The following is a 57,671-nucleotide window of genomic DNA, read 5'->3' on the forward strand; positions in this document are numbered from 1 at the left end:
GATAATGATCAGCTATCAGCATATGTTGCTCATTATTTTAATGCATCATTGCTTGTGATACTTAGCGATATTGATGGTTATTATAATAAGAATCCTAAGCTAAATAAAGATGCAAAAAAATACAAAATAGTAAATAAAATAGAAAAGCATGAGCTAGAAAGTGAGGCTACACCTAATAATGAGTTTGCCACAGGTGGGATAGTAACGAAATTAAAAGCTGCAAATTTTCTATTAGAAAACAATAGAGCAATGTTTCTTGCAAATGGCGATAAGCTAGAAGTGCTAAGTGAATTTTTGCTTAACAATAATCACATAGATGGAACTTTATTTAAAAGGGATTAATATTTATGAATATCGTTTTTATGGGAACTCCTAGCTATGCTAGAGTGATTTTAGAATCTCTTATAAAAAGTCATAATATAAAAGCACTCATCTGCCAAACAGATAAAAAAGCAGGTAGAAATATGAAGCTAGTAATGCCAGATACAAAGCAGTTTATACTTGAGTATAATGAGAAGAATAATACACAAGTTGAAATATTGCAACCAGAATCTTTTGATGCATCTGTGATTGAGCAAATAAGAAGTTTTAGGGCTGATGTTATAGTTGTAGCTGCATTTGGAAAGATTCTGCCAAAAGAAGTATTAGAAATTGCACCATGTATAAATTTACATGCTTCTATATTGCCACAATATCGCGGTGCAAGTCCAATACAGAGTGCTATTTTAAATGGAGATTCTAATTTTGGCGTTACTGCTATGCTTATGGAAGAAGGGCTTGATTGTGGTGATATGCTTGGTTTTAGTGTAATTAATAATAATGGTCAAAATAGTGATGAGTTGTTTTGTGAGTTATCAAGCTTGGCTGCTAAGTTGTTATTACAAGTTCTAAAACGATTAGATTCTATAAAGCCTTTAAAACAAGAATCATGTATGGCTAGTTATTGTTCTAAGATCAAAAAAGAATTTGGTGAAGTTTCATTTTTGAATTTAAATAGCCTTATTCTAGAAAGGAAATTCTTAGCTTATAGTAGTTGGCCTAAAGTGTTTTTAGAAAGTGGGCTTAGATTGGTTAGGCTTAAGGCATGTGAAGTTTCTAGTAATAACAAAATGGGTGAGATACTGCAAATCTCTAAAGAAGGAGTTGTGGTTGCTTGTAAAGAGGGGAGTGTATTAATTACTTGTGTTCAAGCACCTTCAAAAAAGGAAATTAGTGCATATGAATATGTGCAAGGCAAAAGAATGAAAGTTGGCGATATTTTTCTATGAAGATTCTATATTTTGATAGTTTGCCATCAACGCATTTATATTTGAGTAATAAGCTAAAAAATAAAGAGCTATCTGCTCCAGTTATGATTGTTACTAAGAATCAGCCTAGCGGTATAGGCAGTAGGGGTAATTCTTGGATTGAAGTAAAAGAGGGACTTTATTTTTCTTTTGCTATTACTTTAGAGTGTATGCCTAGTGATTTAAGACTTGAATCTTCTGCTATTTTTTATGGTTTTATTTTTAAAGAATTGTTAAAAAGCTATGGTTCTAAGGTGTGGCTAAAATATCCAAATGACTTGTATCTAAATGATAAGAAAATGGGTGGAATCTTGTGTAGTGCTTTTGATGATATGTTATTAGTTGGTATTGGCTTAAATATAGAGCTTGATAGCAAGTGTGATAAGTTTGCAAAGCTGGATATACGGATAGATAATAAGTCATTGTTAGATGAATATATTTTGCAAATAAATTCTTTTACATGGAAGCAAATTTTTAGTAAATATAAGTTAGAATTTTCGAATAATTTGTCATATAGCTTTCATTGCGGGGATTTGCTTGTATCTATGAGAAATGCGACTTTGTGTGATGATGGTGCTTTGCTTATTGATGGCAAGAAAGTTTATAATTTAAGAAGTTTGGAGTAGTCTATGTGTGAGGTAATTTGTATTGCAAATCAAAAGGGCGGTGTTGGTAAAACTACCACAGCTGTTAATTTGGCTGCTTCTTTGGCGGTTGCAGAAAAAAAGGTGTTATTAGTTGATGCAGATCCTCAAGCAAATGCCACAACTAGCCTTGGATTCCACAGAAATGAAATAGAATTTAATATATATCATGTCTTAATAGGGACAAAAACTCTATCTCAAATAATCCAAAAAACAATGATACCAAGTTTGCATTTAGCACCATCGAATATTGGTTTAGTTGGTATTGAAAAGGAATTTCATAATCAAGAAAAAAACTCTAGAGAATTAGTTATGAGAAAGAAAATAAAAGAGGTTTTAAACTCCTATGATTATGTCATTATAGATTCTCCACCTGCTTTAGGACCGCTTACTATTAATGCATTAAGTGCTGCAAACTCTGTTATTATCCCTATACAATGTGAATTTTTTGCACTTGAGGGCTTAGCACAGCTTATAAATACTATAAAGCTACTAAAAAAGGAGATAAATCCTGATTTAAAAATCAAAGGATTATTGCCTACCATGTATAGTGCTCAGAATAATTTGTCAAAGCAGGTTTTAGATGATTTAGTAAGACACTTTAGTAGAGATATAATCAAAAAAGATTCAATGGAGATTGTAACTATTCCTAGAAATGTAAAACTAGCTGAATCTCCAAGCTTTGGTAAGCCTATTATCCTATATGATATAAGATCTCAAGGGAATATAGCATATCAAAATTTGGCTAACTCGATATTAGAGGGAGCATAATGGCTAAGAAAAATTTGGGTAGGGGTCTTGGAGACCTTTTAGGAGAGATAGAAGAAGCGTACCAAAAGGATTTAAACGATAGTTCTGGGCTTGTAATTGAAATAGACATTGACAAAATAAAGCCAAATCCATTTCAGCCAAGAAAAGTGTTTGATGATAATAGTTTGCTTGAGCTTTCTAATTCTATAATTGAGCATGGATTGTTGCAACCTGTGTTAGTATATGAAGATTCAAAGAATCCTAATTTTTATTATTTAATAGCAGGTGAGCGAAGGCTTAAGGCTAGTAAAATTGCAAATAAAGACAGCATAAAGGCTATCATTGTAGATATACAAGAAAATAAAATAAGAGAATTAGCACTAATTGAAAATATCCAAAGAGAGAATCTAAACCCGATTGACTTGGCACACTCTTATCAAGAACTAATTTCAGATTACAATATTACCCATGATGAGTTGGCAACTAGATTAGCAAAATCAAGGACACAAATAACTAACACTATGAGGCTTTTAAATCTTAACAAAAAGATACAAGATTACATAGTTGAAGGTAAAATAACTCAAGGACACGCAAAGATTCTTGTAACACTAGATGAAAAAGAGCAATTAAAGGTGGCAGATTCTGTAGTCGGTCAGAAGCTTAGTGTGCATGAGTGTGAAAAACTTGTTAGGGATATTAAAAATGGGCACAATAAAAAAGGTAATACAACTAATAAAATAAAAAACGATAATAGTAAGATTGTTAAAATATGTGAAAAATTATGTGACGCTAATATTAAGGCTAGTCATAAAAACAATAAAATAATTGTAGAATTCCGTAACGATGATGAAATAGAAAAGTTTAATAAAATGTTTATCTTTTGATTTTTAAGTAAAACTTATTAAACCTATTGTATAATAATTTAACATTAATGAAAAGGAGTGACATATGACTATTATCCCAACTCCTTGGGTAATGGCTTTAGTATTTGTAGTTTTTTTAATCCTTGTTTATGGATTAAATAGGATATTGTATAAGCCTCTTTTGTCTTTTATGGAAGCAAGAGAAGCATCTATAAAGAAAGATGGCGAAGGTATAGATTGTAACAACTCTGAAATTATCAAGTTACACAAAGAAGCAGAGGATATAATCCAAGCGGCTAAAATTGAAGCAAATGCGATAAAAAGCAAAGCAAAAGAGAATGCAAAGATTTCTTCTGAAGCTAGGATAGCACAAAAGAGAGATGAGTTGAATCTTAAATATCGTGAGTTTGTTGAAAATCTTGAAGGCGAGAAAGAACAATTAAAAACATCTTTACTAACTCAGATTCCACTCTTTAAAGAAGAGCTTAAAATCAAGCTTGGTAAATTGTTATAGGAGTGTAGAATGAATAGTATTATTAGAATATTGTCCCTATTTTTTATTCCAACATTTTTACTTGCAGCTGGTTCTGGTGAAGTTGATATTGTAGAGAGAAGTATAAATTTTGTTATATTTTTTGCACTTATTTATTATTTCGCAGCTGACAAGGTTAAAACAATGTTTGTTGAAAGAAGAAATAGCATTGCAGAATCTCTATCTAAAATACAAGATAAACTTCAAGAATCTAAAAAAGAAAAGCAAAAGGCTCTAAAGCAGTTAGAGGAAGCTAAAAAGACTGCAAATGACATCATAGAAACAGCGAAAAAAGAAGCTTTAATTATCGCACAGAAAGTAGATGAGCAAACCAATGAGGAAATTGAAAGTTTGGTTAGACAATTCAATGATGATATCGCGTTTGAGAGAAAAAAGATTGAACGAAGTGTAGTTGCAGATACACTAGAAGAGTTTTTAAATAGTGATTTGTTGACTCTAAACAAGGAAACTTTGGTTAGAACATTACTAAAAAAGGTTGCGTAAATGAAAGATTTAATAGCAAAGAGATATATAAAGGCTTTATCTAGTGTTGCTAATGAAGATGAATTGAGGGAATATTTATCTTGTTTAGATATTCTATCTAACGCATATAATATTTCTAAATTCAGAGAGATTATGGAGGCTAGCTATATTTGTGTCTCAACAAAAAAAGAATTAATAAATAAAGTTTTAGACAAGGAGCTTGATGCTAAATTTTCTAATTTTATTAATGTTTTAGCTGAACATAAGAGATTGGATTTATTTTGTGAATTAAAAACAGAGTTGTCTAGTTGTATTTCGGCTTTAAATAAGGAATATAAAGCAGTATTAATATCCAAAGAAACTTATGAGGAAGATATCTTAAAAGACATTGAGGATAAGTTTGGTAAACAGCTAAATGTAAAATTAAAGCTAGAACAAATTACAACCAGCAATGATGGTATAAAACTTGTAGTAGATGATTTAAATATAGAGATTTCTTTTTCTAAAGAGAAATTTATTAATGATTTAAAACATCATATCTTAAAAGCATTTTAAATTTTATATAAGGAGTAAAAGTGGTAGTAAAATTGCAAGCTGATGAAATTAGCTCTATAATAAAGGAAAGAATAGATAATTTTGAGCTTGATTTGGATGTAGCTCAAACTGGTAAAGTTATTGCTTATGCTGATGGTGTTGCTAAGGTTTATGGCTTAAAAGATGCAATGAGCTATGAAATGGTTGAGTTTGATACTGGCGATAAGGGACTTGCTTCTAGTTTGGAAGAAGGAAGTGTTGGTGTTGTTGTTTTAGGTACTGGTAAAGATATTAAAGAAGGCACATCGGTAAAAAGACTTGGTAAATTACTTCGTGTTCCAGTTGGCGATGGACTTATGGGGCGTATAGTTAATGCACTTGGTGAGCCAGTTGATGGTAAAGGAGTTATTGATACTAAAGAATATAGATTTATGGAGGAAAAAGCCCCCGGAATCATGTCTAGGAAGTCAGTTCATGAGCCTTTACAAACTGGGTTAAAAGCTATTGATGCTCTTGTTCCAATTGGTAGAGGTCAGAGAGAGTTGATAATTGGGGATAGACAAACTGGTAAGACTACTGTTGCTATTGATACTATTATTAATCAAAAAGGACAAGGTGTAGTTTGTATATATGTTGCCATAGGACAAAAAGAATCCACAGTTGCACAGGTTGTTAGAAAGTTAGAAGAGCATGGTGCAATGGAATATACCATTATTGTTAATGCTCCTGCTTCTTCATCGGCTGCTATGCAATACCTAGCTCCTTATGCTGGTGTTACTATGGGTGAATATTTTAGAGATAACGGAAGACATGCATTGATAGTATATGATGATTTAAGTAAGCATGCAGTGGCCTATAGAGAGATGTCTTTGATATTAAGGAGACCTCCGGGCAGAGAGGCTTTCCCGGGAGATGTATTCTATCTTCACTCAAGACTACTAGAGCGTGCTGCTAAGCTTAGTGATGAGCTTGGTGCTGGTTCTCTAACTGCACTACCTATTATTGAGACACAAGCTGGAGATGTTGCGGCTTATATACCTACAAATGTTATATCTATTACAGATGGTCAGATATTTCTTGAGACTGACTTGTTTAATTCTGGTATTAGACCAGCCATTAATGTTGGTTTATCTGTTTCACGTGTTGGTGGTGCTGCACAAATTAAAGCTACAAAGCAAGTATCTGGAACATTGAGACTTGATCTAGCTCAATATAGAGAGTTGCAAGCGTTTGCACAATTTGCTTCTGACTTAGATGAAACAAGTAGAAAGCAACTTGATAGGGGACAAAGAATGGTTGAAGTATTAAAGCAACCACCTTATTCACCGTTGCCTATTGAAAGACAAGTTGTTGCTATTTTTGCTGGTGCTAGAGGTTTTATGGATGATGTAGCTGTGTCAGATATTACTAGGTTTGAAGAAGGATTGTATCCATTCTTAGAGGCTAAGTATCCGCATATTTTTGAAGATATTCGCTCAAAGAAAATGCTAGATAAGGATGTTGAAGAAACATTGTGCAGAGCATTAGAAGAGTATAAAAGCAGCTTTGCTGTTTAATGATTTAGGAGATCTTTTATGGGAAATAACCTAAAGGATATTAGAAAACAAATATCGAGTGTTCTAAATACACAAAAGACAACTCGTGCTATGAAGTTGGTATCAACTTCTAAGCTAAAAAAAGCAGATGAAATGGCTAGGCGTTCGAAAGTTTATGCTAACAAGATCGTAAGCGTATTGGGTGAGATTAAGGCCATGGCTTCTAAGACAGATAGCATTCAGGATAATCCTTATTTTGCTAATAGCGGTAGCGAAACGAGTGCATTTGTTGATATATTGATGGTAACTGCTGACAAGGGATTGTGTGGTGGATTTAATATTAACACTATCAAAGAAGTTAATAGACTAATTGCAGAGCATAAAACTAAGAATCTGAAAGTTCGTTTGCGTGTAATAGGAAAAAAGGCGATTGAATATTTTAAGTTTAATGAAATAGAAATTTTAGATAGCGTTGTTGGATTAAGTGCTTCACCTGATTATCAAAAGGCTTCAGAATTTATCAACAAAGCTGTTGAGGATTATTTAAATGGTGTAACTTCAAAGATAATTCTTGTGCATAATGGATTTAAGAATATGATATCACAAGAAATGAAAGTAACACAGATATTGCCAATACAAGATATCAGCGAGTTGGAAATGGATAGCACCTTAGAGGTTGAGCCAAATGAGCAGGAAAATGAGATTCTAAATCAACTTGCTAATAAATATGTGGAATTTAGTATGTATTATGCTTTAGTTGATTCTTTAGCAGCAGAACATAGTGCTAGAATGCAGGCTATGGACGCAGCTACAAATAATGCAGGAGAGTTAGCAAAAAGTTTAACAGTTGCATACAATAAGGCTAGACAAGAAGCTATTACAACGGAGTTAGTTGAAATTAATACTGGCGTAGAGTCAATGAAATAAGGAGTGGAATAAATGTCAGAAAATATGATAGGTAAAATAGTTCAAGTTATGGGACCGGTTGTTGATATTGATTTTGAATCGTATCTTCCTAGCATTAATGAAGCTTTGGATATCAACTTCACAGTTGATGGTAGAAGTTCGAAGTTAGTTTTAGAGGTGGCTGCCCATATTGGAGATAATAGAGTTAGAGCTATTGCTATGGACATGACTGAAGGTCTAACTAGAGGCGAAAAAGTAGTAGCTAGAGGGAATCCTATAACAGTTCCAGTTGGTGAGCAAGTTTTGGGAAGAATCTTCAATGTTACTGGTGATATTATTGATGGTGGTACAGAGTTAAATAACCCAGAAAAATGGTCTATACATAGAGCTGCGCCTACATTTGAGAATCAAAGCACAAAAACAGAGATGTTTGAAACAGGGATTAAGGTAGTAGATCTTCTAGCGCCCTATTCAAAAGGTGGTAAAGTTGGTTTGTTTGGTGGTGCTGGTGTAGGTAAGACGGTTGTTATTATGGAGCTTATACATAATGTTGCTTTCAAACATAGTGGATATTCTGTATTTGCTGGAGTTGGTGAGAGAACAAGAGAGGGTAATGACCTTTATCACGAAATGAAAGAATCTGGAGTATTGGATAAAGTTGCCTTATGCTATGGTCAAATGAATGAGCCACCGGGTGCGAGAAATAGAATTGCTTTTACGGGTTTAACAATGGCAGAGTATTTTAGAGATGAAAAAGGGCTAGATGTATTGATGTTTATTGATAATATCTTTAGATATGCTCAATCAGGTGCTGAAATGTCAGCATTACTTGGCAGGATTCCTTCTGCTGTTGGTTACCAGCCGACATTAGCTAGCGAAATGGGTAAGTTGCAAGAAAGAATCACATCTACTAAGAAAGGTTCTATTACTTCTGTTCAGGCTGTATATGTTCCAGCAGATGACTTGACAGACCCAGCTCCTGCTTCTGTTTTTGCTCACCTTGATGCAACAACAGTTCTTAATAGAAAGATAGCAGAAAAAGGTATTTATCCTGCTGTGGATCCACTAGATTCAACTTCAAGAATCTTAGATCCTCAAGTTGTTGGAGAAGAGCACTATAAAGTAGCAACAAGTGTTCAGCAAGTGTTGCAAAAATACAAAGATTTGCAAGATATAATTGCTATTTTGGGTATGGATGAGCTTAGCGAAGAAGATAAAAAAGTAGTTGAAAGAGCTAGAAAGATTGAAAAATTCTTATCTCAGCCATTTTTCGTAGCAGAGGTATTTACAGGTAGTCCTGGAAAATATGTAACTTTACAAGAAACTTTGGAAGGCTTTAAAGGTATATTAGAAGGCAAATATGATCATATACCAGAGAATGCTTTTTATATGGTTGGAAACATTAATGAGGTTCTTGAAAAAGCTGAAAAAATGAAATCTAATTAATAGGGGATTTTATGGAAACCTTGAAGTTGGATATCGTAACACCGGAAGGTAGCATATTCTCAAATGATGTTAAGAGTATAACGCTACCTGGTAGTGAAGGTGAATTTGGTGTGTTACCTGGCCATGTTGGTGTTGTTACTACATTGAATGCTGGTGTGATAGAGATTGAAACAAAAGATGGCAAAAAAGAAATGGTTGCTGTTAATTGGGGATATGCAAAGGTAGATGAAAAAAGTGTTGATGTTCTTGCTGATGGAGCAGTTGATATTGCTGGTGATAGCGAGGGAGAAATTGCGCAATCTATTACAAAAGCTAGGAAGCTATTAGAAGAGGCTACAGACAATAATGTTGTTATCTCTTCTGTTGTATCTCGCATAGAGACTTTAGTTAAGAGTTCGCTGTGAATCTTATACAATCATTGACAGACAATTATGGTGTTGTATCCATAGTTGTCTTAGTTTGGTTATCTATTTATTTTATACTCGTTTTTTGGATATTTATTTATAGATATATTTCACTATCAAATTTAATTAGCAATGAAAAAGCTTGTTTGGATTCGCTAGTTAGTGGAAAATATACACTTCCTAGAAATTCTGTCTTCCACTACAACATAAGTAAAATTGAGAAAAAAGTTACAGAGCCTATTTTGCAATATTGTCTAAATAAAACAGTAAAAGAAGCTACAAGCGGACTTACATTTTTGGCAGTTGTTGCTTCTACTGCACCATTTATTGGTCTCTTTGGAACCGTTGTTGAAATACTTGAAGCATTTTCAACGCTTGGAAATGAAGCTAGGGTGACACTAGATGTGATAGCTCCTGTTATATCAAAAGCACTTGTGGCGACTGCAACTGGGATTTTGACTGCTGTGCCTGCTTATACTTTTAATTTATTTTTAAAAAGAAAGGTATTTGAGTTAAATACATATTTGAAGTTGCAAATTGATATTTTGTTATCACCTAAGGAATCTTTAAAGAATGTAGATGAAATTGTTTAGAGGGATTTTTATTGGAAGTAGATAATAATTGGGAAGACACACCAGAGTTAAACATTACACCTTTAGTTGATATAATGCTTGTTTTGTTGGCTATTTTAATGGTTACAGCACCAGTTATTGTCTATAAAGAAGAAATACAGTTGCCCCAAGGTTCAAAAACCGCAAAAACACAAGAGGACTCAAAAATAGAAATCAGAGTTGATGTAAATAGGAATATTTATATAAAAAGTGATGTGTTGCAATTTGATGGCTTTGCGGATTTTTTCGTTGTTTTTTCTAATGGTTATGATAAAAATACGCAAGTTTATATAAGAGCAGATAAGAATCTAAAATATGATGATGTGATTTATATTTTGAAAACCGCTAAACAAAGTGGGTTTAGCAGGGTGTCTTTGGTAACAGATGGTTAATTTTTTTGCATTTTCTATAAGTGGTAGCATAGCGATTCTATTTTATGTATTGCTTTTATTGTTGTTTTTGTGGAATTTTAATCAAAAAACTATAGAGACTAAAGAATATTCCTTTATAAAAGAAACAGAATTTAGTATTGATTTTTTAGAAGAAAAAGTAGAGAAAGTAGAGAAAAAACTAACAATTAAAGAAATACAAGAAAAACCAATAAATGATATACCTAAAAAAGAAGAGAGTGCTTCAAAAACCGCTAATGTTGGAGTTGGAGTTAATGACTTGTTTAAGCAAGTTGAATTCAAACAACCGGTTAAAAAGGAAGCTCTAAAGCCTCAAAGCACAAATGATAAAATAGCTAAAAAAAAGAAAGCAAATGAGGTATCTCAAAGAGATGATCTAACAGATAAACTAGATAAAATAATGTCTAATTTGGAAGTGCAAAAGACTATGAGTTTTGCTACTCCAAAGGGCGAGTATGATGAGTTTTATTCTAAGATTCAAGAAATATTATATAAAAATTGGAAGCCAATAAGAAGCGGTGTGGATTCTGAGGCAGAGGTTATAATTACAATAGACTTTAATGGTAGGTTTTCTTATAGAGTAGTGAAAAAATCTGGCTTTTTGGAGTTTGATAATGCTTTAGAAGAGTTTTTGGATATAATGCAAAGACAAGAATTTCCAAAGTATGAAGGTGGAAGAAAAACTAATATTAGTGTAATTTTTAAAACAGAGGTGTAAAGTATGAGTAGAGTGATTTTTTGTATTTTTTGTTGTGTTGGTTTTTTATTTGCAAGAGATAATATCGATGCAACAATGGAGGTAGTAAAGAAGTTTGGTAATTTACCTACTATTTTGGTTCAAAATATAGGTAAAGATTCTAATAAAATGGGATATAGCTTAAGAACATACAAGATGCTGGTTGCTGATTTGAAGGTTACTGGTCATTTTGTCGTGCAGGAGAATCCAGAAGTTGTAACTAGTGAGGCTGTATTAAATTTTGATGATTATAGAAGCAGTAGGATTGACTTGATAGCTAGGGTTAGTGCAGAGGTTACAAGGGGTGGCTTGGAATCTGTTTTGCAATTATATGATGCAAATACTGGAAATATCGTATTAAGCAAAGAATACACTACAAATACAACAGATTCTTATCCTCTAATGGCACATCGTATGGCAATTGATATTAATAATTATATAAAAGCGCCAGATGTTAGTTGGCTTGAGAGAATGGTTGTCTTGTCTTATTATACTAAACCAGGAGAAAGTGAAATTATTGTAAGCGATTATACTCTGACTTACAAAAGACATGTGATATCTGGTGGGCTAAATATATTTCCAAAGTGGGCAAATGAATCTCAAAGTGCATTCTATTATACAAAATACCTAGATAAGCCAACTTTGTTTAGATATGACTTGAGTACTGGTCAGAATACTAGATTGATAGATAGTGAAGGTATGTTGGTTGCTTCTGATGTTAGTAGAGATTCATATAAATTATTATTAACTATGGCTCCAAAAGAACAAGCAGATATTTTTATGTATGATGTTCCAAGTGGCAGATTGAATAAATTGACAACTTATAGTGGAATAGATGTTAGTGCAAATTTTATAGAAAATGAAAATAGAATCATGTTTATTTCAGATAGACTTGGATATCCAAATGTCTTTGCAATCCCAAGTAGTGGTGAGGTGCCGGGCAAAGTAGAACAAATGGTGTTTCATGGTAAAAATAATAACGCAGCAAATGCTTTTGGAAATTACATAGTGTATTCAAGTAGAGAAACTAGTGAGGAGTTTGAGAGAAATACATTTAATTTGTATTTAATATCTACAAAAAGTGATTTTATAAGAAGGCTAACTGCAAATGGAGTGAATCAATTCCCTAGATTTGCTAAAGATGGTGAGACAATCATGTATATTAAGCATGAATCAAATCAGAGTGCATTAGGAATTATTAGGTTAAATTACAATAAGACATTATTGTTTCCATTAACTGGAGCTACAATACAATCTATGGATTGGTAAGATGTTTGTATTTTGTTTTAAATGTGTTATAATCTATACTTTAAATTATTTTTTAGGGAGCTCAAAATGAAAAAGCTTTTAATCGCAGGATCTTTGGCGACTATTTTTTTAATTACAGGTTGTAGCCAAAAGGGTGGTGTAGGTGCCGATGGTAGTGGGTCTGCTAATGCTGGTGGTAAAGGATATATTTCAGGAAGTGATAATTTTGCTAGTTTAGATGATAGAATCTCTCATGTTGAAGGTGGATTGCAAAATATATTTTTTAACTTTGATCAATTTACAATTAGACCTGATATGCAAGGTGCTGTAAGTAATGATGCAAATGTATTGAAATCTAGTGCCGTAGGACCATTAACTGTGAGAATTGAAGGTAATACAGATGAGTGGGGAACTGATGAGTATAACTATGCATTAGGGTTAAAAAGAGCAGTAGCAGTTAGAGATGCGTTGGTGGCTCAAGGTGTAAGCCAAGATAAAACTGTGTTGGTTAGTTATGGTGAAAGTAAGCCAACTTGTACTTCTAAAACTAGAGAGTGCTGGGCTGAAAATAGAAAAGTTACTTTCAAAATGCTACCATAATTAGAGGCTATCTCATTTGAAAAGATTATCTTTATACATTTTGTGTTTTGGTATCGTGTTTGGGCAAGAGCCATCGGCATTTAATGCTGGTGCTATTGCACCAAAAAAGACAGAGCAAGAGGTAACGCAAGAAAAACTTTTTAATCTTTCTTCACAGATGAAGTCAGTAAATGAATCTCAAGAGGGATTGAAAAGTGTTTTTGAAGGTCAAATGCAAAGAATACAAGAACTTTCAAATAAAATAAATGTAGTCTCGCTTGAAAATAATGCGACTTCAGCAGAGATAAAGAGCAATATGGATTCTAATTTTGAAATACAAAATAAAAATATAGAAAATCTAAAGCAAAGTATAGCAGAGCTTGGTAAGTTGTTGCAAGAGAATAATAATAACCTAAAAAAAGAAATTGCTTCTTTACAAAAACAAATAAATGAAGCATTAGATAAAGATGATAATTCATTAAGTCCTAATGATGCTCCTAAAGATCCTAAATCAGCCACACAAGTTGCAGAATCAAATAATACAAATACATCGGAAATAACGCCTAAAGTGGCTACTAAAGAAGAAAATAAAGAGAAGTCTGCAAAAACAGATGATAAGCCAAAAAAAGTTGATCTTAAAAGCAAATCTTTAGCAGAAGTATTTAAAGAAGGTGAAGGCTACTTATCTAAAAAAGAATATAGCTTAGCTGATGAATATTTGCAGTTTGCGGTTAAGGGTAACTATAAACCTGCAAGAGGCAATTTCTTGCTTGGAGAGATAGCATTTGCCCAAAAGAAATATGAGGACGCCATTTATTATTATAAAACTAGTGCAACAAGATATGATAAAGCAGATTATATGCCTACTCTAATGCTAAATAGTGCAAAATCATTTAGGGCGATTAATGAAACTGAAAATTCAAATAAGTTTCTAAAAACACTTATACAGCTATATCCTGATTCAAAGGAAGCTGTAGAAGCTAAAAAACTTTTATAATATTTAGGAGAATAATTATGATTAAAGATAATTTTGCAGTAAGTATAGAGTATGAAGTAAAAGAAGAAGGAAATGGAGAGGTTTTAGATTCAAATATTGGTTCTAAACCATTAGAATTTATAATGGGTAGAGGTGAGGTTATACGAGGGTTAGAGAATGCTATTGCTTCTATGGCTATTGGCGAGAGTAAAGATATTGTAATTCCACCTAGTGAAGCATATGGGGATTATAATTCAGAATATGTGCAAGAAGTGCCTAGAGATCAATTTGTGGGTATAGATTTGCAAGAAGGTATGACACTTTTTGGTCAAGGCGAAAATGGAGAGACTGTTCAAGTAACTGTTAAAGGTTTCAATGATGAAGTAGCCATTATTGATTATAATCACCCTCTAGCTGGCAAGACATTAGCATTTTCTGTTACGATTTTAGATGCTAGAGAAGCTACAGAACAAGAGTTAAGTTGTGGTATTGGGGGACATCACCATGGTGGTGGCGGAGGTTGTTGCGGTGGCGGAGGTTGTGGTTGTCACTAATTTGTGGTGAAAATTCTTATGCCTACTCTCACTCTCCAATAGAGTTTTATTTCAAGCAAAGTCCTAGAGATTTTGTTGTTGAAGAGGTTCCACTTTATGTATTTAACGGGAGTGGTCCTCATACTATCATTAAAATACGCAAAAAAGATTTAACCACTTTTCAAATGCTAAAGATTTTATCATCAAGCTTAGGTGTTAAAGAAATTGATATTGGCTATGCTGGTTTAAAAGATAAAAATGCTTTAACTATACAACATATAAGTATTCCTTGTCAGTTTGAGAAGTTAGTTGAGAATTTCAGCCATGAGAAAATTAAAATTTTAGATATAACAAGACATCAAAATAAATTAAAAATAGGACATTTAAAAGGCAATAGATTCTTCATTAGAATAAAAAAGCTAAATAAAATAAATAATATAAAAATAACTCAAGTATTAAATGAGATTTCAAAATATGGAATCCCAAATTATTTTGGTTATCAACGATTTGGGATAGATGGAGATAACTATAAGTTAGGGCAAGATATTGTAAATAATAAAGCTAGAATCAAAAACAAAAAAATGTCTAATTTCCTAATTAGTGCTTATCAGAGTTATTTGTTTAATGCATGGCTTTCTTTAAGGATTAATTTTTCAAAAATTGTGGATTGTTATAAGGTAAATGATATCTATGACGCACTATTTGAGTTGTTGCAAAATAATCATATTAGCGAATCTTTTAAGGATAAAGATATGCTTTCTAAAATAAAAACACAAGAACATATATTTAAGGTGCTACCCGGTGAATTTATGTGTCATTATCCTTATGGTAGGCATTTTATTTTAGATGATATTATTAATGATAGCAATAGGTTTTTAAACAAAGATATTTCTGTTCTTGGTGCATTAAGTGGTAAAAAGTTAGAGTTATCACATGATATGGCATTGTTTTTTGAAGATTTGTTTTTGGATTCTAAAATTACTAGCGTTGGTAGTCGAAGGTATGCTTGGGTGTTTTTAGATGATGTGCAATATAATTACAAAGAAGAAGAAGCACAAGGCGAGTTGAACTTCTATTTGCCTAAAGGCTCATATGCTACTACTTTGTTGCGTGAGTTAGCTAGAAGAGAGCTGGACTGCAGTGAAACTATTAAGGAAGATTGTTATGTTTGAAGAAATAATTGCTAAAAACAAGCTAAAAACAAATTGTGTTATAGTTTTGTATTTGTTTATTTTTGTGTTTATTGGGTTGTTGGTTGATATTGTTAGGATAAATGCACCTAGTTTGTCGTATGGATTTTATGTTTTAATTACTTTCCAAGTTCTGCCTGTTGTTACACTAGTATTACTTGGCGTTGCTGCATGTGTTATAGGATATACGATAGGGAATTTTCAGCGTATTTTGCTAAGTGGTAATGAGTATAAAGAAATAATAAACAGAGGTGAAAATAGGATAGAATCCGAGCTTTCTAGTATTTTAGATGAGCTTATTTTAGAAGCTAGATTGGAGTTTAGACCTAAGCTTTATTTGATGGAAGCTCCATTTATGAATGCATTTGCAAGTGGTTGGCATAGGGATAATTCGCTAATAGCATTAACAACGACATTGGTAAGGAATCTAACTAGAGATGAAGTAAAGGCGGTCATGGCACATGAGCTAAGCCATATTAGGCATGGTGATATAAGGCTTACTTTAATGGTTGGTGTTTTAAGTAATATTATGTTGCTAGTTGTTAATTATGGTGTATTTATGTTTTTGGGTAACAATAGAGATAATGGTGCAAATATAGCTAGAAATATATTGCTTATTTTTCAGTTTATACTTCCACTTATAACAATAGTGTTGCAAATGTTCTTAAGTAGAAGTAGAGAGTATATGGCAGATTCTGGTGCTGTGTATTTGATGAATGGAGATAGTATGCCTATGATTAGAGCATTACAAAAAATAAGTGATAATTATGCAAAGTCAGATTTTTCTCAAGTTGATAATAATCCAACGAGATCTGCTTTGTATATTTTTGGTTTTAAGGAGATGTTTAGCACTCATCCAAGTATAGAAAATAGAATAAGGATTTTGCAGAGAAAATCAAGGAGGTAATTATGGCAATACAAGAAGCAATTCAAAGTATGTTTGATTTTATAGGTGAGGATAGAAATAGGGAAGGTTTGATAGATACCCCAAAGAGAGTTATGCAGAGCTGGTCTCATATATTTGGTGGATATAAGATGGATCCTACAATGATCTTAGAATCTGCTATTTTTAAAGAAGGTGTTTGTGATGAGATGGTAGTGTTAAAAAATGTTGAGTTTTATTCCATGTGCGAACATCATTTTTTGCCATTTTTTGGACATATTTCAATTGGTTATATACCAAATAATAAATTTGTTGGAATCTCAAAATTAGCAAGATTGGTAGAGGTGTATTCAAGAAGATTACAGATTCAAGAAAATATGACAAGTCAAATTGCAGATACAATTATGGAAGTCTTACAACCAAAGGGAGTTATGGTGATTGTGCATGCTAGACATATGTGTATGAAGATGAGAGGAGTAGAAACGCAAGACAGTGTTATGATAACTAGTGCTGTTAGAGGGTTGTTTAAAAGTGATCATAGAACTAGAGAAGAATTTATGGGGCATATAAGAGGCTAATGATTAAGATATTTTCTTGTATTGTTTTGCTCTTTAGTGTTATATTGGCAAAGCCAAGTTTAGAGATTCTAAAAATTTCAAATGAGGCTAGAAGTAATTTTGATATTTATAACTTGGAGCTAGACAATAAAGATACTAGCTACATAATTCAAATTGCAATCCCAAAAAATTTGCAAAACCCTAAAGTAATATTTTTGCTTGATGGCACTTCTTTTTTCCGAGATTTATAAATAAATATAACTCTTATATTGTAGTTGGTATAGGGCATAAGGGAGATGTAGCATTTGATAGGAAAAGACGCACATATGACTATCTGCCACAATATAATCTACAAGGAAGTGGTGGGGCTTATGAGTTTTTGAGTTTTATTAAAGATAGAGTTTTGCCTCTTAGCACAAAACTAATAGAGGACAAAATAAAAACAAATATAGATTCTAAAATCTTATTTGGACATAGCTTTGGCGGAATCTTTACGCTATATACATTGCTAGAAGATTCCTTATTGTTTGATGAGTATTTTATTGTCTCACCTTCTCTTTGGAGTGAGCCTAAATTTGGTAGTTTAGAAATTAAAGAATGTCCTAAATTTGTCTATTATCTGTGGGGCGGCAATGAAGCTAAGAAGACACAAGAATCTATACCACATATAAACTTTGCAAAGGATTTTGCACTAAAGAATCCAAAATGCAATATAAGCTACAAAGAAGTCGCAAATAAAAATCATGGCGAGATGATAGAAGTAGGATTTTTTTGAGTTAGATTCGTATTGATTGGCATAAAATAATTTACTTTTGTTATAGAAAAAAATTTTATTGTTAAGCTATGAATTAAGCTGATATTTTATTACACTCCATTCTCTTGCTAAATCATCAAGTCTATATCGAGCGTTTGCACTGCTAGTGGAGGGTAGGGTAAAGACTGGTAAATTTAAAATGGAGATATTTTTAGACCCATTAGTTTTATAGTTATAGCAAAGTGTGTCAAAGGATTTTCTAGTAAGCTTACCATTGCAAAAAATTGCTTTAATTTGACTTTTATAAACAATCTCTGCAACATCATTAAAGTTTAGAATCTCTAAATTTGTATCACTTGAATTATTTGCCTTTCTATTGCATGTTTGCACGCAATCCCAAAGTGCAATATGGTGTTCTAGTAAAAAATTTCTCTGAATTTCTATAATCTCTTTATTTTTTAAATGCTTATCTTTTGAAGTTGGCACAATACAATCAAATACAAGAGCCAAAACGCTCCAAAATCGGTTATTAGAATTCCCATAGTAAAAACCAAAAGATTCTGAAGCAAAGGAGGGAAAAGAACCTAAAATTAGCACCTTAGATTTTGCATTATATACAGGATTAAAAGAATGTTGACAAATATCTATCATTTATAAAACCTATATTTATACAAATTTTTATATGGATTTTTATAGTCACTTTTCTTGCATATATGCTTTACACTTTTGCTAAAAAGTTCTTCAAGTATCTCTAGAGATTTTGCTATGTGTTTTAGGCTATGAGTGTGATAGCTACCTCTTATAATCTTTACTTCTTTTTTAGATAGATAGTGCAAAATATATGCATTTTCCTTACCAAGCCAAAGATTAAATCCTTGTTTTAAACCCACTTTAAAGCTAAGCATAACAAATAACGCCTTACGCATAGAATCTAAAAGATGATTTGCTAAGATAAATTGCTCTCTTAAAAGGGCTTTTTGCACATTGCTAAGTGTGAAATAAAATTCATTACATACATCATCAAAGCATTTTTGGCTTAAATGCGTTATGCTAAAAGGAGTTTGTGGAATAGTGTGTGTAAAAAGATTATCTTTATCCACAAGCACCTTGCTTAGTGGCTCTAGCTCATAATAAGCATTCAAATCCTGCAAAGGAATGATTTTTAAATCAAGTCTCACCCCATTTGCAAAAAGCATTAAAAAACTTACCCAATTTGGTGGTAAATCAGGTTTATAAAACTCCATAGATTCTGGAAGTTGAGAGAAAATAAGCCTCCCAAAATGCTTACTTGTAAAGACTAAAATCTTACTTGGGATTTTTGCACTTTTAATATCGCTTTGTGAAGAAATCTCTAAAAATTCGTGCATAGAATCTAGAGGCACAAAAAATGAAATATCATAATCTTGGTATTTATCTTTTTTGGCTTTGGGATTGACCCTTGAGCCTTCAAGTGTGGCAATAGTGATTGCCTTATGCTTTATTGTGAAGTTTTTTATTGCTTTGATTGTATTTATTTGTGTTTGTTGGTTCATCTATATTAAAGCCTTTGTATTTTTATTTATTTCTTATCAAAATCATAACATGTCTCAAGACTTTCAATATAGAATTCTCTTTAAGTTAGTTTGATGTTAAACGCTTGTTAAGTTCACAAAATATTATTTGTGTATTTTTGTAAAATATTATAATTAAAATTATTATTTTTTTTAATAATTAAAAGAAATTAAATTAATAATATGATAGAATTTCGCAATTTTTTACATGTTTATGTAAGGAATGTAATTTTAAGGAGGTAAATAACAATGACAAGACGAGATGTTTTAAAGACTTCAGCAGTAGCTTCTATAGCTATAGCAGGAAGTTCATCGCCACTTAGTGCCGTTGGTGCGATTAATGATATACAATTAATTCCACATGCTACACATTTTGGTCCATTTATTGCTAAAGTAAAAGATGGTAAATTTGTAGATGTATTACCAAGTCCGCACGATAAGAATCCAAGTATAATGATGAAATCTATGATCGATAGAGTTTATACAGATTCTAGAGTGAAATATCCTTGTGTTAGAAAAAGCTTCTTAGAAGGTAAAAATGCCCCTGAATTAAGAGGAAAAGAGCCTTTTGTAAGAGTGGATTGGGAGACTGCACTAAATTTGGTTGCTGAAAAAATCAAATCCACTCCAAAAGAAAATATCTATAATGCTGCTTATGGTGGCTGGGGGCATGTAGGGAGATTGCATAACTCAAATATCGTAACTGGAAGATTCTTTAATATCGTTCTAGGCGGTGCAGTAGGAACTGATGGTGAGTATAGCAATGGTGCTGCTGGTCGTGTAAATAATGATATTATAGGTGATTTAGAAGTATATTCTCAACAAACCACACATGAGCAAATCATCAAAAATACAAAAGTATATGTAATGTGGGGAGCAGATTTATTTAAGTGTAACCGCATTGATTATGTTGTTCCAAATCATGTAAATGATCTTTATTACCCAAAATACAAAGAGGCTAGGATTAAATTTATAAATATTGATCCATATTATAATGAAACTGCAGAGATGTTTGATGCAGAATGGATTAAGATTCGTCCAAATACCGATGTTGCACTAGCATTAGGTATGATGCACTATTTATATACAACTGGTAAATATGATAAAGAGTTTGTAGAAAAATATACAGATGGTTTTGATAAATTCTTACCTTATCTTTTGGGTGAGAGCGATGGAATCCCTAAAGATGTAGCATGGGCTTCAAAAATTACAGAAGTAGAAGAATCTAAAATTAAAGAGCTATGTGATTTATTTGTAAGTCAAAGCACATTTATAGCTGGTAACTGGGCAATGCAAAGAGCACAGCATGGAGAACAGGCTGATTGGGCTTTAATTAATCTTGCGTGTATGATCGGACAGATTGGCACACCGGGTGGTGGAGTTGGTTTTTCTATGCATTATGCAGGAGGTGGACAAGCAAATAGCGGATATAGAACAACTCCAGGATTATCTCAAGGGAGAAGTAGAGTAGAGTTTTCAATTCCTGCAAGTAGAGTTAGTGAGTGTATATTAAATCCGGGTAAATCCATTAACTTCAAGGGTAAAATAATTACATTCCCAGAAATTAAGATGATTTATTGTTGTGGTGCGACACTTCTAGGTCATCACCCAAATACAAACGAGCTAATAAGAGCTATTAGAAGTGTAGATACCGTAGTGGTGCATGAACCTTGGTGGACACCTATGGCGAAAATGGCTGATGTTGTATTCCCAAGCACTTGCACAATGGAGAGAGACGATATTACAAGCGGAAGCACTTATTCAAGAAATGTAATTTATGCTATGAAAAAGGTTGTAGAACCTACATATGAGCATAGGGATGATTTTGCGATTTTTGCAGAGTTAGCAAAAAAAATTGGTGGAGAAGAGAAGTATCATCAATATACAGGTGGTCTTAGTTATATGGATTGGATTAAGAAATTCTATGCAAGTTCTGATGGTCCTATTTTTAAAGAGTTTGACAAGTTTTGGGAGGATGGGTTTGTAGAGTTTGAAGGTGGGGATTATGAATATGTCCGCCATGCAGACTTTAGATCAGATCCAGAGACAAATAGACTAGCAACTCAAAGTGGCAAGATACAATTCTTTGTTGATAAGTTCGAAGAAGCAAAATTGCCTGATATGAAAGGGCATGTAACTTGGTTTGAACCTAGTGAATATCTTGGAAGTAAGGAAGCTAAACAATATCCATTTCATATGCTTAGCCCACACCCAAGATATAGAGTGCATAGTCAGCTAGATAACACTTGGGTTAGAGATGTATATAAAATTCAAGGGCGTGAGCCAGTAGTAATTAATACAAATGACGCACAAAAACTAGGAATAAAGCATGGAGAGGTTGTAGAGGTATATAACTCTAGAGGTGCTGTTCTTGCAGGTGCGTTTGTAACTGATAAGATAAGAGAAGGAGTAGTGCAGATTCAAGAGGGTGCATGGTATGACCCAGAAAATACAAATGATAAAACGCCAAGATGTAATGCAGGTGCGTGCAATGTGCTAACAAGCTCACGCCCAACAAGTAGGTGGGCACAAGCTACCGCGGTTAATACTTGTCTTGTAAATATTAGAAAACTTGGTAAAGATGAGATTGTAAAGCCTTACAAATCTACATTAACACCAGAAATAATAGGAGCGTAATTATGAGAAAATTAAGTGTTTTTACAATTTTATTAGCTGGTTTGTTTTTTGTTGGTTGTCAAGAATCTTCTACTAAAAGTTCTAGCTCTAGTGAGAGTTCATGTCATACATGCTTTACCTTAGATGAAACGCAGCAAGTAGTAGTGGAAAAACCAAAAAGAGAGGGTGTATATCACTTTGCTACTGAAGATACACAAGTTTATTCTTCTGATGGAAGCAAGGTTATAGGTAGCGTAATTAAAGGCTATGGTTTTGCCGAAGTAAAGGAGCAGGGAGATAAGGTTATTTTAAAAGCTGTTGGATATATAAAAGATGGTGATAGCTTAAATATATATGCTGATGAAGATTTTATTCTACCTGCTATAACTTTAAAAGAAGGAAGTGTAGTAAAGGATATGGAAGTTGCTATACCTAAGGCAAAATTAACAAAAACAGAGAGCGAGATATGGAGTAAGAGCGAGTTTATTTACTATGATAATTGCTCTATGTGTCATGCAGCACACTCTCCAAAAGAGCATACAATTCAAGAGTGGGAAGGCGTATATGGTACTATGAAAGCATTTGCTATGCCTACTGAAGAAGATGATAAGCTAATATGGGAATATTTAAGATCTCATTCTAAAGGTAGCTTCGCACTTGATGAATAATAATTCAAAAATCCTTTTTGGATTTTTGAATCCTGCTTTTACTTTTGTAACTACAATTTAATATTTCAAAGTATATTTATTATTTTTTATGTAAAATTAAGACTATATTAAGTATTCAAAATTATAAATATAAAATAAATTAATAACGGAGAGCATACCATGAATCAAGTCCAAATTATAGTTTTAGATTTTGGCAGTCAATACACCCAATTAATCGCTAGAAGACTTAGAGAGCATGGGGTATATACAGAGATTGTTCCTTATTTTGAAGATATAGAAAAAATAAAATCAAAACAACCAAAAGGCATCATTTTAAGCGGTGGTCCTGCAAGTGTATATGAAGAAGATTCATATAAGCCAGATTCTAAGATTTTTGAACTTGGTATTCCTATACTTGGTATATGTTATGGTATGCAATATATAGCTCATCACTTTGGTGGCAAGGTATTAAAGGCAGATAAGCAGGAGTTTGGTAAGGCGCATCTAGAAGTATTAGGTGGTGAGAAGATAAATTTTATATCTTTTGATAAATATAAAATAAGACAAAATGAGGAATCTATTTTGTTGTTATGGGAAGATTCTGTAAGAGCTAGTCATTGCTTTTTAAAAGAAAGTGATATTATAGAGATTAAAGATGAAGTAAAAGAAGGTTTAAGTGCATGCGATATTTTTATGGTGGCTGAACATGATGGTAGGTTTTTGGGATTTATAGGTTGCATTGATAATAAAATAGAAATGCTTTTTGTGTCTAGTAAATATTTTAATTGCAAAATAGGTAAAGGATTAATTAAATGCGTACTAAATGATAGATCTGATGTTATAGCAGTAGATTGTAATACGCAAAATAATGATGCATTGAGTTTTTATCAAAATATCGGTTTTGAGATTTTTAAAGAAAGTAAAACAGATTCTAAAGGCAGAAATTTTCCTGTAACACATCTAAGGGGTAAAGCAGATAAAATAAGAGAGAATCTTAAAAATATAAAAGAAATCATAATTAGCAAAAGTCAAATTTTTAATAATGTAAAAAATAATAGTATTGTGTGGATGAGTCATGCTGATAGGGTTGAAGAGATTCCACAAGGATTTGTTGAGCTTGCAAAGAGTGGAAATACGCATTATTGTGCTATCGCAAATTTGGATAAAAATATTTATGCTTTGCAGTTTCACCCAGAAGTTGTGCATAGTGAATGTGGAGGAGATATATTAGAGAATTTTGCAATAAATATCTGTATGGCAGATACAAGTTGGAATATGAATTATTTTGCAGAATCTGAAATACAAAAGTTAAGAGAAGTTGCCAAAAGTGGTAAAGTGTTATGTGCAGTAAGTGGTGGAGTGGATTCAAGTGTAGTAGCGACACTTCTTTATCGTGCCATTGGTGAGAATCTTATTCCTGTGTTTGTAGATACAGGACTTTTGAGAGCGGGAGAGAGGGAAGCAGTGGAGGCGATGTTTAGAGAAAACTTGGGCGTACCGCTTATCACTATTGATGCAAGTGAGATTTTCTTAGGCAAACTAAAGGGCGTAACTGATCCAGAAGTAAAGCGAAAAATCATCGGTGAGACTTTTATTGAAGTTTTTGAAGCGGAGGCTAAAAAGCATAATGAAAATGGAGAGATAAAATTCCTAGCGCAAGGCACACTCTATCCAGATGTAATCGAATCTGTAAGCGTAAAGGGACCAAGCAAGACGATAAAAAGCCATCATAATGTAGGTGGTTTGCCTGATTGGATGAAGTTTGAGCTAATCGAGCCATTAAGAGAGCTTTTTAAAGATGAAGTAAGGGCTTTGGGGCGAGAGCTAGGAATGCCTGAATCTATGCTTATTCGTCATCCTTTCCCAGGGCCAGGCTTAGCAATACGCATTATGGGAGAGGTAAATAAGCAAGATTTAGATTTGCTAAGGGTTTGTGATTCTATATTTATTGAGGAGCTTTATAAGCATAATTTATACAATAAAGTATGGCAGGCATTCTGTGTGCTTCTAAATGTCAAAAGTGTGGGCGTAATGGGTGATAACCGCACTTATGATAATACTATTTGCGTGAGAGCTGTAGAAGCACTTGATGGTATGACTGCAACTTTCTCTCATCTCCCACATAGCTTTTTAGAGGGCGTGGCAAATAGAATCATTAATGAAGTAGAAGGGATAAATCGCGTAGTATATGATATAACCTCTAAGCCACCAGGCACGATTGAGTGGGAGTGAGATGCTTGAAAAGTTCTTTAAATACTAAAATATGCAATGATGAATTCCCAATACTACTTAGCCCAAAAGTTGCTGCTATTTGGGCTAGTGAATATCTAGGCAAAAAGGTGACGAGCAATAATATTATTTATCTTTTAAATTATGGAAAAGTTGCAAATCATAGCACAAATAACAAAGAAAATTTGGTAGATAGGAATGAATTAAAAATATATTATGATAAAACCATTAAATCGCAAAAATATTTAGATTCTCCTATTTCTTTTGCACAATACAAAGAAGCTGAAACAACAAAACATATTCATAGAATCCACCCTTACAAAGGTAAATTTATACCACAACTTGTGGAGTATTTTTTAGATTTTCATACTGATTCTTTAAAGACAGAATCATATTTTGCAAAAGGAGATATTATTTTAGATATTTTTGCTGGAAGTGGGACAACATTATGCGTAGCAAATGAACTCAACATGCATGCCATTGGTATTGATATTTCATATTTTAATACAATGTTAAGCAATGCTAAAATTACAAAATATGATTTAAAAATACTTGAAGCAGAAATCTTTAGAATCACAAATGTGCTAAATTCTTATACAAACGCTACGCAGGTTAAAACTTTTGAATTAGATTTAAATAACAAATTAAGCATGTTTAATCAAATGTATTTTCCAAATAAGACTTTTAAACGCCAAGTTGCTTTAAAACAGGTTGATGAAAAACAATATGGAAAAGACAAAGAAGCAGAGTTTTTAAAAATTTATGATGATTTAATCAAGCAATACGCTATAAACCTTACTACAAATTTAAAGGGTAATTTTTTTGAAAAATGGTATTTGGATTCCATTAGGCAAGAAATTATCCTCATAAGAAATGAAATTTTAAAAGCACCAAAAAATCTACAAAATATTTTATCTATTATTTTGAGCAGAACAGCAAGAAGTTGTCGAGCTACCACACATTCAGATTTAGCCACTTTAATAGAGCCTATTACTGCAACATATTATTGTCATAAACATGGCAGAATATGTAAACCTCTTTTTAGTATTAAAAAATGGTGGGATAGCTATGCAAAGGATACTTTAAAGCGACTAAGAGAGTTTGAAAACTTACGTACAGATACAAATCAAATTTGTTTAAATACAGATTCTACAAATGTGAATATTACTTCTCAATTAGAATTGATAGATAAAGAATTTGCCAATCTTGTAAAAACACAAAAAATAGCTGGTATTTTTAGCTCTCCGCCCTATGTTGGTTTAATCGACTATCACGAGCAACATGCTTATGCTTATGATATTTTTGATTTACCACGTAATGATTGTTTAGAAATTGGTAGATTAAGCGAAGGACAAAGTAAGAATGCAAAAGAAAGTTATGTAAAAGGAGTAGCACAAGCCCTAAACAATGCAAGGCGATTTTTAAAGAATAATTACAATGTATTTTTGGTTGCAAATGATAAATTTAACCTTTATCCAAATATAGCACAACTTGCAGGAATGAAAATTGTAAATCGCTATGATAGACCTGTTCTAAATCGTAGCGAAAAAGATAAGAATAAATATAGTGAGAGTATTTTTCATTTAAAGGAGATATAAAATGGAATCAAGAATTATTAAACAAGCTAGAGAATTTTGTTGCGATTTGTTTCCCAACATGTCATTAAATAAGTCACAAGAATTTGAAATTTTTTCTGCATCAATGTTAGCAACAACATTATCCAATAAAATAGATAGTGAAATTTTAAAAGATATTTGGTTAAATGATAATATTTCTGGAATTGATGGATTTTTTATTATTGTTGATAATTCATTATATTCAATCTCTAATTACAATATTCTTCTTACCGAAGATGCGAAATTTAAAAATGTAGAATTTTGTTTTGTAGAGGCAAAAACTTCTAAAAGTGTTGATATTGGAGATATATTGAAATTTTATAATACTCTAACATCTATACTGGAGAGAAAGAATAATTGCCCAAAAAATATTGCGGAATGCATTCATGCCTTTGATAAAAAGTCTCAACAACAGAAAAATATAACTTTAAAGGCTAGTTTTTATTTTTGCACACAAAAAACAGAAAGCGAAATAAAGACTTTAGAAGATAATTGGAGAGACAAAATAAAAACCAATGAAGAAAAGATTGGGGAATTTATTGAAATTAAAACATGTTTAATAGGAAGTGAATTTATAAGAAAAATTTACGAAAGCAATAGAACTGGGCAAGTCAGTATTTCTATACCAAAAAATAATTTAATTTCTATATCTAATAAATGTTTTATTGGATACTTAGATGCTTTATCTTTGCTTCAATCCATTTCTCTTGAAAACAATCAACTTAGGATACTTAATAATAATGTTTTCGAAGATAATATCAGGTTATTTTTAGGAAATACAGATATTAATAGAAATATTCAAAATACTGCAACAACGAAAGATTCAGATTTTCATCTATACAATAATGGGATTACCATAATAAACTCTGAATATAAAAACAATACTAATGATTATATATTTTATTCTATTAGAATCATCAATGGTTGTCAAACAATCAATTCTTTGTTTGAAATATATAAGCATGCTGATGATACTCAAGTAATCAAAAATATAATACTGCCAGTAAAGCTAATTGAAGCTATTGATGAAGATGAAATAGAATTGATTGCAACAAGCGCAAATAGTCAAAATCAAATTGATACCTATCAACTTTTATCCAATAGAGAGTTTTTTAAGTTTCTCGAAGATTATTTTCATAAAAATATTATTGATAATAAATCTATTTTTTACAAAAGAAGAATTGGTCAAATTGATGAGAAAAACTATATAAATGTTGATTTGCTTATAATCATGAGAGCTTTAATGTCATCAATTTTTCACATCCCACATAGAGCTTCTGGGTATTTTGATAGCACCATGAATAAATACTTAGAAAATCTTAAAGGTATCAATCAGGAATCCTACTGTAAACTAATTTATCATGTCACATACCTTTTTGTTTTTATACAAGATTTTTTAAATACAAACAAAAAGGATAAAATACATCTTCTCAAACACCACATCACCTTTATAATCTTTAAAGTAGTAACTTTGGATACCAATTTTAAAAAGCCTAGAAAAATGGGAGATATACCAAACTTAAATGAAAATGAAATAGAAATGGTATGTAGTAAGCTTAATTCTTTGCTTTCTTGCAGAGAAAAATTTGAAAATTTAATCAAACATATTCTTAAACACATCAATGATACAGATTTAAATATTTCAAACATTACAAAAACAAACCAAAAAATTCTTTATTCTCCTATTACTAAAATCATTGATAACTTTGATGATTTTTGCATACAATTACGGGAGTATTATAATGAATAATATAAAAAACAATATCAAAACTCGTCTTACAATAGCTTTGCGCACTAAATTTGAAAACTATAAGCCAGAAACTTCATATATGCCTTTTCATACACGCCTTTTAGGGAAAGATAGAATGGCACTTTATAGCTTTATTCAAAGTCTTAATACTAATTTTGGCACTAGCATTTTTGAACCTGTGGCTGAAGAGTTAGGACATTGTCATTTTGATATTATTGAGCGTCAAAAAGAGGTTGGAAATATCATTACAAAAGAAGCACAAAGGGTTATCCAAGATATTATGGATTCTTTAGAAAGCGGAAATTCTAAGCCCAATAAAAATGATGAAATTGCCAAGATTTTAGATGTGGCACGAAGCGGTGAAACTAGCACTATAAAGCCTACTAAGATAGATTTATTTTTACAGCAACATAATAATGTGTATTTGATAGATATTAAAACCGCTAAACCAAATAAGGGAGGTTTCAAGGAATTTAAGCGCACACTTCTTGCTTGGGTAGCATGCTATGCGTATGCAAATCCACAAGCCAACATTCATTCCCTTATTGCAATTCCATATAATCCTTATGAACCTAAACCTTATGAGCGTTGGACTATGGCTGGAATGCTTGATTTAGACTTTGAATTAAAGGTGGCAAAAGAGTTTTGGGATTTTATAGGTGGAGTCGGAAGCTATGAAATCATTTTGGATTCTTTTGAAGAAGTTGGGCTTGAAATGCGAAATGAGATTGATGAGTATTTTAAAAAATTTCATCTAAGTTAAAGGATTCCCTATACAAAAATACACATTCAGACAATTTATCATTGATGTTTTAGGAAGCTCATCACAACCCCTTACCTTTATGGAGATTTGGGAGAGTGGTGTAAAAATGGGGCTAGATAAGAAGCTAGGAAGCATCGGCAAGACACCTTGGCACAATATTAGTGCATTGCTTTATACTGATATTAAAAATGAAGATTCTCTTTTTTATATCACTTCCAAACAGCCTACAACTTTTTATTTAAAAAATAAGGTAATTCTTACGCAATCCATTCAACTCCAAAAAGAACACCCAGCAAAACATACTAAAGAGAATATAAAAGAACGTTCCCTCCACCCACTTTTAGTAAAATTCTTGTATGAAAATCCTAATTTTAATCTCTATTGCAAAACTATTTTTCATGAAAAAAGCACAAAAAGCATAAGCGGACGTGATAAGTGGAATTATCCTGATATTGTGGGAGTGCATTTTCCTTTTGAAAATGACTACGAGCAAGAGACGCTAAGTTTATTAAAAAACACTAATCAATTTAACTTTAAATTCTATGCCTTTGAGCTAAAGGTGCGTCTTTCGTGGAGTAATTTAAAAGAATCTTATTTTCAAGCTGTCTCAAACTCTAGCTTTGCAAACGAGGGATATTTGGTGGTTTTTGAAGAGTTTGATGATGAGATTTTAGAGGAGCTTATACGTTTAAATGCTAGCTTTGGTATTGGCGTGATAAGGTTAGAATCTAACACAATTGATAGTAACATTATCCTCCCTTCGCACAAAAGAGAGCTTGATATTGCAACGCTTAATATGCTTGTGGAGAAAAATCCAAATTTTAAGGAGTTTATCCAAACTATCAATGAAGATCTAGAGATTGGCAAACGCCACAGAATCTCTAAAAATAGATACGATACAATCCTAGATGATGAAGCAATGCAAAGGCATATAGAAGTCAATAAGCTAAATAATATATAAATTTACTTTTAAGCCTCACTTTATCAGCATTAGCATAATGCTAAGTTATGATATTAATGATACTTGTGTAATTTTAGATATAAATATTTACTATAAAACACCCTCTAGTTTTAATAATGTGCTTTTCTTTTCTAAGCCCCCTGCATATCCTATTAAACTACCATTTGAGCCAATGACCCTATGACATGGCACAATAATTGCAATTTTATTGCTTCCCACAGCTTTGCCTACTGCTTGAGCTGACATGCGTTTTATATTGCGTCTTTTAGCGATAGCTTGTGCGATCTCTCCATAGCTTATTGTTGCTCCAAAAGGTATTTTGCATAAAATTTCCCATACTTCTTTTTGGAAATCACTACCCATCAAGCATATTTCTACACTAAATTTTGGTTCTTTTTTATTGAAGTAAATATCTAACCATTTTTTAGTTTGTGTCAATATATTTGTTTCTTTGTATTGATGATTTGTAATTGTTTTAAAATTGCAATCGTTTTGAAAGGTTAGTCCGATTAAAGCACTGCAATTTGCAGTTAGCATAAGGTTGCCAAGTTGTGAGCTAAAATATGTGTAATACATTTGATTTCCTAATTTTGGTAGTATTATTTTATTAAAATTCAAAATATTTGGTTAAATGCTTATGCTATTGATCTAAATCAATATTTGTATACTTTTTAAAGATTTATACAGATATAATCTACGCCTTGGTAATGTTTTATGATTGAGGTGAGGGTATCGTTAGTCAAGGTGAAATTATTGTTGGTGATAAAAATCACGCATAAAGTGGTTATAAAGCAAGTGGATTGATTTTTACGAGTTTGTAAAAGAGATAGTTAAAAGGGTGGCAAGATAGCATTGGTAAAATTAGATATTGAGATTGCAGAACTTGATATTTTAGATTCTCTAAGCATACAAGGTCCTTATGAGCATATAGAATGCATTATATTTTAGATTCATGAGAGATTTAATAATCCAGTACATCAAGCCATTTAGCCATATTAAGAAATAAATATTTGAAGTATTAATAGGCTATGATTTTTTAATTATTGCATCAATTCAAGTGCATTTATATCTAATCGTTCATTATTATATTTGAGTGCTTGTGTTTCGTCTAGCTTTTGCCAAATAAACATAGGACCAAAAAGCACATCCACTTTTATTTCTAGCGTGTTATTTTTTAGCATAGCTTTAATTGGATAGGTTTTGCCTTTTTCAAAACTATAGATCTTGCCATTACATTTATTATTATTACACTTCATATTTAAAAATATACTGCCACGGATAGGGCGATTTTGTAGGCTTTTATTTGGATTATTAGAATCTACATCTAATTCCATTTGTGGTTGTAAATCCAACACCATAAAATGCTTTATTTTTGCTAAAAATCTCTACCACACTTTGTTTATCTTTAGAATCTTTTGGTAAAAGATAGATACCATTTATATCATTTGTAAATGCAAAACCAGCACTAATCATAAAACAGCCAATTATCTTAAAATTCATGCACTTTTCCTTATATCATTTTTATTAATGCACTTATCCCAATACCAACTGCGGTGCCAAAGATCACACATAATGTAATCCTTTTTGCATAAAAATAGGGATCTAAAATCTTTCTTGCGGTTCTATATCCGCCTAAAATCGCACCGGTAAATCCTCCACCTGGGAAGCCAAAGCTAGAAGCAAAGTAGAGATTCTTGATACTCTTTGATTTAAACCTCTCTCTACCAATAAAACCTTCTTTATCTTGATCGTATCCATAAATCACACCTTTTCTTGTGCGTGTGTAGCGCTCAATCGTCTTTGGCGTGGCGAGCTCTATATGGATACAGTGCTCCATAATATTAGGATACACGCTCTCTAATCGCTTCACTAGTGCATCTTGGAGTTCTTGTTTTTTGGCTTTATAGGCAACTTTATCTAAATTATCCCATTCTTCATAATAGCTATACACCGCACCAACACCAAGATATCTATCATCTCTATCGCTTAGCCCACTATCAATTTTTGAGTAATTCACAAAGGCAAAATCACGGCACTCTATTTGTGTATTTGCAGAATCTGCATTCTTAGAATCAAAAGGGCGATTAAAATATTTCTCATCTACAAGGAAAGTAGAGTAGTCCATATTTGGATAGATCTCGCTTAGATTCTTATCAAATATCATATAGAGTGAGATGAGTGATGAGGTAAGCGTGAAATCCTCTGTAAGTCTAGAATCTTTTTTATATTCACTTGGAGTAAGATTTTTTAAAAGCTTTGTATATACTATATGCGGATCGCAATTTGCGATGATTGTATCTGCATAGACTTCTATTTCTTGTTTAGTCTTTTTATCTATATATTTTACACCTTTTACACTTTTATCATCACACAAAATCTCTACTACATCAGAATCTGCCCTCACTTCCCCGCCATTTTCTCTAACTATCTCACTAAGTGTATCTGAAAGCTTTTGTGAGCCACCTTTTATATATACACCTTTATTGTAGTAGTTGTTTTGTGCTATGGCGTGATAGCTCCAAATAAATTTAAATGGATTATGATGATAATAGGAGATATTAATATTTAAAATTCTCTTTAGTTTAGGATCTTTGATACACGAATCTAACACTTCGCCCACGCTTTTATTGCGCACCATATTATAAGCAAAGAATATAAGTGTAGTTATTGGCGCAAAGAAGAAATCGATAAATTTCATATCAAACGGGAAGCTTCTTATTAAAAAGCTTTGAAAGCCAAGCTTTTTAAAGTATTTTTCAATGCCTTCTTTTTCGTGTGGGAATGCTGCAATAAGTGCTTCTTTTGTATTGCCATGTGGGATTGTTAGAATCTTATTTGGCTTATCTTGCTCTACGATACTCCATGCACTAGGAAGTGTGATAAGATACAGTTTTTTATCCAATCCAAGATGTTTGAAAATCGCGTGTTTCATATCTCGTTTTTCTGTACCAAAATCCATTTCGTGTAATCCTGCATCTACAAGCATACCTTTTCTCTTAAAACAAGTAGCACATCCACCAATCAAGCTATGTTGTTCTAATACAAGCACTTTTTTATTGGCCTTTGATAGCGTAGCTGCACAGCTTAAGCCACCAAGCCCAGAACCAATGATAATTGCATCAAATTGTGTATCCATAATACTCCTTGTTGAATTTAGCATTGTATTATAAAAGTAATATGTAAATTTTTAAATTATTTATATCAATATATATTGATTTATTGATATAAATATGTTATGTTTCTATAAAATTTTAGGAGGTAATTTGTTGTGGAAGTAAAATTATTAGAATCTCTTAAGCTATTTTGTGTTTATTTTATCGAGCTTTCTTTGCTCTTTATTGCTATCTCTGCTGTTGTTAGCTTTATTAATCATAAATGCAAGAATGTTTTTGAAAAACACCTAAGCGAAGATTCTTATTCTAGCTATCTTAAAGCTATGCTTCTTGGTGCTCTTACTCCTTTTTGTTCTTGCTCTACCATTCCATTATTTCGTGCATTTTTAAATACAAATGTAGCCTTTGGCGTGTGTATTGCTTATCTATTTACCTCACCTTTAATTAATCCCATTATCATTGCTATGCTTTTTGTATCTTTTGGGTGGCAAATTACTTTTATATATAGTGCTTTTTTGTTTGTTGTTATTTTTATTATTTCCATTTTAATCCAAAAACTAGATACGCAAAAATTTTTAAAAGAGGATTTTAAAAGCACAAATACTTTATCATTTTCTGCTAATAATCAAGCTCAAAATCCTGCCAAAATCACTTCTTTTAGTATCAAAAAACCTCAAAGTTGTTGTGATGAGAGTAAAAATGCAAACACAGGTTGCTGTGATAACACACTTAAAGATAAATTAAGTTTTAAAGAAATTTTATTTCAATCTTTCAAAGATTATAAAAAGCTTATCCCATACATTACCATAGGTATGGGTATTGGGGCTTTTATACATGGATTTGTGCCACAAGACTTCTTGCAAGATTCTCTAAGTGATTTTGGAGTGCTTAGCATAATTTTTGCAGCATTTATTGGAATCTTGCTCTATATTAGAGTGGAGACGATTATCCCTATTGGTTTGGCATTGCTTGAAGCAGGTGTCAATGAAGGTGTGATTTTTAGCTTTTTAATAGCAGGTGCTGGGTGTTCTCTTCCTGAACTTATTTTATTGAAAGGTATGTTTAGAATAAACTTTCTAGCACTTTTTGTGGGACTTATTTTACTTATTGCGATTAGCTTTGGCAGTCTTATTTATTTTTTCTAAAGGAATTTAAATGGATAAATTTTTAAATATCATTGGTGCGTTAAATGATGAAAGTAGAGTGCTAATACTAGCCTTTTTGGCTCAAAATGGTGAACTTTGCGTATGTGATTTGCAAAATTCTTTAAATATGATTCAATCGCGCCTCTCACGCCATTTAAAAATATTAAAAGATTCTGGATTTTTAGAAGTTAGACGTAAAGGCACTTGGGCATATTATAAGATAATGGAGGATTTATCCCTTTTTCATCTCCAGTGCTTAGAGACTATAAAGGAACTTAATTTATCACTCCCTTCACTTAAGAAGAGTTGCAAGAATTAGGAATTATTTTTGACTTTTATACTTCGTTCCCCAATCACACATTGCTTGTAAAATTGGGATTAAGCTTTGTTATCTGTTTGATAACCTATATTCTACCTTTGGTGGGATTTGGTGTATTCTACGCACTATTAGAAGTTCTCTTAGTGTGTTGTTAGTATTTAAAAGATATGGGTATAAATACCGATTTAGTTTATTATAACGCACTGCTTCGCAACGATATAGGATATATAAATACTTACTTGTATTTACCAGCGATAGTGATAGTGTGCAGTTAAATACACCACCATTAAAATCAAATTTTTTGTTTTTCTCCATATAATCCTTGTTTAGATATTATGAGAGTTTTATACACTCATAATATCTACAAAAATTAGGGCTAGATTTTGTTGATTTATATCTTATCCACCAGCCATTTAACGATAGTTATGGTGCGTGGGAAGCGATGAGTGAGTTAAAGAATAAAAGGTTTATCAAAATCGCTTGGTGTGAGAAATTTCTATCCTGATAGGCTTACAGATAATCAATTAGAGTGCCACCCATTTTTGCCATGCTTTGATTTTGAAGAGAATATAAAGAAACTAGGTGTAACTACGCAGTCTTGGGGCGTCATTTGCAGAAGGACAAAATGGAATCTTTGAAAATGAGATTCTAAAAGCTATTGCTTCTAAGCATAATAAAAGCATAGCTCAAGTGATTTTACGATGGCTAATTCAAAGAGAAATCGCAGTAATCCCAAAAACTCTAAGCAAAGAGAGAATGGTTGAGAATATTTCTGTGTTTGATTTTACACTAGATTCTAATGATATGGAATCTATCTCTAAAATCTCTCCATATATTATCTGTAATAATAGAGATGTAAAAACAGCGGAGTTTTTACTGAATTTAGCAAAGTAAAGCAAGTTTTAAGAAATTTTAACTTTTGATAATATTTTAAAGCTTAGGGCTTTATGCCTTTTTGTTTTAAAGCTATCCTAAGCACTCAAAATAGCCACATTGTAAGCTAAAAGATAGTAAAATACTGACTTGAAATATCCATGCACTCAATAAGGACATAAATGAACTCTATAGAAGAAATTGTTTAAGATAAGATAAAGTCTCGACTTAAGGAATTAAACATTGCCTATTATGCAAAAACACAAAGCATCAATACCGAAATTGATGAGGCGCTCACAAAAGCTCCAAGTAAAAGCGGTGGGAGTGGTAAAAACTATCCTGATATAAGATTATTAATAAAGCTAAAAACACTAAGAACTATTCCTATTATGATAGAAGTTAAGGGCTTAAAAAATAAACTTGCTAAATTTAAAAATGATGAAATATAAAATACCACCAAAGACAATAAACCCAATTATAAAAATATACAAGAATACGCTCTGAATGGTGCGGTTCATTATGCTAATGCGATACTTGATTATACGCATAGTTATGATGAAGTCATTGCAATAGGAGTTAATGGCTATTACGAATTATCAAGCGATAAAGAACCTAAAATAGAATACGCCCTTTATTGCTTAAATTGTGAAAATTTAAGCATTCCTAAAAAAATAGGTGATTTTAAAGATTTAAGTTGTTTATCAAAAGAATATTTAGATGATTTAATGCTTAAAATAGATTCTATCAACTTAATTGATGAAGAAAAGGCAAAAGCTATTAAAGAGCTTGAAAGTGATACAGAATCTAAACTTAATACACTCAATCAATTTATGCACGATAGCTTATTAAATATTAGCCATAACGATAGAGTAGCCTTACTTGTAGGTATGATTATGGCAGCTCAAGGCGTGGCTGATAAAATCACACCGCTAAAATTAGACGAGCTAAAAGGACAAGAAGGACAATATACAAATGATGGACAAATTTTTCTAAATAAAATCAAAGATTTTTTAAGCTATAAAAATCTACCACAAGAAAAAATCAATCTCGTTATCAACGATTTAGAAAAAGCCTTTATCTATTCTAAACTTTATAATGTAAAATCCTATACCAACGAGCTTTTACACTCAAGTGATGAAAGCCCGCTGAAAAAATCTATATCCAAGTGCTTGATAATATCTTGCCACTTGTAAAAAAGCTAAAAACCGCAGATATTGCTGGAAGACTTTTTAATTCCATTACTAAATGGCTGGAAGTGCTAGATAATGAAAAAAATGATGTCGTGCTTACACCTAGATATGTCGTAGATCTTATGGTAGCACTTGCAAGAGTAAATAAAGATTTTTTTGTGTGGGACTATGCGACAGGTTCAGGTGCTTTTCTTATCTCTTCAATGAATGCAATGATAAAAGATTGCGAAAATATCAAAAGCCCAAAAGAAAAAGAAGAAAAAATCGCTCACATCAAAGCTTATCAACTCTTAGGTATAGAAAAACGCACTGATATTTATTTGCTTGGAATCTTAAATATGATTTTGCTTGATGATGGCAGTGCAAATTTGTTACATAAAGATAGTTTGAAAGAATTTGAAGGCAACTACGAGCAAGGTGATAAAAAAGGCAAAAGTTTCCCAGCTAATGTCTTTTTATTAAATCCTCCTTATTCTGCAGAAGGTAAAGGATTTATCTTTGTAGATAGAGCATTAAAAAGAATGCAAAAAGGCAGGGCAGTAGTGATTATCCAAGAAAATGCTGGAAGTGGGAATGGGCTTCCTTATACCAAAAATATTTTAGAGCATTCAAGCCTTTTGGCAAGTATCAAAATGCCAAATGATTTATTTGTAGGAAAATCAAGCGTGCAAACAGCTATTTATGTGTTTGAAGTGGGAGTTAAGCATGGTTATATAAGAGCGGCAAGGAAAAAGTCAAAAGCAAGTGTCAATCTAAAAGATACCAATAACGCAAAAGCAAGATATGAAGAACTTGTAAATATCGTGCTTTATGGCTCAAAATATTTAAATTATTACAAAGATTTTTATATAGAAGATTGCATTAATTTAGAAGGTAAAGACTGGACTTGCTCACAGCATAGAAAAATCGATACCAAGCCAACACTAGAAGATTTTAAAAAAAGTGTGAGTGAATATCTTGCTTGGGAAGTGAGTAATATTTTAAAACAAGAAGGATTTACGCAGGGAAAGTTCTAAACCCTGCTTTAGAGAAATTAGAAGCTGATTTCAAAAAAGCAGGGGGAGAGTGGAGAGAGTTTAGAATCAGAGATTTATTTGAGTCTGAAAATGGAGATTTTGATATACAAAAAACACATTTAAATAATAAAGGTGAGATAGTTATAAGCTCAGGTGAGACAAATTTAGGAATTATAGGTAAAACAGATGTCAAAGCTAAAATTTTTGAGAAAAATACTCTAACTTGCGATATGTTTGGAAATGTTTATTATAGAAGCTTTCCTTATAAAATGGTAACTCACGCTAGAGTTTTTAATCTAAAAGCAAAATTTAATATCAATGATAAGATAGGATTATACCTTGTTGGTATTTTTAGCTTTATAAAATTTAAATTCTCATATTCCAGTATGGCAAGCTGGAATAAAATTAAAAATGAAGTTATCACTCTTCCCGCAGATTCTAAAGGTAATCTTGCTTTTGATTTTATGGAATCTTATATAGTGGAGCTGGAAGCGTATCTGCGTGCTACTGGACTAAGTAACTATACACTGACCAAAAAAGAAAAAGAGATTCTAAACACACTAGATTCTAGCTGCGGGGGGGGGGGATAATCCCTATAGTAGCTTAGAGGCTTTAGATTCTATAATTTGGAAAGAATTTAGAATTGGGGATTTGTTTGAGATATTTACAGGTAGAGATGTGATTATAGGGCGAACAGAGTTAGGAAATATACCACTGGTTAGTCATCAAAATACAGACAATGGGGTTGTGAAATACATTAAAAAACTTAATGATAGACATATTTTTGATTATCGTTACACCATTTATTTGGCTGATAGAGGAGTATTTTATGCTTCTACACAATTTGAAAATTTTCATATAGGAACTAGAGTTAAGGCACTTGTATTTAAAGATAAAAATAAAATAAGCAAAGAAATAAGATTATTTTTTGTTAGCACAATTAACAAATTGCAAACTTTATTCAAAGATTATCTAATAAATGCTACTAATAAATTGCCGGACTTAAAAATCACTCTACCTGCAGACTCTAAAGGCAATCTTGCTGTTGACTTTATGGAAAATGCAATTAAAGCTATTCAAAAAGAAGCGATAAAAAGCGTAGTTTTGTATGAAGATTTTAAAATCAATGCTACAAAGGAAGCTATAAAAAAGCATTAGTTGTATTATAATCTTTGCCATTAAAGAGATAAAGGCAATTTTTACTAAATTTAGCAAAATAGGTGGATTTGGAGCTATAAATATCGCGTGAGGGATTATAAATGCAGTGCAAAAACTTTGATAAAGCTAACTTAGATGAGTGTGTATCTTTGTATATAGATGTATTTTCAAAAGAGCTATGGTGTGAGCAAAATTGCCCCAAAAAGATAAAAGAATACTTTTTAATGCTTTTAGAGATGAATACATTTTTAGGGTTTATGCTTGTAAAAGATAGTCAGATTATAGGCGTTTGCGTGGGCTATATCAAGCCTTATACATTTGATGATAAAGTCGCTAAAGAATATGCAATTGAGCAGTTTTTTATCGCGTATAAATATCAAAATAAAGGCCATGGCAAGCAGTTTTTAGAATCTATAAAAACGCAGTTAAAGACACAATATACAGATATTAATGCTATGATTTTGAATACACAGCGTAAATATCCGGCATTTAGATTCTATAAATGCTGTGGCTTTGAAGCACTTGATGAATATGCTATTTTGGCGTGTGATATAAAGGCTGATTGATGAAAGAGTGTCATTTTATTCCTATTGATTTAAAATCTTACAAAAGAGCAGAGCATTTTAAGTTTTTTAGTGCAAATCCTTGTGGTTTTTCGCTAAGTGTGGAACTTGAAGTGCAAAATTTGCTGAATCATAAACAAAAGGGATATAGCTTTTCAAATCTTATTCTTTATTGTATTTCTAGGAGTGTGAATGAGATAGTAGAATTTAGAATGGATTATAAAGATGGGATTTTAGGCTATTATGAAATCTCTCACCCAAGCTATACTATTTTTCATAAAAATAGTGAGACTTTTAGCTCTCTTTGGAGTGAATATGATGAGGATTTTGCTACATTTAATGAGAAACTGCAAAGCGATAAAACGGAGTTTGGTGAAAATCTAAGCTATGAGGCAAAGGCGACAAATTTGCCAAATATATTTTTTGTATCTTCGCTTCCCTGGATTAGTTTTAAGGATTTTAATTTGCAAATTGATAGAAGCAAGTTTTATGCGCCAATTTTCACTCTATCAAAAATACAGGATTCTAAAATTTTGCTAAATATTAATGTTAATCACGCAATTTGCGATGGCTATCATGTAGCAAAGTTTGTAGAATCTTTGCAAGAAGCTATTAATAATTTTAAGGAGTAAGAATGAAAAATATACTTTTATTAAATGGATCTAAAAGTTTTGGGCACTCTGGTGGTAAGCTAAATGATACTTTACATAATGTGGCAAAAGAGACTTTAGAATCTCTAGGGCTAAATGTGAGTGAAACGCGTATAGATAAAGGCTATGATATAGAATCTGAAGTGCAAAAGATTCTAGATTCTGAAGCTATCATCTATCAAATGCCTGGTTGGTGGATGGGTGAGCCTTGGATTGTCAAAAAATACATTGATGAGGTTTTTAGCACAGGGGCTGGAAAACTCTATGCAAATGATGGTAGAAGTAGGGAAGATGTGAGTAAAAAATATGGCAGTGGTGGGCTTGTGAAGGATAAAAAATATATGTTTTCTCTTACTTGGAATGCACCGCTTGAAGCCTTTAATGAAAAGGAACAATTTTTTGAAGGCGTGGGCGTAGATGGGGTGTATTTGCACTTACACAAAGCACATCAGTTTTTAGGTATGAAACCACTACCTACTTTTATCTGCAATGATGTGATTAAAAATCCACAAGTAGAGAAGTATATAAAGGATTATAAAGTGCATTTAATAAATATTTTAAAGATATAAAATAAGGAATTTTGACTATAAAGTTAATTTCTATATGTTATCCAAAAGAAGAATGTAGAGAATAATTTTTATAGGTTGCTTCAAATCTTGCCTTAAAAAGCATAAAAGATATTATCTCTTAACTAAATAGAAAAATGTGGAGAATCTTATTTGCATAAGAGTAGGAAAGCTAATCTAAATAGCTTAAGCTTATACAAAGCGAGGTTATATTTTATACAAAATTAGCACAATTTTAGTAACTAAAATAATAAGTATAAGACAATTAAATTCTTATAAGAGGAAAATAAAGTGTGCTTAGATTCTATAATGAGCTCCTATTGATTCTTCTCTCTTAATAGCTGATTCAACTATATTTTTAGCAGTTAGTAGGCGTAGTTTTAGGAGTCTTCCTATGTTGCTTTGTAGCATTACATAGATTCCTCCTAATGCTTCATTTAGACCGCTTTTTTTGCGGATTATGCCGACTTTCTCCCACATTATGTTTCTTAGTATGGCTTTTAGATTCTCATCTTGTTCTTTTTGCAATACTTGCAAATGAAGTGGGAACTCTCTAAAATTTAATTCAACATTATTGTGGATTATATTTTGTGCAGCCCTTTTGGCAAAGACTAGACTTTCTAGTAGGGAGTTTGATGCAAGTCTATTTGCACCATGCACCCCTGTGCAGGCACACTCTCCTATGGCATATAGATTATTCATTCTTATAACCTTTCCTATGCTATCTACCTTTATCCCGCCCATGCAGTAGTGAAATGCTGGAGAAATTGGGATTTTATCATTTGGTAAGTCATATCCAAAGGAGCTAAGATTCCTAGCAATATTAGGGAATCTATGATAGAAAAACTCTTTAGAAAATGGAGATAAATCTAGGTATATTTCGCATTCTTCTTCTTTTAGATTCTTTTCTTTTAGTTTTAATTTGTAGTCAAAAATAGATCTTGCAACCTTATCTCTAGGTGCTAATTCTCCATTTTTATCATAATCAAACAAGAATCTATTTCCCCAATAATCAACTATTCTTGCACCTTCGCCCCTTAGTGCTTCGCTTAAGAGTAGCTTTCTTGCGTGTTGAGTTTTTGTAAATACGGTTGGGTGGAATTGCAACATCTCCATATCTTGTAATTCTAAGTTGTTTTCTAAGATCATTCCGTGTAATTCACCTGATATTGTATATGCGTTTGTGTGGTAGTTAAATAATGCTCCAACACCGCCACTTGCTAAAATTACATTATTGGCATATAGATTATAGTTTCCTCTTTTGGTTAAAACACTCACACCACAACATGTATCTCCTTCTATAAGCAGTTCTGTAACGGTGGCATTTTTCCATAATGTGTGATTTAGTTGTGATATTAGATGACTATGTATTGCTCTACCTGTGCAATCTCCTCCTGCATGTATGATTCTAGCAGTGCTATGTGCTGCTTCTTTTGTAAATAGAAGATTACCATTTTCATCTCTATCAAATGGTGTATTTTTAGCTATCAAGTCTTCTAAGACTTCTAGGCTTTCTTTGCTTAGTGTCTCTACTATCTCTCTATTGCACAGCCCAGCACCTGCATTTAGAGTATCTTGTATGTGTAATGGGATATCATCTATATCTTTTGCAACTGCAATTCCACCTTGTGCATAGAATGTGTTACATTCCCATGGTTGATCTTTGCACAAAATTAGGACTTTTAAGTTTTTTGGCAAGTTTAGTGCAGCATATAGCCCAGCAATTCCAGCACCTACAATAATCACATCATATTTCATATAGATTCCTATCGTTGTATTTGTGTATCCTCTCTATAAGGATCAGCTTTAAAACCGCAACCACTAAGGCTTAGAAGTATGATTTGTGATATAATAATTACATGAAAAAATCGTCTGAAGTTTTGCATAATCTTTTTAATTCTCCTTGTTATAGTAAGCTTAATTACAATATAGAAGCATGGAAATTTGTGCCATATATTGTAAGTAGCATAAGAGCGGGAATAAGTTATGTATATGTAAAAAATAGCAAGTTGTATATAGTTTGCAAACATTCCCAATTTAAGCTTGAGTTCAAGTATAAAAAAAAAGAAATAATGAATGGCTTAAAACTATTTCAAGCAAATAAAAAAATGCTACTAGGCATAGATGACATTATCTGTTATGAGCAAAAACAAGCAATAAATATCACAAGAGAGATAATAGGGGAATCCTTTAATGAAAAGAGTGAAGGGGAGTTTGAAAATCTTGCAAGTGGTGAATTGTATGATATTTTTGAGAGGATTAGAGAGAGGATTTTGGATAATTTAGAGCATGAAGGCAGATAGTGGATTTATTAGAGAGCATTAAGAGTTTGCCAAATAAAAGTGGAGTGTATCAATACCATGATAAAGATGGCAGATTATTATATGTGGGTAAAGCTAAGAATCTTAAAAATAGAGTAAAGAGTTATTTTAGATTCACTCCATACCTATCTCCTGCACCAAATTTATCTCAAAGAATAATCCACATGCTAAATGCAACTACAAGCCTTAGATATATAGTGCTAGAAAATGAGCATGATGCATTGATATTAGAAAACTCACTAATAAAGCAACTAAAGCCAAAATATAATATTTTACTTAGAGATGATAAGACATATCCATATTTGTGTGTGAATCTAAATGAGGAATTCCCTAGAATCTATCTTACAAGAAAGGTTTTAAAAGATAAGAATCTAAAATACTATGGTCCATATACCACTGGTGCTAGGGCATTATTAGATTCAATTTATGAATCCTTTTTATTAATACAAAAAGAAAGTTGCCTAAAAGGTAAGAAGGCATGTTTGTTCTATCAAATCAAAAAATGTCTTGCACCGTGTGAAGGCAAAGTAACAAAAGAAGACTACTCTAAAATACTATCTAACGCACTAGAATGTATAGACAATCCAAAAAAGATTCTAAAAATACTAGAAGAAAAAATGAATCTTTACTCACAAGCCATGAGATATGAAGAGGCAATGATTTATAGAGATAGAATCCAAAAAATACAGGGAATAAACAAACTAAGTATGGTTGAGATTCCTAGCTTGGAGGACTTAGATGTTTTTGCATTTTTGTCTTTGGGGAATAAAGGTGCTCTTGTGAAGTTTTTTATAAGAAATGGCAAAATAGTATCAAGCACTACAAATACAATAAAAAGCCAATACGAAATAAATGAGCTAGAGATATACACACAAGCTTTGATTAATTATTATAGTTTATCCTTGCCATTTGTGCCAAAAAAAATTCTAGTTCCTTTTGATTTTGGTGATAGTCTTGCATGGCTTGAGGATTTTTTACAGAATAGATTCCATAAAAAAATACAAATAATAAATCCAAAAAGTGGTGATAAAAAGAGACTATGCACTCTTGCATTAAGTAATGCACAAGAGGCATTAAGGATTAGCAATAAAGATGATGAGATAACAAAAGACATACAAGAATTATTCTCTCTTCAAAATAGGCCTTATAGAATTGAAGTGTTTGATACTTCTCATCACAAGGGAGAGCAATGTGTTGGTGCTATGGTTGTGTATGATGATCGCTTTATTAAAGAGGATTATAGACATTATTTATTGCATTTTAAAGATGAGTATTCTCAAATGCGTGAAATGCTAAGCAGAAGAATAGAATCTTTTAGTGAAAATCCACCACCTGATTTATGGGTGCTAGATGGTGGAGTAGGGCAGATTAATATTGCATTAGAATTATTAAAAAAAGCAGGTGTAAATTTAGAAGTAGTATCAATATCTAAAGAAAAGTTAGATTCCAAAGCCTATCGTGCTAAGGGAAGGGCTAATGATATTTTGCGTAGCAAAGATGGTGAATATAAGCTTGTAAGCTCTGATAGAAGGCTGATGTTCATACAGAAGCTAAGAGATGAAGCACATAGATTTGCAATCACATTCCACCAAAAACAAAAACAAAAAACAATGCAACAAAGTAAACTTTTAGAGATAAAGGGCATAGGTAAGGCTACTCAAAAGAGGCTTTTAGATTATTTTGGCGACTTTGAATCTGTGCATAAAGCAAGTCTAAAAGAGTTAGAAATTGCACTAGGAGAACAAAAGGCTCTAGCGGTATATGAGGCTTTAAGTTCTAGCTAGTCTCTTTTGGCAACAAATAATGTGCAAATATTTGCTAAAAAAGCCTTTGTGTATAGTGGTGTAAATCCACTTTCCTTTAGTTCTTCGTTTAGTTTTTGTGTGCTTAAAAACTCCTCTATTGAATCTGGCAGGTATTTGTATGCTTTATAATTTTGTGATACCAAACCACCAACAATAGGTAGAATCTTCTTTGTATAAAACATTGCACATTTTTCCAGTAGGCTTGGATTTTGGTTTTTTGTAAATTCTAAAATTACTAAGATTCCACCTTTTTTTAATATTCTTGCAAACTCTATTAAAGCTTCTTGTCTTGCCACTATATTTCGTATACCATAAGAGATAGAAATAATATCTGCACTTTCACTCTCTAGTGGTATATTTGTAGCTTCGTTTTTTATAAACTCTACATTGGAGAGCTTTTTTTGTGCGATTTGTAGCATTTTCTCACTTGGGTCTATGCCTTTTATATTATTTATATTTATATTGTTTTTATTTGCATTTTCTTGCCATTTTATTATCATATCTCCAGTTCCACATGCTACATCGATGATATTTATATTATCTTTAGTTTGCATATTTTGGAACGCTAAACTACATGCCTTATTTCGCCATATTACATCAATTCCACAACTTAAGATTCTATTTGTTATATCATAGCTATCTGCTATGTTGTCAAACATTGATATTATTTCTTGTTGTTTTTCCATTATAGTCCTATTTTATGTATTTCTAGCCATGCTATTATGCTTTGTATTTGTGCTTGTGTTGAGGCAGTTGAAGTGCCTCCATAAGAGTTTCTACTATTCATAGAAGTATATATATCTAGCACTTTGTGAGCTTCTTGTGGTATTTTAGAATCTACTTTGCATAGTTCATCTTCTGTAAGTTCGCTTAAGTCTTTATTGCACGATTCAGCGTATGCTACTACTTTGCCTACTATATGATGTGCTTCTCTAAATGGTATTTTTACTGCTTGCACCAAAAAATCAGCCAAATCAGTTGCCGTTAGATGTCCCATTTTGCAAGCGTTTTCCATGTTTTGTTTGTTTATTGTTATTTCTTTTAACATATCATTTAGGATTCTTAGTGATATATCTATGGTATCTAGGCTATCAAATACACACTCTTTATCTTCTTGTGTGTCTTTATTGTATGCAAGTGGTAGCCCTTTTAGTGTTGTTAGCAAAGATATTAAGTTTCCATACACTCTACCGCTTTTACCTCTTAGTAGTTCTGGTATATCTGGGTTTTTTTTCTGAGGCATTATAGAGCTACCAGTAGAATAAGAATCACTAAGTGTTATAAAAGCAAACTCACTACTACTCCATAATACTAGCTCCTCTGCGAATCTTGAAATATGCATAACAATTACACTTAAGCTATATAGAAAGTCTAGTGCAAAGTCCCTATCACTAACGCTGTCCATAGCATTTAAAGTAGGGGAGGCAAATCCTAATTCTCTAGCAGTGTAGAATCTATCTGTATTATATGGTGTCCCAGCTAGAGCAGCAGAGCCTAGTGGGCAATAATTATTTTGCTTATATGAATCTTCTAGCCTATGTATATCTCGCATAAACATATTTACATAAGCACAAAGGATAAATGCAAAATTTACCGGTTGAGCATGTTGGAGATGTGTCATACCTGGCATAATAGTGTCTGTATGGCTTTGCGATATATTTATTAGTGTTTCAATTAGATTTATAAGCAGACTTCTTATGTATTTGTTTTGTTCTAGCACAAATAATCTAAAATCAACTGCTACCTGATCATTCCTGCTTCGTGCGGTGTGTAGCTTTTTGCCCGAATCTCCTATTAGTTCTATTAACTTTTTTTCTACTGCCATATGTATGTCTTCATCAGATATACAAAATTTAAACTCGCCAGAATCTATTAAAGATTCTATTGTTTCTAGCCCATTTATTATTAAGTCTTTTTCTTTTGTGTTAATAATCTCGCATTTCTCTAGCATTTTTGCATGTGCTTTTGAGCATTTTATATCTTGCTTATATAGTCTCTTATCAAATGGCAAAGAAGTGTTAAACTCTTCTAGTAGCTTTGCACTACTTGAGCTAAATCGTCCGCCCCATAGTTTGTTATTTTCTTTCATGCTACTTCTTTAAAAAGGTCTTAGAACAATTAAGATTGTAATTAGTATCAAAATTATCGTTGGCACTTCATTGTAGTTTCTAAAGAATTTACCGCTTTTGTTGCATTTATCATCTCTAAATTGAAGCAAATATCTATATAAGCTAAAGTGATATGCTAATAATATAAGCACCAAAGTTATCTTAGCATGCATAAAACCACCTTTCATAATTGAAGGATCTAGCACTATTAGTCCTATGCCAGAGGCTATTGTAGCGATAAGTGCAGGATAGCCTATAAATGCAAAAAGTTTATATTCTTGAATCTTTACAACATCGCAGAATCCTTTATTGTCCTTGTTTTCTGCGTGATATACAAATAATCTTGGAAGATAAAACAACATAGCCATCCAAGACACCATAGAGATAATATGAAATACCTTAATGTAAAAATACAACATTCCTAATCCTTGTGAGAAAATAATGTTGTAATTTTACATAAAAAATCCGCTTTTAGATATTGCTTTGCTTGTATCAATTAGCAGTATGTAAGCTATTAATAGATTTTATAAGTTTTCTTAATTATTTATATGGTGTGTATTTGCAAAATCTTCATTAAAAATATCTGCTTGGTAGATTAAGATTTTTGTATCTAAAAGCCCATCTGCAAAGCTATATTGAATTTTCTTTAACCTTTGAAACTCTAACTTTCCTTGCAATAAAGATTCCTTATCTACATTCCAAGATAGATTCTTTGTTATCAAGCATGACTTTTGTGTTGTTTATATTTAATACTTTGTAATGCATTAAAATACAGCATATAGGTAACTCTTGCTTATGTTTATATCGTTATAACTTATTTTTCGCTTGTTTGTGATTTCTTTCATTTGTTTGACTTTGTTTTTGTTTATTTTAACATATGAAGTTAGGAGTAGATTCAAGCTTAGGATAGAAGCTATAAATGGCAGAGAGGAAGGGATTCGAACCCTCGAAGGCTTACACCTTACACGCGTTCCAGGCGTGCTCCTTCAACCACTCGGACACCTCTCTATGAAAAGAAAAATTTGGATTTTACTATGATAAAGATAAATAAGTTTTTAAATCCCTAAAAAAGGGATTTAAGACTAATTTACACTAGCCATTTTGCGTCTTAGATAAGCGATTTTGCTTTGCAACGGTAGATTTTTAGGGCATACATCATGACAAGCAAGTAGGCTCATACAACCAAACACGCCATTATCGTCACCTACTAATTCATAGTAATCATCATCATTTCTTTCATCATGTGGATCAAGCATGAATCTTACTACTCTATTTAGTCCAGCAGCACCTACAAAGTCTTCACGCATTAGCTTAGTTCCACATGAAGCGATACAACAACCACATTCAATACATCTATCAAGCTCAAAAACTTCTTGCGCTACTTCGGGCTCCACTCTTTCTTCAAGTTTGCTCATATGCTCTTCATTTTTTTCTTGTGCATGAATCCAGCTCTCAACTCTTTTGCTCATACCATTAAACCAATTTCCAGTATCCACAGATAAATCTTTAATTAGCTTAAATGCAGGTAAAGGCATAAGCGTAATAACGCCATCAGGGAAATCTTTTGTTAGAGTTCTACAAGCAAGTCGTGGGCGACCATTTATCATCATTCCACAACTTCCGCAGATTCCAGCACGACATACAAAGTCAAAAGAAAGATCAGAATCATATTGTTCTCTAATCATATTTAAAACAATAAAGATTGTCATAGAATGCGCTTCTTTTAGTTTGTATTCTTTGAAGTGAGGCTTTGAGACCGCACTATTTGGATCAAACTTTAAAACTCTAATAGTTAGTTCTCTTCCGCTATTTTCTACTGCTCCACTCATTGTTTATCTCCTATTCTCTCGTTTTTAGCTTTGTATTGAGGTTGTAAGGTAAATGGCATTAATGCTTCTTGAATTTCATATCTATCCTTACCTTGTGCTTCCATTTCGCTTCTTATTTTATCAATCTCTTCTTGTCTTCTTAGACTTTCAGGGTTTTCTATAATCATACCCTTAGCACCATATCCACGGAATGCAGGTGCAATCTCCATTGTAGAAATATCTAGTGGCTCATAAGTTAGCGTAGGAAGTGTTTGATTTGGGTCTTCCCAAGAAGCTAGAGTTCTCTTGAGCCAATTTACATCATCTCTTTTTGGATAGTCTTCTCTACTATGTGCTCCTCTTGATTCTGTTCTATCTAACGCACCTTTTGCAACACATAGTGCAATTTTTAGCATTTTTGGCACACGATAGGCTTCTTCAAGCTCTGGGTTTGCTGAAAGTCTTTTTGTTTTGATACCTATATTTTTAGATCTCTTATAAAGTTCTTCAAGCTCATCTACTGCTTCTTTTAAGTGTGGTCCATCACGGAAGATTCCAACCTTATCGCCCATAATTTCTTTCATTCTGTTTTTGATTTCAAAGACATTTTCATTGCCGTTGTTTTCTAAAATGCTATTTAGATAGTTTTGCTCTTTTTGTAAAAATTCTTCAACAAGCTTAGTTTCAATGTCTGCATAAGCATTTTGGCAACTTTCAGCAAAGTAATCTCCAATAATCATGCCACTAACAACCGCTTCTGATACAGAGTTCCCACCAAGTCTATTAAATCCATGTAAATCCCAACAAGCAGCTTCACCTGCAGAGAATAGACCTTTTAGTGCAGTCTCACCTCTATAATCAGTTCTAATTCCGCCCATTGAGTAGTGTTGCATTGGCTTAACTGGAGCCCACTTTTCAGCTGGATCGATTCCTGCAAAACATTCACATATTTCTTGTACATCTCTTAAGTTTGTTTCAATATGCTTTCTACCTAGGATTGAAATATCAAGCCATAAATGCTCACCATATACGGATTTTACGCCTTTACCTTCTCTGATTCGCTCAATCATTCTACGAGATACAACATCTCTACTTGCTAACTCTTTTTTCTCTGGTTCTTTATCTGGCATGAATCTGTAACCATCTACATCTCTTAAGATACCGCCATCACCTCTACAACCTTCAGTAAGCAAGATTCCACTTGGGAAGAGTGCTGTTGGGTGGAATTGCACAGCTTCCATATTTCCAAGCTTTGCTACACCAGTCTCTAATGCTATTGCAGTTCCTATACCTTCACAAATTACCGCATTTGTAGTATCTTTGTAGATTCTTCCATATCCGCCCGTTGCAATCAAAGTTCCTTTTGCTACATAAGCAATTAGCTCTCCTGTGATTAGATCTCTTACGATGGAGCCATAGCACTTGCCATTTTTATGGATAATTGCTATTGCTTCTTTTCTATCGTGTATATCTACACCATGCTTTAGTGCTTCATTTGCCACTGCAAAAAGCATTGTATGTCCAGTAGCATCAGCTGTATAGCAAGTTCTCCATTTTTTTGTTCCACCAAAGTCTCTTGAATGGATTAAACCATGTCTGAAGTCTTCTTCTGTGATTGTTGTTTTTTGTGCATTTATAATCGCAGTTCTATCACCTTTTTTAATTCTAGTCCAAGGCACACCCCAAGCTGCAAGCTGTCTAATAGCTTTTGGTGCAGTAGTTACAAACATTCTAGCAACTTGTTGGTCGCAACCCCAATCACTTCCTTTAACAGTGTCTGCAAAGTGCAAATCCTCATTGTCTCCATCACTCATTTTTGAATTTCCTAGTGAGGCTTGCATACCTCCTTGAGCTGCTGCCGAGTGGCTCCTTTTAACTGGAATTAAACTTAAAACTATCGTGCTAAGCCCCTTTTCTTGACAGGCAACTGCTGCTCTAAGCCCTGCTAGACCTCCACCAATAACTAACGAATCGCAATATACTATTTTCATAAATACCCCCTATAAACTCTTGCCTAATGCAATCCAAGTAAAATCAGCTATAAAGGCAATTACGCCAAGAATTATAAAAATTGCAAACACAGCAACTTTTACATTTTTTCTCTTTACATTGCTCTCTGCTGTGGTAGGTGCTTCAAGTGGAATCCACTTTATAATAACGCGATACAATCCTATACTAGCGTGTAATACCATTACTACAAGTAATACTAAATAGAATTCTGCTAAATTGCCCTCTACAAATCTAGCTGCTGAAGTTAGCGCATTAATGCTTGTAGAGTTAAATAAAATAGTAACAAGGTGAGCGCCACCCATAAAGAAAAGCATAAAACCAGTTATGAATTGAATCCACCAAAGCGTAGTATCGCAATGCTTCATTAATGATTTATGAGTTTTGAAAATCATTAATTGTTGGAAGTTTGCTGGAAACTTTCTCATTGCCAAGAATGCATGTGCAACAAAAAATGCACTAATAACAATTACAACTAAGGTAGTAATTAACGGAATCCCATGACCGCCAAAAATAAATGAACCTTCCGAAAATGCAACAACTGCATTAAACGCATCAACGCCAAAAAGTATAGAAGAAGTAAAACACATGTGGAAAAGTATAAAAATAGCTAAAACCACACCAGTGATGCTTTGCCATTTATCCCATTTTGCTGGATTTCTTCTTTTTTTTCTTTCAGAAGTTACCTTTAAATAACTCTGAATTACTACTTCATCATTTTGCATAAAAACCCTCCTAAAGTAGAACAAATAGTGCTAAATAGCACAACTAAAATACCCTAAAACCTAATGTTTGATGATTATAAGAAAATTTTTTATAAAATTTTCTTAAAGACATATAGTATTTATGAAATTTTAGAGCATTTGCAAAAATAAATTAAAAAATTATTAAGTTTAAAAAGCTATTATCGGCAAAAAGCATTAAAAACAAGGAGAATTATATGTTGCCATTTAGTGATGATGAGCTTTTAAAGCCAGTTGAAATAGTAATTGATAAGGTTCGTCCTATGCTTATAAATGACGGAGGCAATGTAACTTTATTAAAAGTTGAAGAAGGAAAGGTTTATGTTAGGTTAGAGGGTGCCTGTAAGGGCTGTCCTAGTAGCTCACAAACTTTAAAATTCGGCATTGAAAGAGCATTAAAAAACGAAATACACCCGGATATAGAATTAGTAAATGTTCAATAATTATCGATATATTAAAATAAAGTTTAGAGGAAAAAATGTCTAGGTATTATTTTAAAAACAAAGCAAAGAAAGCATTTCTAAATAGAGAGTATATTAAAGCACTAAATACATATTCATACTTATATAATGATATTTACAATAATACAACTTGCGATTCAAAGTTTGATAATAAACTAAAAGAATTAGCACAATTACGGGCATTATGTATGCTTTGTGATATGGCACTTGATTATGAAGAAGAAGCAAGGGCATTATATGAATATTATTTTGTTGGTAAAAAGTCCAAAGGTATAGGATTGGAAAAAAACATAATAAACATGATAGAGAGTTTTGATAGAAATGTATCTGAACTAAATAAGGTTATGGATAAATTGAGAGAAATTGATGTTGATAAAAGCGATGGAATCTTGTATAGCGATTTTAAGAAAATTGTGAATGATATTGGTTTTAAAGAAGCGTTTGAAAATTTAATGTTTAGTTCCAAGATTATTTTTACCAATAAAAATGAATTTTTGTATTTCGTTAGGAATCTAGTTGAATTTGGCTATGAGGAAGTAGCTATTAATTATTTTGAAAATACGGGAAATATTTTGTATTTTGATAAGGAATTTATGAAACTATACAAGAAGATTATACAGAGGAAAGATTTATGAAAGTAGCCGTAGAATCTGATTTATTTAAATATATTAGCGATGATTCTAGAGATGATTTTAAAGATACTGCATTTTTGATTACAGATAGTTCTAAGAGATACCTAAATGAGGCTAAAAAAAGAGGTTTTGTTTATTTTATAACACCACAAGAATTATCAAAATACTTAAATATAGACATGCAAATCATAGGAATTACTGGCACAAATGGGAAGACTACAACAGCTGCTATGATATATTCTTTGTTGCTTGATTTTGGCTATAGAGTTGGGTTACTTGGGACTAGAGGGTTTTTTATCAATGAGATAAAAAAAAGAGATAAAGGGCTTACAACGCCTAGTTTGCTTGAGATATACACAGCAATTAATGAAGCAAAAAATGAAGGTTGTGATTATTTTGTAATGGAAGTTAGTTCACATGCAATAGTGCAAAAAAGAATTGAGGGCTTGGAATTTGCACTAAAGATTCTAACTAATATAACAAGTGATCATTTGGATTATCACAAGACTTTACAAAATTACATAGATACAAAAAATAGCTTTTTAAATGATTGTGATACAAAAAAGCTCATAAATAAAGATGATACAAACGCTAAATATCCATTTCAAAATACAATGACTTATGGTATTGAATCTACTGCTACTTTTAGTGTGAAGGCATATTCTTTAGTTGATGGTATAACAGCTCAAATCTCATACGGAAAAGAGGAAGCCACCTTTGAATTTGCACTCTTTGGTAAGCATAATTTGTATAACGCATTAGCAAGTATTGGTGCAGTAAAGATTCTGCTAGATGCTCCATTACAAGATATAGCTTTGAAGTTTGAGAACTTTGGGGGTGTTTTAGGTAGAATGCAAGTTGTCTCTCAAAAGCCACTAATTATTGTTGATTTTGCACATACACATGATGGCATGGAGCAGATATTTCAGTCATTTTTGCATAGGAAAATTTCTGTGGTATTTGGTGCAGGTGGAGATAGAGATAGGACAAAAAGACCTAAAATGGGCTATGTAGCCTCTAAATATGCAGATAAGATATATATAACAAGCGATAATCCAAGAAGTGAGAATCCGCTAGACATAATAGAAGATATATATTCTGGAATCCCAAATACACTAAGGGATAAACTGAAAATAGTGCGAAATGAAAATAGAGCAGATAGCATAAAATGTGCAATAGAAAATTTAGAGCATGATGAAATATTGTTAGTGCTTGGAAAAGGTGATGAAAAGTATCAAATCATAGGGGAGCATACGATTTATTTTGATGATGTAGAAGAGATTCAAAAAAATATTAGAAAAAACATGCAATAATTATGCAAAAGCCATTAAAAAGGAGTTTATAATGGATCCAATTTCAAGTAGTCAAGGATATAATCCTTTTGGTAGTTTCACTAGTCCTTCAACAGGTGTAAGAAGCGGTGCGTTAGAAACTTCTAACACAGATATATCTGAAGAGATGGTGAATAATGTAGTAAATGAAAATGCTACTAAAGCTAATGCACAAGCTATACAGACACAAGATAATATGATGCAAAGTGCATTGGATATACTAGCTTAATTCCCCAATTTCTTGGGGAATCTCTCCTTGTTTTTTAAATTCTCTTTAAATACTCTTTTTCTTGTGATAAAATTCTCTCTTTGACTTATAAATAAAGGTTATGGCAATGGTTGATTATGGTATTAATTATTGGGCTGGAGATGATTTTATAATCGAAGATGGCAAGGTTAAGGTTAATTATAAAAATAAACCAGCATTAATTGATATTGTAAAAAAAGTTAGAGAAGAGGGATATAGAGGACCACTTTTAATTAGATTTCCACATTTAATAAAAAAGCAAGTAGAAAAGATATTTCAAAATTTTGAAAATTCAATTAAAGAGCATCATTATAAGGGTAAATTTAAGGCAGTATTTCCACTAAAGGTTAATCACTATCCTAATTTTGTCTTGCCTCTTGTAAAGTTAATGGAGCATCGTTGCTATGGTTTAGAGGCTGGAAGTAAATCAGAGCTAATAGTTGCAATGGCTTATACTAATGATAATTGCCCAATAACTGTGAATGGATTTAAAGATAAAGAAATGATTTCTTTAGGTTTTATAGCTGCCAAAATGGGACATGATATTACCCTCACTATTGAGGGTTTAAATGAGCTTGAAACTATTATAGAAGTTGCCAAAACAATGGGCAAACCTTATCCTAAAATAGGATTACGAATTAGGTTGCATAGTGCAGGGATTGGTATATGGGCTAAAAGTGGTGGTATTAATTCTAAATTTGGACTTACTGCAACAGAGCTTGTAGAAGCTATTTCGTTATTAAAGAAAAATAAATTAATAGAACAATTTAGCATGATTCATTTTCATATAGGTAGTCAAATTAGCGATATTGCTCCACTTAAAAAGGCGCTTAGAGAAGCGGGTAATATATATGCAGAGCTTCGAAAAATGGGAGCCAAGAATCTAAATGCAGTAAATATAGGAGGTGGTTTAGCAGTTGAATATACTCAACATGAAAATCACCAAAATAGAAACTACACATTAGCTGAATTTAGTGGGAATGTTGTATTTACTCTAAAAGAAATAGCTAAAAACAAAAAAGAAAGAGAACCTGATATTTTTATAGAATCTGGTAGATATGTTTCAGCCAGTCATTCTGTGCTTATAGCACCAGTTTTAGAGCTATTCTCACAAGAATACGATGAAAAAGCACTGCACTTAAAAGATGTGAATCCTCCACTAGTTGAGGAACTGTTGGATTTGTATAATACAATTAATGAAAGATATGCTATTGAGTATTTACATGATTCATTTGAACATATGGAATCTCTTCTTACTCTTTTTGATTTGGGATATATTGATTTGCAAGATCGTTCAAACACTGAAGTTTTAGTGCATTTAATCATTAAAAAAGTAATAAAGATTCTAAAACATAAAAACCATAAAGACATAATACGAATCCAAGAGCAAGTTCAAGAGAGATATTTGCTTAATTGTAGCTTTTTTCAGAGTTTGCCTGATTATTGGGGATTATCACAGAGTTTCCCTGTTATCCCGCTAGATAGACTTAATAAAAAGCCAACAAGAAGTGCTAGTTTATGGGATATAACTTGCGATAGCGATGGTGAGATAGGATTTAATACCGAATCCCCATTGTTTTTACATGATATTGATGTCAATAAAGAAGAGTATTTTTTGGGATTTTTCTTAGTTGGTGCTTATCAAGAAGTTCTTGGCATGAGACATAATCTATTTACACACCCAACTGAATTTAGTGTAGTGTTTGATGATGAAGAAGATGGCTATGAGATAGAGAATTTACTAGAAGCTCAAACTATCTTAGATGTGCTTGATGATTTGGATTACGATACAAAAGAAATAGAAAGAATCTTAAAGCAAAAAATAGATGATAGTGTGCAAATTTCTGATGAGAACAAAAAGGAAGTATTAGGACAGCTATATGTAATGTTAAGCGAGAATGGATATTTAAGAACCGTATTTAAAAGTGAGGGAGAGTTAGGTTGAATGAAATGTAAGTTTATTTTATTATCATTATTGTAAAATTGCAGTTGAGTGAAAAGGAGGTTGTAATGTTGCCTGTGTGGAGTAAGGATATTAGTGTTCATAATGATAGAATTGATGAGCAACATAAAAAATTGTTTGAAATTGCAGGAAGAGCTTATGCACTAACCAATAAGCAGACCTCAAAAGAAGAAATTATCGAGATTTTAAGAGAACTTTTACAATACACACAAGAACATTTTAAAGATGAAGAACAATATATGGCTTCTATCTATTATCCATATTTAGAGCAACATAAAGCAAAGCACAGAGAAATAATACGAGACATGACAGTATCTGTAACAAATATAAGAAATGTAAATGATTTAAAAACTCAACTAGGAGTAATAGCTAAAAAATGGCTATTAGAACATATTTTAAAAGAAGATATGCAAATTGAAAAATTCAGACGTAATACATGTCAACTTCCTGCAAGAGAAATTGAAGATGACTTTGTAGAAGAAAAAGAAAAATATGGTTGTGAGTGTCCAAATAAAGTGCATTTAGTTCCTTTAGATGTTCATAAAAGAATACAAGAAGGTGCTGTTTTTAGTTGTAAAGTATGTAGTAAACAAATTAGAAAAATATAAAAGGGAAATAATGCTAGATAATAATAAAATACAAGATTATAAACTAATGGGAGATACACTAAGATTCTTGTGTGCAGATATGGTGCAAGAAGCAAATAGCGGACACCCCGGAGCTCCAATGGGATTGGCTGATATAGCAGTAGTGCTAAGTGAGCATATAAAGCTAAACCCAAAACAACCAGAGTGGATAAATAGAGATAGGCTTGTATTTAGTGGCGGACATGCTAGTGCTTTATTGTATAGTTTGTTGCATTTATGGGGATTTGATGTATCTTTAGATGATTTAAAAAACTTCAGAAAACTTAACTCCAAAACTCCCGGACATCCAGAGTATAAACATACTAAAGGCGTTGATATTACCACAGGACCGCTAGGGCAGGGAGTGGCAAATGCAGTTGGCTTTGCCATGGCGTCTAAAATGGCACAAAATATACTTGGGAGTGAGATTATTTCACATAATGTGTATTGCTTATGTGGCGATGGGGATTTACAAGAGGGAATCTCTTATGAGGCTTGTTCTCTAGCAGGTCATCATTGTTTGGATAATTTAATTTTGATTTATGATTCAAATCATATAACAATCGAAGGTGATACAAGTATAGCTTGGAGCGAAGATATAAAAATGCGTTTTTGTGCTCAAGCTTGGAACGTTATAGAAATAGATGGACACAATTTTTATGAAATAGATAATGCTTTAATAAAGGCAAAATCAAGCAATAAGCCAACTTTAATTATTGCAAATACTACAATAGCAAAAGGTTCTGTGAATCTAAGCGGTTCGCATAAAGCACATGGAGCACCTTTAGGAGATGATGAAATAAGAGAATCAAAGATAGCATTAGGCTTTGAAGATAAAAAATTTGACATTAAAGATTCTGTTGCTATTAGGTTTGCAAATGTTTCTGAAATAGGTCTTGTGGAGCATAAAAGATGGGAAGAATCTCTAAAAAATAATCCAAAAAAATCAATGCTAGATTCAATGTTTAATCCTGATTTTAGCTCCATTATATATCCAAAATTCACAAAAGATATGGCTACTAGGGTTAGTAATG

General features: G+C 32.3%; 66 protein-coding genes, 1 tRNA gene and 2 pseudogenes (2 of these 69 only partly in view). 53 read left to right on the forward strand and 16 right to left on the reverse strand.

The annotated features are described in order from the left end of the window. The 24 genes from proB to PF021_RS02955 all read left to right on the forward strand — a co-directional run. Positions 1-342, forward strand: partial view of a glutamate 5-kinase gene (gene proB, locus PF021_RS02840; protein WP_271020891.1) — the end only. 429 nt of this gene lie to the left of the window's left edge; 342 of the gene's 771 nt are visible here — the last part of the coding sequence; its start codon lies off the left edge, out of view; its stop codon occupies positions 340-342. 5 nt (positions 343-347) lie between these two features. Next, positions 348-1,268 carry a methionyl-tRNA formyltransferase gene (gene fmt / locus PF021_RS02845; RefSeq protein WP_271020892.1) on the forward strand — a complete coding sequence of 307 codons (921 nt, stop codon included), beginning with the start codon at positions 348-350 and terminating at the stop codon, positions 1,266-1,268. Beyond that, a complete protein-coding gene (locus tag PF021_RS02850) occupies positions 1,265-1,912 on the forward strand; it encodes a biotin--[acetyl-CoA-carboxylase] ligase (RefSeq protein ID WP_271020893.1) in 648 nt (215 codons plus the stop codon). The genes fmt and PF021_RS02850 overlap by 4 nt, the downstream gene beginning before the upstream one ends. 3 nt (positions 1,913-1,915) lie before the next feature. Then, positions 1,916-2,701 (forward strand): ParA family protein, encoded by a 786-nt coding sequence (locus PF021_RS02855; RefSeq protein ID WP_271020894.1) that lies wholly within the window; start codon positions 1,916-1,918, stop codon positions 2,699-2,701. Next, complete coding sequence (locus PF021_RS02860; RefSeq protein ID WP_271020895.1) at positions 2,701-3,564, forward strand: ParB/RepB/Spo0J family partition protein; 864 nt, start codon at positions 2,701-2,703, stop codon at positions 3,562-3,564. Before PF021_RS02855 ends, PF021_RS02860 begins: the two co-directional genes overlap by 1 nt. Before the next feature lie 64 nt (positions 3,565-3,628). Continuing rightward, positions 3,629-4,057, forward strand: a complete 429-nt coding sequence (locus tag PF021_RS02865) for a F0F1 ATP synthase subunit B family protein (protein WP_271020896.1) — start codon at positions 3,629-3,631, stop codon at positions 4,055-4,057. 9 nt (positions 4,058-4,066) lie between these two features. Beyond that, positions 4,067-4,579 (forward strand): F0F1 ATP synthase subunit B, encoded by a 513-nt coding sequence (locus PF021_RS02870; RefSeq protein WP_271020897.1) that lies wholly within the window; start codon positions 4,067-4,069, stop codon positions 4,577-4,579. Further along, positions 4,580-5,113 carry a F0F1 ATP synthase subunit delta gene (locus PF021_RS02875; RefSeq protein ID WP_271020898.1) on the forward strand — a complete coding sequence of 178 codons (534 nt, stop codon included), beginning with the start codon at positions 4,580-4,582 and terminating at the stop codon, positions 5,111-5,113. Positions 5,114-5,133: 20 nt separating this feature from the next. After that, positions 5,134-6,648, forward strand: coding sequence for a F0F1 ATP synthase subunit alpha (gene atpA, locus PF021_RS02880; RefSeq protein ID WP_271020899.1), 1,515 nt, complete (start codon positions 5,134-5,136; stop codon positions 6,646-6,648). Positions 6,649-6,666: 18 nt separating this feature from the next. Beyond that, positions 6,667-7,554 carry an ATP synthase F1 subunit gamma gene (gene atpG / locus PF021_RS02885; protein WP_271020900.1) on the forward strand — a complete coding sequence of 296 codons (888 nt, stop codon included), beginning with the start codon at positions 6,667-6,669 and terminating at the stop codon, positions 7,552-7,554. A gap of 24 nt (positions 7,555-7,578) precedes the next feature. Next, positions 7,579-8,979 (forward strand): F0F1 ATP synthase subunit beta, encoded by a 1,401-nt coding sequence (atpD, locus tag PF021_RS02890; RefSeq protein ID WP_271020998.1) that lies wholly within the window; start codon positions 7,579-7,581, stop codon positions 8,977-8,979. Between the two features lie 11 nt (positions 8,980-8,990). After that, complete coding sequence (gene atpC, locus PF021_RS02895) at positions 8,991-9,383, forward strand: ATP synthase F1 subunit epsilon (RefSeq protein ID WP_271020901.1); 393 nt, start codon at positions 8,991-8,993, stop codon at positions 9,381-9,383. Continuing rightward, positions 9,380-9,976 (forward strand): MotA/TolQ/ExbB proton channel family protein, encoded by a 597-nt coding sequence (locus PF021_RS02900; protein WP_271020902.1) that lies wholly within the window; start codon positions 9,380-9,382, stop codon positions 9,974-9,976. Before atpC ends, PF021_RS02900 begins: the two co-directional genes overlap by 4 nt. An 11-nt stretch (positions 9,977-9,987) precedes the next feature. Next, on the forward strand, positions 9,988-10,386 hold the full coding sequence (locus PF021_RS02905; protein ID WP_271020903.1) for a biopolymer transporter ExbD: 399 nt from the start codon (positions 9,988-9,990) through the stop codon (positions 10,384-10,386). Next, positions 10,379-11,122, forward strand: coding sequence for an energy transducer TonB (locus PF021_RS02910; protein WP_271020904.1), 744 nt, complete (start codon positions 10,379-10,381; stop codon positions 11,120-11,122). The genes PF021_RS02905 and PF021_RS02910 overlap by 8 nt, the downstream gene beginning before the upstream one ends. A 3-nt stretch (positions 11,123-11,125) precedes the next feature. Beyond that, positions 11,126-12,409, forward strand: coding sequence for a Tol-Pal system protein TolB (gene tolB, locus PF021_RS02915; protein ID WP_271020905.1), 1,284 nt, complete (start codon positions 11,126-11,128; stop codon positions 12,407-12,409). Between the two features lie 66 nt (positions 12,410-12,475). Further along, a complete protein-coding gene (locus tag PF021_RS02920) occupies positions 12,476-12,988 on the forward strand; it encodes an OmpA family protein (RefSeq protein ID WP_271020906.1) in 513 nt (170 codons plus the stop codon). Between the two features lie 16 nt (positions 12,989-13,004). Then, positions 13,005-13,964 carry a hypothetical protein gene (locus PF021_RS02925; RefSeq protein WP_271020907.1) on the forward strand — a complete coding sequence of 320 codons (960 nt, stop codon included), beginning with the start codon at positions 13,005-13,007 and terminating at the stop codon, positions 13,962-13,964. 17 nt (positions 13,965-13,981) lie between these two features. Continuing rightward, positions 13,982-14,497, forward strand: coding sequence for an FKBP-type peptidyl-prolyl cis-trans isomerase (locus tag PF021_RS02930; RefSeq protein WP_271020908.1), 516 nt, complete (start codon positions 13,982-13,984; stop codon positions 14,495-14,497). Then, the gene (gene truD, locus PF021_RS02935; RefSeq protein WP_271020909.1) at positions 14,488-15,648 is read left to right on the forward strand and encodes a tRNA pseudouridine(13) synthase TruD; all 1,161 of its coding nucleotides are present in this window, start codon (positions 14,488-14,490) and stop codon (positions 15,646-15,648) included. Before PF021_RS02930 ends, truD begins: the two co-directional genes overlap by 10 nt. Further along, complete coding sequence (htpX, locus tag PF021_RS02940) at positions 15,635-16,573, forward strand: zinc metalloprotease HtpX (protein ID WP_271020999.1); 939 nt, start codon at positions 15,635-15,637, stop codon at positions 16,571-16,573. The genes truD and htpX overlap by 14 nt, the downstream gene beginning before the upstream one ends. An 8-nt stretch (positions 16,574-16,581) precedes the next feature. After that, the gene (gene folE / locus PF021_RS02945; RefSeq protein ID WP_407081404.1) at positions 16,582-17,127 is read left to right on the forward strand and encodes a GTP cyclohydrolase I FolE; all 546 of its coding nucleotides are present in this window, start codon (positions 16,582-16,584) and stop codon (positions 17,125-17,127) included. After that, positions 17,127-17,357, forward strand: coding sequence for a hypothetical protein (locus tag PF021_RS02950; RefSeq protein WP_271020911.1), 231 nt, complete (start codon positions 17,127-17,129; stop codon positions 17,355-17,357). Before folE ends, PF021_RS02950 begins: the two co-directional genes overlap by 1 nt. Before the next feature lie 17 nt (positions 17,358-17,374). Then, on the forward strand, positions 17,375-17,881 hold the full coding sequence (locus PF021_RS02955) for an alpha/beta hydrolase (protein WP_271021000.1): 507 nt from the start codon (positions 17,375-17,377) through the stop codon (positions 17,879-17,881). Positions 17,882-17,947: 66 nt separating this feature from the next. Here the strand turns inward: PF021_RS02955 and PF021_RS02960 are convergent, their stop codons facing one another. Together PF021_RS02960 and PF021_RS02965 are read right to left on the reverse strand one after the other, a co-directional pair. Continuing rightward, complete coding sequence (locus PF021_RS02960) at positions 17,948-18,511, reverse strand: DNA-deoxyinosine glycosylase (RefSeq protein WP_271020912.1); 564 nt, start codon at positions 18,509-18,511, stop codon at positions 17,948-17,950. After that, entirely contained in the window at positions 18,508-19,392 is an 885-nt protein-coding gene (locus PF021_RS02965) for an aminoglycoside 6-adenylyltransferase (protein ID WP_271020913.1), read from the reverse strand. Before PF021_RS02965 ends, PF021_RS02960 begins: the two co-directional genes overlap by 4 nt. A gap of 261 nt (positions 19,393-19,653) precedes the next feature. On the opposite strand from PF021_RS02965, the gene PF021_RS02970 reads away from it, so the two are divergent. The 9 genes and pseudogenes from PF021_RS02970 to PF021_RS03000 all read left to right on the forward strand — a co-directional run bounded on the left by PF021_RS02970 (position 19,654) and on the right by PF021_RS03000 (position 29,992). Beyond that, a complete protein-coding gene (locus tag PF021_RS02970; protein WP_271021001.1) occupies positions 19,654-22,047 on the forward strand; it encodes a molybdopterin-dependent oxidoreductase in 2,394 nt (797 codons plus the stop codon). Between the two features lie 2 nt (positions 22,048-22,049). Continuing rightward, complete coding sequence (locus tag PF021_RS02975; RefSeq protein ID WP_271020914.1) at positions 22,050-22,694, forward strand: hypothetical protein; 645 nt, start codon at positions 22,050-22,052, stop codon at positions 22,692-22,694. A gap of 159 nt (positions 22,695-22,853) precedes the next feature. Beyond that, positions 22,854-23,189: pseudogene (locus tag PF021_RS08595) on the forward strand (glutamine amidotransferase-related protein); the annotation flags it as partial. A gap of 171 nt (positions 23,190-23,360) precedes the next feature. Continuing rightward, a pseudogene (locus PF021_RS08600) lies at positions 23,361-23,582 on the forward strand (GNAT family N-acetyltransferase); the annotation flags it as partial. Then, on the forward strand, positions 23,580-24,905 hold the full coding sequence (gene guaA / locus PF021_RS08605) for a glutamine-hydrolyzing GMP synthase (protein ID WP_407081405.1): 1,326 nt from the start codon (positions 23,580-23,582) through the stop codon (positions 24,903-24,905). The pseudogene PF021_RS08600 and the gene guaA, both read left to right, overlap by 3 nt. Positions 24,906-24,910: 5 nt before the next feature. Next, the gene (locus PF021_RS02985; protein WP_271020916.1) at positions 24,911-26,500 is read left to right on the forward strand and encodes a DNA methyltransferase; all 1,590 of its coding nucleotides are present in this window, start codon (positions 24,911-24,913) and stop codon (positions 26,498-26,500) included. 1 nt (position 26,501) lies between these two features. Then, entirely contained in the window at positions 26,502-28,268 is a 1,767-nt protein-coding gene (locus PF021_RS02990; RefSeq protein WP_271020917.1) for an AIPR family protein, read from the forward strand. After that, positions 28,261-29,031 (forward strand): TdeIII family type II restriction endonuclease, encoded by a 771-nt coding sequence (locus tag PF021_RS02995; RefSeq protein WP_271020918.1) that lies wholly within the window; start codon positions 28,261-28,263, stop codon positions 29,029-29,031. Before PF021_RS02990 ends, PF021_RS02995 begins: the two co-directional genes overlap by 8 nt. A 10-nt stretch (positions 29,032-29,041) precedes the next feature. Beyond that, complete coding sequence (locus tag PF021_RS03000; RefSeq protein ID WP_271021002.1) at positions 29,042-29,992, forward strand: HTH domain-containing protein; 951 nt, start codon at positions 29,042-29,044, stop codon at positions 29,990-29,992. 90 nt (positions 29,993-30,082) lie between these two features. On the opposite strand, the gene PF021_RS03005 is transcribed toward PF021_RS03000, so the two are convergent. The 4 genes from PF021_RS03005 to PF021_RS03020 all read right to left on the reverse strand — a co-directional run bounded on the left by PF021_RS03005 (position 30,083) and on the right by PF021_RS03020 (position 33,128). Then, positions 30,083-30,568, reverse strand: a complete 486-nt coding sequence (locus PF021_RS03005) for a methylated-DNA--[protein]-cysteine S-methyltransferase (protein WP_271020919.1) — start codon at positions 30,566-30,568, stop codon at positions 30,083-30,085. 464 nt (positions 30,569-31,032) lie between these two features. Continuing rightward, positions 31,033-31,326, reverse strand: a complete 294-nt coding sequence (locus tag PF021_RS03010; RefSeq protein ID WP_271020920.1) for a DUF2147 domain-containing protein — start codon at positions 31,324-31,326, stop codon at positions 31,033-31,035. After that, the gene (locus PF021_RS03015) at positions 31,304-31,492 is read right to left on the reverse strand and encodes a DUF2147 domain-containing protein (protein ID WP_271020921.1); all 189 of its coding nucleotides are present in this window, start codon (positions 31,490-31,492) and stop codon (positions 31,304-31,306) included. Before PF021_RS03015 ends, PF021_RS03010 begins: the two co-directional genes overlap by 23 nt. Positions 31,493-31,502: 10 nt before the next feature. Beyond that, complete coding sequence (locus PF021_RS03020) at positions 31,503-33,128, reverse strand: phytoene desaturase family protein (RefSeq protein WP_271020922.1); 1,626 nt, start codon at positions 33,126-33,128, stop codon at positions 31,503-31,505. Positions 33,129-33,260: 132 nt separating this feature from the next. On the opposite strand from PF021_RS03020, the gene PF021_RS03025 reads away from it, so the two are divergent. Together PF021_RS03025 and PF021_RS03030 are read left to right on the forward strand one after the other, a co-directional pair. Continuing rightward, entirely contained in the window at positions 33,261-34,250 is a 990-nt protein-coding gene (locus tag PF021_RS03025) for a permease (protein ID WP_271020923.1), read from the forward strand. A 10-nt stretch (positions 34,251-34,260) separates the two neighbouring features. Continuing rightward, positions 34,261-34,569, forward strand: coding sequence for an ArsR/SmtB family transcription factor (locus PF021_RS03030; protein ID WP_271020924.1), 309 nt, complete (start codon positions 34,261-34,263; stop codon positions 34,567-34,569). Positions 34,570-34,638: 69 nt separating this feature from the next. Here the strand turns inward: PF021_RS03030 and PF021_RS03035 are convergent, their stop codons facing one another. Further along, positions 34,639-34,884, reverse strand: a complete 246-nt coding sequence (locus tag PF021_RS03035; RefSeq protein ID WP_407081402.1) for a hypothetical protein — start codon at positions 34,882-34,884, stop codon at positions 34,639-34,641. 170 nt (positions 34,885-35,054) lie between these two features. On the opposite strand from PF021_RS03035, the gene PF021_RS03040 reads away from it, so the two are divergent. The 9 genes from PF021_RS03040 to PF021_RS03080 all read left to right on the forward strand — a co-directional run bounded on the left by PF021_RS03040 (position 35,055) and on the right by PF021_RS03080 (position 40,588). Further along, entirely contained in the window at positions 35,055-35,207 is a 153-nt protein-coding gene (locus tag PF021_RS03040; protein WP_271020925.1) for a hypothetical protein, read from the forward strand. A 52-nt stretch (positions 35,208-35,259) separates the two neighbouring features. Then, on the forward strand, positions 35,260-35,463 hold the full coding sequence (locus PF021_RS03045; RefSeq protein WP_271020926.1) for a hypothetical protein: 204 nt from the start codon (positions 35,260-35,262) through the stop codon (positions 35,461-35,463). Between the two features lie 704 nt (positions 35,464-36,167). Beyond that, complete coding sequence (locus PF021_RS03050) at positions 36,168-36,635, forward strand: hypothetical protein (protein ID WP_271020927.1); 468 nt, start codon at positions 36,168-36,170, stop codon at positions 36,633-36,635. Then, positions 36,608-37,648 (forward strand): HsdM family class I SAM-dependent methyltransferase, encoded by a 1,041-nt coding sequence (locus tag PF021_RS03055; protein WP_271020928.1) that lies wholly within the window; start codon positions 36,608-36,610, stop codon positions 37,646-37,648. Before PF021_RS03050 ends, PF021_RS03055 begins: the two co-directional genes overlap by 28 nt. Positions 37,649-37,752: 104 nt before the next feature. Further along, positions 37,753-38,238, forward strand: coding sequence for a restriction endonuclease subunit S (locus PF021_RS03060; RefSeq protein WP_271021003.1), 486 nt, complete (start codon positions 37,753-37,755; stop codon positions 38,236-38,238). A gap of 61 nt (positions 38,239-38,299) precedes the next feature. Next, positions 38,300-38,806, forward strand: coding sequence for a restriction endonuclease subunit S (locus tag PF021_RS03065; protein WP_271020929.1), 507 nt, complete (start codon positions 38,300-38,302; stop codon positions 38,804-38,806). Positions 38,807-38,907: 101 nt separating this feature from the next. Continuing rightward, positions 38,908-39,372 carry a GNAT family N-acetyltransferase gene (locus PF021_RS03070; RefSeq protein WP_271020930.1) on the forward strand — a complete coding sequence of 155 codons (465 nt, stop codon included), beginning with the start codon at positions 38,908-38,910 and terminating at the stop codon, positions 39,370-39,372. After that, positions 39,372-40,001 (forward strand): CatA-like O-acetyltransferase, encoded by a 630-nt coding sequence (locus tag PF021_RS03075; RefSeq protein WP_271020931.1) that lies wholly within the window; start codon positions 39,372-39,374, stop codon positions 39,999-40,001. Before PF021_RS03070 ends, PF021_RS03075 begins: the two co-directional genes overlap by 1 nt. 2 nt (positions 40,002-40,003) lie before the next feature. After that, positions 40,004-40,588, forward strand: a complete 585-nt coding sequence (locus PF021_RS03080; protein WP_271020932.1) for an NAD(P)H-dependent oxidoreductase — start codon at positions 40,004-40,006, stop codon at positions 40,586-40,588. A 294-nt stretch (positions 40,589-40,882) separates the two neighbouring features. Here PF021_RS03080 and nadB read toward each other — a convergent pair whose 3' ends face one another. Next, complete coding sequence (nadB, locus tag PF021_RS03085) at positions 40,883-42,343, reverse strand: L-aspartate oxidase (protein WP_271020933.1); 1,461 nt, start codon at positions 42,341-42,343, stop codon at positions 40,883-40,885. A gap of 314 nt (positions 42,344-42,657) precedes the next feature. Here nadB and PF021_RS03090 point away from each other — a divergent pair, with 314 nt between their 5' ends. Both PF021_RS03090 and uvrC read left to right on the forward strand, forming a co-directional pair. Then, positions 42,658-42,888, forward strand: a complete 231-nt coding sequence (locus PF021_RS03090; RefSeq protein WP_271020934.1) for a hypothetical protein — start codon at positions 42,658-42,660, stop codon at positions 42,886-42,888. Further along, a complete protein-coding gene (uvrC, locus tag PF021_RS03095) occupies positions 42,885-44,690 on the forward strand; it encodes an excinuclease ABC subunit UvrC (protein ID WP_271021004.1) in 1,806 nt (601 codons plus the stop codon). Before PF021_RS03090 ends, uvrC begins: the two co-directional genes overlap by 4 nt. On the opposite strand, the gene ubiE is transcribed toward uvrC, so the two are convergent. From ubiE to PF021_RS03135, 8 genes are all read right to left on the reverse strand, one after another. Continuing rightward, positions 44,687-45,397: a bifunctional demethylmenaquinone methyltransferase/2-methoxy-6-polyprenyl-1,4-benzoquinol methylase UbiE gene (gene ubiE / locus PF021_RS03100; protein WP_271020935.1), complete on the reverse strand. Its 711-nt coding sequence runs from the start codon at positions 45,395-45,397 to the stop codon at positions 44,687-44,689. The two genes, uvrC and ubiE, sit on opposite strands and share 4 nt — an antisense overlap. After that, positions 45,397-46,800, reverse strand: a complete 1,404-nt coding sequence (argH, locus tag PF021_RS03105) for an argininosuccinate lyase (RefSeq protein ID WP_271020936.1) — start codon at positions 46,798-46,800, stop codon at positions 45,397-45,399. Before argH ends, ubiE begins: the two co-directional genes overlap by 1 nt. 9 nt (positions 46,801-46,809) lie before the next feature. Next, the gene (hemJ, locus tag PF021_RS03110; protein WP_271020937.1) at positions 46,810-47,238 is read right to left on the reverse strand and encodes a protoporphyrinogen oxidase HemJ; all 429 of its coding nucleotides are present in this window, start codon (positions 47,236-47,238) and stop codon (positions 46,810-46,812) included. Between the two features lie 117 nt (positions 47,239-47,355). Continuing rightward, positions 47,356-47,541: a hypothetical protein gene (locus PF021_RS03115; RefSeq protein WP_271020938.1), complete on the reverse strand. Its 186-nt coding sequence runs from the start codon at positions 47,539-47,541 to the stop codon at positions 47,356-47,358. Positions 47,542-47,739: 198 nt separating this feature from the next. Further along, a tRNA-Ser gene (locus tag PF021_RS03120) sits at positions 47,740-47,827 on the reverse strand. A gap of 74 nt (positions 47,828-47,901) precedes the next feature. Continuing rightward, positions 47,902-48,648 carry a fumarate reductase iron-sulfur subunit gene (locus PF021_RS03125; protein ID WP_271020939.1) on the reverse strand — a complete coding sequence of 249 codons (747 nt, stop codon included), beginning with the start codon at positions 48,646-48,648 and terminating at the stop codon, positions 47,902-47,904. Continuing rightward, positions 48,645-50,618, reverse strand: coding sequence for a fumarate reductase flavoprotein subunit (locus tag PF021_RS03130; protein ID WP_271020940.1), 1,974 nt, complete (start codon positions 50,616-50,618; stop codon positions 48,645-48,647). The genes PF021_RS03125 and PF021_RS03130 overlap by 4 nt, the downstream gene beginning before the upstream one ends. A 9-nt stretch (positions 50,619-50,627) precedes the next feature. Further along, entirely contained in the window at positions 50,628-51,359 is a 732-nt protein-coding gene (locus tag PF021_RS03135; protein ID WP_271020941.1) for a fumarate reductase cytochrome b subunit, read from the reverse strand. Between the two features lie 215 nt (positions 51,360-51,574). On the opposite strand from PF021_RS03135, the gene PF021_RS03140 reads away from it, so the two are divergent. From PF021_RS03140 to tkt, 7 genes are all read left to right on the forward strand, one after another. Then, on the forward strand, positions 51,575-51,820 hold the full coding sequence (locus PF021_RS03140) for a NifU family protein (RefSeq protein WP_271020942.1): 246 nt from the start codon (positions 51,575-51,577) through the stop codon (positions 51,818-51,820). Positions 51,821-51,855: 35 nt separating this feature from the next. Continuing rightward, positions 51,856-52,473, forward strand: a complete 618-nt coding sequence (locus PF021_RS03145) for a hypothetical protein (protein WP_271020943.1) — start codon at positions 51,856-51,858, stop codon at positions 52,471-52,473. Beyond that, the gene (locus PF021_RS03150; protein ID WP_271020944.1) at positions 52,470-53,783 is read left to right on the forward strand and encodes a UDP-N-acetylmuramoyl-L-alanyl-D-glutamate--2,6-diaminopimelate ligase; all 1,314 of its coding nucleotides are present in this window, start codon (positions 52,470-52,472) and stop codon (positions 53,781-53,783) included. The genes PF021_RS03145 and PF021_RS03150 overlap by 4 nt, the downstream gene beginning before the upstream one ends. 31 nt (positions 53,784-53,814) lie before the next feature. Further along, on the forward strand, positions 53,815-54,030 hold the full coding sequence (locus PF021_RS03155; protein WP_271020945.1) for a flagellar basal body rod C-terminal domain-containing protein: 216 nt from the start codon (positions 53,815-53,817) through the stop codon (positions 54,028-54,030). A 106-nt stretch (positions 54,031-54,136) separates the two neighbouring features. After that, a complete protein-coding gene (speA, locus tag PF021_RS03160) occupies positions 54,137-55,993 on the forward strand; it encodes an arginine decarboxylase (RefSeq protein WP_271020946.1) in 1,857 nt (618 codons plus the stop codon). 65 nt (positions 55,994-56,058) lie between these two features. Further along, entirely contained in the window at positions 56,059-56,619 is a 561-nt protein-coding gene (locus tag PF021_RS03165) for a bacteriohemerythrin (protein ID WP_271020947.1), read from the forward strand. A gap of 10 nt (positions 56,620-56,629) precedes the next feature. Continuing rightward, positions 56,630-57,671 carry the 5' portion of a transketolase gene (gene tkt / locus PF021_RS03170; protein WP_271020948.1) on the forward strand. 869 nt of this gene lie beyond the right edge of the window, so the window shows 1,042 of its 1,911 coding nt (coding positions 1-1,042); the start codon lies at positions 56,630-56,632; the stop codon falls past the right edge of the window.

The sequence above is a fragment of the Helicobacter ibis genome, assembly GCF_027859255.1.
Taxonomy (GTDB): Bacteria; Campylobacterota; Campylobacteria; order Campylobacterales; family Helicobacteraceae; genus Helicobacter_D; species Helicobacter_D ibis.

Coding starts and splice junctions, on each gene's coding strand:
- ubiE (WP_271020935.1), bottom strand. CDS start 45,397: ATGGAAAAACAACAAGAAATAATATCAATGTTTGACAACATAGCAGAT.
- PF021_RS03070 (WP_271020930.1), top strand. CDS start 38,908: ATGCAGTGCAAAAACTTTGATAAAGCTAACTTAGATGAGTGTGTATCT.
- fmt (WP_271020892.1), top strand. CDS start 348: ATGAATATCGTTTTTATGGGAACTCCTAGCTATGCTAGAGTGATTTTA.
- PF021_RS03140 (WP_271020942.1), top strand. CDS start 51,575: ATGTTGCCATTTAGTGATGATGAGCTTTTAAAGCCAGTTGAAATAGTA.
- PF021_RS03125 (WP_271020939.1), bottom strand. CDS start 48,648: ATGAGTGGAGCAGTAGAAAATAGCGGAAGAGAACTAACTATTAGAGTT.
- PF021_RS02950 (WP_271020911.1), top strand. CDS start 17,127: ATGATTAAGATATTTTCTTGTATTGTTTTGCTCTTTAGTGTTATATTG.
- PF021_RS03135 (WP_271020941.1), bottom strand. CDS start 51,359: ATGCAAAATGATGAAGTAGTAATTCAGAGTTATTTAAAGGTAACTTCT.
- PF021_RS03080 (WP_271020932.1), top strand. CDS start 40,004: ATGAAAAATATACTTTTATTAAATGGATCTAAAAGTTTTGGGCACTCT.
- PF021_RS03145 (WP_271020943.1), top strand. CDS start 51,856: ATGTCTAGGTATTATTTTAAAAACAAAGCAAAGAAAGCATTTCTAAAT.
- PF021_RS02860 (WP_271020895.1), top strand. CDS start 2,701: ATGGCTAAGAAAAATTTGGGTAGGGGTCTTGGAGACCTTTTAGGAGAG.
- PF021_RS03155 (WP_271020945.1), top strand. CDS start 53,815: ATGGATCCAATTTCAAGTAGTCAAGGATATAATCCTTTTGGTAGTTTC.
- PF021_RS02960 (WP_271020912.1), bottom strand. CDS start 18,511: ATGATAGATATTTGTCAACATTCTTTTAATCCTGTATATAATGCAAAA.
- PF021_RS02965 (WP_271020913.1), bottom strand. CDS start 19,392: ATGAACCAACAAACACAAATAAATACAATCAAAGCAATAAAAAACTTC.
- PF021_RS03075 (WP_271020931.1), top strand. CDS start 39,372: ATGAAAGAGTGTCATTTTATTCCTATTGATTTAAAATCTTACAAAAGA.
- hemJ (WP_271020937.1), bottom strand. CDS start 47,238: ATGTTGTATTTTTACATTAAGGTATTTCATATTATCTCTATGGTGTCT.
- PF021_RS03130 (WP_271020940.1), bottom strand. CDS start 50,618: ATGAAAATAGTATATTGCGATTCGTTAGTTATTGGTGGAGGTCTAGCA.
- PF021_RS02910 (WP_271020904.1), top strand. CDS start 10,379: ATGGTTAATTTTTTTGCATTTTCTATAAGTGGTAGCATAGCGATTCTA.
- PF021_RS03050 (WP_271020927.1), top strand. CDS start 36,168: ATGCTTAAAATAGATTCTATCAACTTAATTGATGAAGAAAAGGCAAAA.
- PF021_RS03015 (WP_271020921.1), bottom strand. CDS start 31,492: ATGAATTTTAAGATAATTGGCTGTTTTATGATTAGTGCTGGTTTTGCA.
- PF021_RS03030 (WP_271020924.1), top strand. CDS start 34,261: ATGGATAAATTTTTAAATATCATTGGTGCGTTAAATGATGAAAGTAGA.
- atpC (WP_271020901.1), top strand. CDS start 8,991: ATGGAAACCTTGAAGTTGGATATCGTAACACCGGAAGGTAGCATATTC.
- PF021_RS02975 (WP_271020914.1), top strand. CDS start 22,050: ATGAGAAAATTAAGTGTTTTTACAATTTTATTAGCTGGTTTGTTTTTT.
- PF021_RS03090 (WP_271020934.1), top strand. CDS start 42,658: ATGAATGGCTTAAAACTATTTCAAGCAAATAAAAAAATGCTACTAGGC.
- PF021_RS03010 (WP_271020920.1), bottom strand. CDS start 31,326: ATGGAATTAGATGTAGATTCTAATAATCCAAATAAAAGCCTACAAAAT.
- PF021_RS03165 (WP_271020947.1), top strand. CDS start 56,059: ATGTTGCCTGTGTGGAGTAAGGATATTAGTGTTCATAATGATAGAATT.
- nadB (WP_271020933.1), bottom strand. CDS start 42,343: ATGAAATATGATGTGATTATTGTAGGTGCTGGAATTGCTGGGCTATAT.
- PF021_RS02850 (WP_271020893.1), top strand. CDS start 1,265: ATGAAGATTCTATATTTTGATAGTTTGCCATCAACGCATTTATATTTG.
- tolB (WP_271020905.1), top strand. CDS start 11,126: ATGAGTAGAGTGATTTTTTGTATTTTTTGTTGTGTTGGTTTTTTATTT.
- PF021_RS03020 (WP_271020922.1), bottom strand. CDS start 33,128: ATGGATACACAATTTGATGCAATTATCATTGGTTCTGGGCTTGGTGGC.
- PF021_RS02875 (WP_271020898.1), top strand. CDS start 4,580: ATGAAAGATTTAATAGCAAAGAGATATATAAAGGCTTTATCTAGTGTT.
- PF021_RS02930 (WP_271020908.1), top strand. CDS start 13,982: ATGATTAAAGATAATTTTGCAGTAAGTATAGAGTATGAAGTAAAAGAA.
- PF021_RS03150 (WP_271020944.1), top strand. CDS start 52,470: ATGAAAGTAGCCGTAGAATCTGATTTATTTAAATATATTAGCGATGAT.
- speA (WP_271020946.1), top strand. CDS start 54,137: ATGGTTGATTATGGTATTAATTATTGGGCTGGAGATGATTTTATAATC.
- argH (WP_271020936.1), bottom strand. CDS start 46,800: ATGAAAGAAAATAACAAACTATGGGGCGGACGATTTAGCTCAAGTAGT.
- PF021_RS02855 (WP_271020894.1), top strand. CDS start 1,916: ATGTGTGAGGTAATTTGTATTGCAAATCAAAAGGGCGGTGTTGGTAAA.
- PF021_RS02995 (WP_271020918.1), top strand. CDS start 28,261: ATGAATAATATAAAAAACAATATCAAAACTCGTCTTACAATAGCTTTG.
- atpD (WP_271020998.1), top strand. CDS start 7,579: ATGATAGGTAAAATAGTTCAAGTTATGGGACCGGTTGTTGATATTGAT.
- atpG (WP_271020900.1), top strand. CDS start 6,667: ATGGGAAATAACCTAAAGGATATTAGAAAACAAATATCGAGTGTTCTA.
- PF021_RS02990 (WP_271020917.1), top strand. CDS start 26,502: ATGGAATCAAGAATTATTAAACAAGCTAGAGAATTTTGTTGCGATTTG.
- PF021_RS03035 (WP_407081402.1), bottom strand. CDS start 34,884: ATGGAGAAAAACAAAAAATTTGATTTTAATGGTGGTGTATTTAACTGC.
- PF021_RS02865 (WP_271020896.1), top strand. CDS start 3,629: ATGACTATTATCCCAACTCCTTGGGTAATGGCTTTAGTATTTGTAGTT.
- PF021_RS02870 (WP_271020897.1), top strand. CDS start 4,067: ATGAATAGTATTATTAGAATATTGTCCCTATTTTTTATTCCAACATTT.
- PF021_RS02920 (WP_271020906.1), top strand. CDS start 12,476: ATGAAAAAGCTTTTAATCGCAGGATCTTTGGCGACTATTTTTTTAATT.
- PF021_RS03005 (WP_271020919.1), bottom strand. CDS start 30,568: ATGTATTACACATATTTTAGCTCACAACTTGGCAACCTTATGCTAACT.